Consider the following 56,568-nt stretch of genomic DNA (forward strand, 5'->3'; position numbering starts at 1 on the left):
AGGGTGGATGGGACAGTCACCCGGCGAGGCTACGGACATCGGCGGCCGTCGTGCTGGCCCGAGTGATCAAGAACGCGGGACGGGCGGGCGGTCCCAGCCGGCCGGCACCGCCGTCGGAACCGGCCAGGCGGGGTCGGGGCGGAAATCGGTCCAGGTGCCGTCGAAAGGGAAGTCACCCGCCTCGATCTGCTTGATCACCCGGCGGCCCTCGGCGCGGACCGCGGCCTCGTCGCGTACCCAGTAGTGCTCCGGGAGGGCGAGGCGCTCGGTGAACTCGTCCTCGTCCTTCCACTCCCAGCTGCGGTCGCGGTGGACCACGATGTCGAGGTCCTGGTCGATCACGTCGACCCCGGCCACGTGGCCGTCGTCCCAGCGCAGGGCCCGCTCCTCGAGGTTGACGTACCAGTTGGTGAAGCGGCCCCGGTCGTCGCGGAAGAACCAGACCGAGTGGTCGGCGTCCGGCGGGATGAACTTGAGCAGGCCGGGCCCCTGCCAGGTGCCCGGCACCACCCGATAGCTCAGCGTCACCCACTCGGTGAACGGCATGTCGCGGATGCCGCGCCCGTCGGTGGCCTCCTCGACGAGCACGGCGGAGCCGCGGGCCAGCCAGAGCAGGAGCCCGCGCTCGTCGTCCGAGATCACCCGGCACGGGCGTACGGACGCCAGACGCGGGCCGTCGATGTTGCGGTACAGGACCTGACGGCCCGGAGCGAACATCAGTACGCGCGCGCCAGGATCGCCATGACGTCCGGCTCGTCGTCGGACTCGGGGACGCCGCCGTCCGCCGAGAGCAGGCAGCGGACGGTGACCGCCTTGCCGTTGGCTTCGGCCTCGCCCTCGGCGCCGACCGCCGACCACGGGACCCGCGCCCAGCCGGTCTGCGCCGCCTCGATCGCGTCGCCCAGGGTCTTCACGTCGACCGTGCGCTCTTCGCGCAGTGCCAGCGCGCTGTCGTGGAGCCGCTGCTGGTCCTCCTCGAGCGCGCGGCTGACGAGGCTGACGACCGACGCGAGCGCGACCGGGGTCTTCGTGCCGTCGATGCGCCGGGCCACCACCGCGTTGCCGGCCGCCAGGTCGCGGGGGCCGACCTCGATCCGGATCGGGATGCCCTGCAGCTCGGCGTCGACCGCCCGGCGCCCGAACGGTACGTCGGCACGGTCGTCGAGCTTCACCCGTACCCCCGCGGCCTTGAGCTCGTCACGGAGCTTGACCGCCGCCTCGGTGACGCCCTCACCGGCCTTGACCACCATGATCTGGGCCTGGATCGGGGCGAGCAGCGGCGGCAGCCGCAGGCCGTTGTCGTCGCCGTGCACCATGATCAGGCCGCCGATCATGCGGGTGGTGCTGCCCCACGACGTCGTCCACGCGTGCTCGACGCTGCCGGCCTGCGACGTGTACGTGATGTCGAACGCCTTGGCGAAGTTCTGGCCGAGCTCGTGCGACGTGCCCATCTGCAGCGCCTTGCCGTCGCCCATCATGGCCTCGAGGGTCATGGTGTTGGTCGCGCCGGCGAAGCGCTCGCCCTTGGTCTTGCGGCCGGGGACGACCGGGATGGCCAGCAGGTTGACCATGAAGTCCTCGTAGACCGAGTGCAGGATCCGGCGCGCGTAGTCGCGGGCGTCGGCCTCGGTGGCGTGCGCGGTGTGGCCCTCCTGCCAGAGGAACTCGGTGGTCCGCAGGAACGTGCGCGGCCGCAGCTCCCAACGCACCACGTTGGCCCACTGGTTGAGCAGCAGCGGCAGGTCGCGGTACGAGTCGATCCACTTCGCCATGAACTCGCCGAAGATCGTCTCGCTGGTCGGCCGGACCACGATCGGCTCGGACAGCTCCTTGCCGCCGGCGTGCGTGACGACGGCCAGCTCCGGCGAGAAGCCCTCCACGTGCTGCGCCTCGCGGCTCAGGTAGCTCTCGGGGATGAAGAGCGGGAAGTACGCGTTCTGCGCCTCCGCCTCCTTGATCCGAGCGTCCATCTCGGCCTGCATGCGCTCCCAGATCGCGTACGCCGCCGGCCGGATCACCATCGTCCCGCGCACCGGGCCGTTGTCGGCCATCTGGGCCTTGGCGATGAGGTCCTGGTACCAGCGGGGGAAGTCCTCCGCACGGGGAGTGAGCACGCGAGCCATGAGGCAGCATCCTAGCCGCGTCCGCCGCCGGGGCGTTCAGCGCACCACGCGGCCCTTGAGGATGATCCGGCCGGGCGCCCGGACCACGCGCAGGTCCGCCCGCGGGTCCTCCGGGTAGACGACCAGGTCGGCCAGGCCGCCCTCGACGAGGCCGGGGAAACCGAGCCATTCCCGGGCTCGCCACGACGCCGCGGCGAGGACCTCCGCCGCCGGGATGCCGGCCTCGTGCAGGAGCAGCATCTCCTCGGCGGCGAGGCCGTGCCGGATGCTGCCCCCGGCGTCCGTGCCGACGTAGACGGGAACTCCGGCCTCGTGGGCGGCGACGACCACTGCGGGGAAGCGGTCGCGCAGGGAGAGCATGTGGTCGGCGTACCCGGGGAACTTGGGCCTGGCCTGATCGGCGATGCCGCCGAAGGTCTGGATGTTGATCATCGTGGGCACCAGGGCGGTCCCCCGGCGGGCCATCTCGTCGATCAGGTCGAGGGACAGGCCGGTGCCGTGCTCGACGGAGTCGACGCCGGCCCGCACCATCTGCGCCACCGCCTCCTCGGAGAAGGTGTGCACCGCGGCCCGGGCCCCGGCGGCGTGCGCGGCCTCCACCGCGGCCGCCATGGTGGCGGGATCCCAGGAGGGTGCCAGGTCGCCGACGGACCGGTCGATCCAGTCCCCCACGAGCTTGACCCAGCCGGTGCCGGCCTTGGCCTGGGCGGTGACGGTCTCCACCACGTCCGGGGCCTCCACCTCGACGCCGATGTCCCGCAGGTAGCGGCGGACCGGCGCGACGTGCCGGCCGGCCCGGACCAGGCGGGGGATCTCCGGCTCGTCGTCCAGCTCCGGATACGGGTACGGCGAACCGGCGTCGCGCAGCGCGAGCACACCGGCGTCGCGGTCACGGAAGGCCAGGTCACGCGCCTCGTCGAGGCTTTCGATCGGCTTGGCGCCCGTCCTGATGCCCAGGTGGCAGTGGGCGTCGACCAGGCCGGGCACGATCCAGCCGGAATCGCTGACCGTCTCGGCGTCCCGGACCGGCTCGAAGGTCACCCGGTCCCCGACCAGCCACAGGTCCCGGACCTCACCGTCCGGCAGCAGCGTCCCGCGCACATGCAACGTCATGACTGAAGTCGTACCTGATCGCCGTGAACCCGCGCCGCCCCACCCCCGTTGCAAGGCCGACGACAGGAGCAGACATGCCAGGAAATCCGTTCGCCGACTTCTTCGGCTACACCAGATCCGACGGCACCCGCGTCGCCCGCTCCCGGCTGGACGACACCGTGGCCCTGGGCAGCGTCGCCGCGTCGGCCGGCAGCTTCGTGGCCGACGGCCTCAAGAACCCGGACGCCAAGAGCGCGGCCTCGTGGGGGCAGGCCCTCGCCGGCCTGTACGAGCTCTCCGCCACCGCCTACCGCGGGTATGCGGGCCTCGAGAACCTCCGCGAGCACACGATCAACAACCTGGCCAAGGCGGTGACCGCCTCCGCGGGCGTGGTCAAGGCGGTCACCGACCGCTACACGGACGCCGAGAAGGAGGCGAACCCGCGCATCAAGCTGGCCGAGAGCATCGCGAACTACGCGGCGGCCGTGGGTGTGGTCATCGACCTGGCGTCCCGGGTCAACACCCAGCGCCAGGAGAAGCGCCGGGAGCAGGCGGAGTCGACCGTGGCGTCCCTGCGCCCGGCAGCGGACGCAGCCGCGGAGGAAGGGCGCCGGATGTCACCGGTGAACGGAGCGGCCTCCGCAGCCGCCCTGGCGCAGGGCAATCAGCCCCCGGCCGCCGACACCACGGCGATACCGCTGCACCAGCGGCGAAGCACCGCACCCGCCCGGACGACGACCCCCGCCCGCTGAGCCGTCAGCGCTTGTCGTCGTCGCGCTTGGGGTTGGACAGCTTGTTGAAGTCCAGCTTCGGCAGCTTGAATCCCGGCGGCAGGCCCTGGCCACCGGCGAGCGCGTCCGGGTCCATGCCCGGCGGCAGCTGGGGCATGCCACCCGGGAAGCCGGCGGGCATGCCTCCGCCCACCCGGGGCCGGTTGCCGCCCTTGGTGCCCTTGCGCTTGTTCTTCGGGCTCTTCGTCGCCTTGCGCCGGCCGGCGCCGGGCAGGCCCATCATGCCGCCCATCTGCTTCATCATCTTCTGCGCGTCGGCGAAGCGGTTGAGCAGCTGGTTGACGTCCATGACGGTCACGCCGGAGCCGTTGGCGATGCGGGCGCGGCGGGACCCGTTGATGATCTTCGGGTTGGTGCGCTCGGCCGGGGTCATCGAGCGGATGATCGCTGTCACCCGGTCGAAGTGGCTGTCGTCGAGCTCGGCCAGCTGGTCCTTCATCTGGCCCATGCCCGGCATCATGCCGAGGATGTTGGCGATCGGGCCCATCCGGCGCACCGCGATGAGCTGGTCGAGGAAGTCCTCCAGGGTGAACTGCTCGCCGCCGAGCAGCTTGGAGGTCATCTTCTCCTTCTGCTCCTCGTCGAAGGCCTGCTCGGCCTGCTCGATGAGGGTCAGCACGTCGCCCATGCCGAGGATGCGGCTGGCCATCCGGTCGGGGTGGAAGACGTCGAAGTCCTCGAGCTTCTCGCCCGTGGACGCGAAGAGGATCGGCTCGCCGGTGACGTGGCGGACGGAGAGGGCGGCACCGCCGCGGGCGTCACCGTCGAGCTTCGACAGCACCACGCCCGTGATGCCGACGCCGTCGCGGAAGGCCTCGGCGGTGGTGACCGCGTCCTGACCCACCATGGCGTCGATGACGAAGATGACCTCGTCCGGGTCGACCGCGTCGCGGATGTCGCGCGCCTGCTGCATCATCTCGGCGTCGATGCCGAGGCGGCCGGCGGTGTCGACGATCACGATGTCCTTGGCCGTACGCCGGGCGTGCTCGATCGAGTCCTTGGCGACCTGCACCGGGTTGCCCACCCCGTTGCCGGGCTCGGGGGCGTAGACGTCGACGCCGGCCCGGCCCGCGAGCACCTGGAGCTGGTTGACCGCGTTGGGGCGCTGGAGGTCGCAGGCGACCAGCAGGGGCTGGTGGCCCTGGCCCTTGAGCCAGCGCGACAGCTTGCCGGCCAGGGTGGTCTTGCCGGAGCCCTGGAGGCCGGCCAGCATGATCACGGTCGGTGGCTGCTTGGCGAACTGCAGCCGCCGCCCTTCGCCGCCGAGGACGTTGATGAGCTCCTCGTGGACGATCTTGATGATCTGCTGGGCCGGGTTGAGCGCCTGCGACACCTCGGCGCCACGGGCGCGTTCCTTGAGGCTGGCGATGAACGCCTTGACCACCGGCAGCGCGACGTCCGCCTCCAGCAGCGCGAGGCGGATCTCCCGCGCGGTGGCGTCGATGTCGGCGTCGGTGAGCCGGCCCTTGCCCCGGAGCTTGGTGAAGATCCCGGAGAGGCGGTCGCTCAAGGTGTCAAACACGGCACAACTTCCCGTTGGTCAGTAGGGAGGAGATGACCGCAAGCCTAGCCGCCCGCCGGAACCCTCACCGGTTGCGCATCCGGTACGTCTTCGCCGCCGCCTCGATCCGCCGCTGGGTACGGGTGCCGGGCGCCAGCCCTTTCTTCGCCTTGCCGTACAGGTAGACGCCGCCGCCCACCACGATCGCGCCGACGATCAGGTACGCCAGCGCGCCGACGAGCACGTGCAGCAGCGAGACGGCGATCCACCCCACCACGATCACGCCGGCGATCATCGCCACCAGATATGCCACAGCCTTGCCCATGTCGTCCTCCTCGGAGAGCCCGTTGTCCACCATGCGCCCGCCGCGCAACTAGGCACATCAGGGCGCACCCGTAGGGGTGGGTCGCGCCCGTTCCCCCGCGCCACGCCGGTAAATCGCGTATACCGCAGATATCAGGCGTAACGCCCATAGCTCTGATGTCCGTAAAGGCCACATCGACCGCAACCATCCGGCACATCCCGCCGTTGAGGCACAGGAACCGGGCGGCTGACATCGGCCCGAACGACATCCGGCGGAAGGACGAGCTCGTGCCCCTACGGCGGATCCTGCGACTGGCGCCCTGGGAAGTCCGGTCGCGCGTCCTCAAGACCGTCCAGCGCCGGGTGCTGCCGAGGGTGGCCGAACAGCAGCGGCTCGGCGTCGCCCGGCGTCTCGTGTCCCTCGCCCCGCCGCCGCGGCTGCCCCTCATGCGCGGCGCCGCGGACGCGCCGACCCTGCGGGTCCGCACCTCCCGGGGCTGGGTCACGGCCCGCAAGGATCCGGCGGCCAGCCCCGCTGACGTACGCCGGCAGAACCTCGACCGGGTCGTCGCCGCGCTGGACGAGGCGGGCGTCGAGTGGTTCCGGATCCCCACCAAGGCGCTGCGCACGACGGCGGTGGCCGTACGCGACACCGACCGCCCCGCCGTGGTGCGCCTCCTCGAGGACCTCACCGCCGACGGGCTGCTCGACGTCGTGAAGCCCCGGCAGGCGAAGCGCCGGTGCCACGCCGAGATCCTGAAGGCGTCCTGGCCGGTCACCGACCCGCGCGGCAGCCTGCTGCTCGGCCCGGAGCTGGGCTGCGAGATCGAGTTCTGGACCGAGCGGGACGGCGTGCTGGCCGGTCCCCGCGGGAACCCCATCGCCGACGTGATCCCGCTGGACGAGCCGGTGGTGACCGCGCCCGAGCCGGCGTTCGGCCCGTTCAGCTCCCCCGGCGACCGAACCGCGTACCGGACCCGGGAGATCTTCACCCTGCCCAGCCCGGACCGGATCAGCTTCCCGATCGACGTGGTCTACACGTGGGTCGACGGCGGCGACCCGCAGTGGCAGGCGCGCAAGGCCGCCGCGCTGGCCCAGAACGAGTGGCTGGGCGACGCCAGCCGGCTCGCCACCAACAACTCCCGCTACGCCTCCCGGGACGAGCTGCGCTTCTCGCTGCGCGCCCTGCACTGCTTCGCGCCCTGGGTGAACCACATCTACCTGGTGACCGACGACCAGGTGCCGGAGTGGCTGGACACTTCCCACCCGGGCATCACCGTGGTCAGCCACCGGGAGATCTTCGGCGACACCGGCACCCTGCCCACGTTCAACTCCCAGGCCATCGAGTCGCGGCTGCACCGCATCCCCGGCCTCAGCGAGCACTTCCTCTACCTCAACGACGACGTGTTCCTGGGCCGCCCGGTCTCGCCGGACCTGTTCTTCACCCCCGGCGGACTGACCCGCTTCTTCCCGTCGAGCGCCCAGGTGGACTCCGCGCCGCGGCGCCCCGACGACCCACCGGCGGACTCGGCGGGCAAGAACAACCGGGAGCTCATCCGGACCGCGTTCGGCCGGGTGCTGACCCGCAAGATGATGCACACCCCGCACCCGTCGCGGCGCAGCGTCATCGCCGAGATCGAGCAGCGCTTCGCCGAACACGTCGAGGCCACGGCGTCGCACCAGTTCCGGCACCCGGACGACGTCTCGCTGCTGTCGTCGCTGCAGCAGTACTACGCCTACCTGACTGGGCGCGCCGCGCCGGGAACCATCGCGTACGCGTACGCGGACCTGGCCAATCCCACCTCGCCGCTGAAGCTCGCCGGGCTGCTGCGGCACCGCAACCTCGACGCGTTCTGCCTCAACGACACCGACTCGGACGACGCCGTGGCCGCGGAGCAGGCGGCGCTGCTCGAGGAGTTCCTGCCGGCGTACCTGCCGTTCGTGTCGCCGTACGAGCTGACCGGTCCGCGTCCCGCACCCGCCGTCGTGACCCAGGTGGACCGCGGACCGGCCCTGGCACCCGGCAAGACGCCGGAGGTCGCCGTGCCGGCGCAGCCGGCGAAGAACGGCGGGCCGGCCGCCACCAATTCGCCCGTCGCCTGACGGGTCCCCGCAAAGGAGATCTCTCTCGTGAGCTTCGACGTCGTCATCCTCGGCCTCGGGTACGTGGGGCTGCCCCTCGCCCAGCAGGCCATCCGGGCCGGCATGTCCGTGCTCGGCTTCGACGTCAACGCGGCGGTGGTCGACGCGCTCGGCGCGGGCCGCTCGCACGTCGACGACCTGTCCGACGCCGACGTGGCCGAGATGCTCGCCGGCGGATTCCGTACCACCGCGGACGAGACGCGGATCGCCGAGGCGGACACCGCGGTGATCTGCGTGCCGACGCCGCTGTCCGAGGGCGACGGTCCGGACCTGCGCGCGGTCGTCGGCGCGACCGAGGCGGTCGGCCGCAACCTTCGGCCCGGCATGCTGGTCGTCCTCGAGTCGACCACCTACCCGGGTACGACCGACGACGTCGTACGCCCGCTGCTGGAGAAGCTGTCCGGGCTGACCGCCGGCATCGACTTCCACGTCGCCTTCTCGCCCGAGCGCATCGACCCGGGCAACGAGCGGTTCGGCCCGCACAACACCCCGAAGGTCGTCGGCGGCTACACCCCCGGCTGCACCGACCGAGTCGCGGCCTTCTACGGGCGGTTCATCGAGACCGTCGTGCCCACCCGCGGCACCCGGGAGGCGGAGACCGCGAAGCTGCTGGAGAACACGTACCGGCACGTCAACATCGCGCTGGTCAACGAGATGGCCCGGTTCTGCCACGAGCTCGACATCGACCTCTGGGACGTCATCCACGCCGCGTCCACCAAGCCGTTCGGGTTCCAGGCCTTCTACCCGGGTCCCGGCGTCGGTGGTCACTGCATCCCGATCGATCCGAACTACCTGAGCCACAACGTCCGCAGCAAGCTCGGCTACCCGTTCCGCTTCGTCGAGCTCGCCCAGGAGATCAACGCGACGATGCCGGCGTACGTGGCCCGCCGCGCGCAGAACCTGCTCAACGCCGACGGCGTGGCGGTGCACGGCGCGAAGATCCTGCTGCTCGGCGTGACGTACAAGCCGAACATCGCCGACCAGCGCGAGTCGCCGGCCACGCCACTGGCCCGCCACCTCACGTCGCTGGGCGCGGTGCTCACGTTCCACGACCCGTACGTCACCGAGTGGAGCGTGCCGCGCACCGACGACCTCGAGGGTGCCGCCGCAGCCGCCGACCTCGTCATCCTGGTGCAGCACCACCGCGAGTACGACGCGGACCACCTCGCGGGCATCGCGAAGCGCTTCTTCGACACCCGGGGCGTCACCACCAGCCGGGAGGCGCACCGGCTGTGACCGAGATGAGCATCGCGCCCGTCGCGCCCTCGCCCCGGCAGACACCGCGGTCCGCCGGACCGGCAGCGGACGCCTCGCCCGCTACGGCCGCCGGCCCGCCCCGGCACCGCCGCGACATCGAAGGGCTGCGCGCGGTCGCGGTGCTCCTCGTCGTCGCGTACCACTGTGGCCTGCCCGTCGTCACCGGCGGCTACGTCGGGGTGGACGTCTTCTTCGTCATCTCCGGCTTCCTGATCACCGGCCTGCTGCTGCGTGAGGCGCGCAGCAGTGGCACGTTGTCGATCCCGCGCTTCTACGCGCGGCGGGCGCTGCGGCTGCTGCCGGCGTCGGCCCTCGTGGTGGTGGCCACGGTGGCCGGTGCCGCGCTGTGGTTGCCGCCGCTGCGGCTCAGCGGCATCCTGTCCGACGCGCTGCACACCTCGATCTACGCGATGAACTACCGCCTCGCGGCGATCGGCACGGATTACCTGCAGGCCGACGCGGAACCGTCGCCGCTGCAGCACTTCTGGTCGCTGGCCGTCGAGGAGCAGTTCTACCTCGTGTGGCCGCTGCTCATCATCGTGTTCGCCCGCCGGCGGGGGCTGGGTGCGGCGCTGTCCGCGCTGACCGCGGGCTCCCTCGCGCTGGCGTTGTGGCAGACGCGGGAGAACGCGGGATGGGCGTACTTCGGCGCGCACACCCGGGCCTGGGAGCTCGGCGTCGGCGCGCTGCTCGCCCTCACCGCGCTGAAGCTGCCGCGCTGGTGCGTCGGGGCCGGTCTCGTCGCCGTGGCCGCGTCGGCCGTGGTGTTCACCCCCGACACCCCGTTCCCCGGGTACGCCGCCCTGCTCCCCGTCCTGGGCACCGCCGCCGTCATCGCCGGTGGAACAGGGCGCCCGGCGGGATTCCTCGGTCTGCCCGTCATGCAGGCCGTGGGGCGGCTGTCGTACTCGTGGTACCTGTGGCACTGGCCGGCACTGCTGCTGGCGCCGTACGCGATCGGCCGGCCCCTCGCCGCCTGGGAGAACGTCCTCGTCGCGCTCGGCGCCCTGGTCCTGGCCGCGCTGACGTACGCACTCGTCGAGAATCCGGTACGCCACCTGCGCGCCCTGCGGGACCGCCCGTGGCGCGGCATCGGCGTGGGCGTCGCGATCTCCGTGCTCGCCGCCGGCCTGTGCACCGTCATCACCTCGGCCGCCACGCACTTCAGCGGGACGACCACGTACCGCGCCGCCGTCCTGGACCCGGCGACGTTCGATCCCAAGAACCTCAGCGAGCAGATCGCCGCCAGCGTCGACGCGCCCGCCGTACCGGTGAACCTCACGCCGAAGCTGACGAAGGCGAGCAAGGACAAGCCCCGCTACTACAGCGAGGGCTGCAACGGCGCCTTCGACGATCCCGAGGTCAAGAAGCCGTGCGCGTACGGCGACCTGTCCTCCGACACCACGGTGGTGCTCTTCGGCGACTCCCACGCCGGCCACTGGTTCCCGGCGCTGGAGGCAGCAGCCCTGCGGCGGCACTGGAAAGTGGTCGCCGTCACGAAGAGCGCGTGCACCGCGGCGGACGGCATGATCTTCCTGCCGCAGCTCAAGCGCGAGTTCACCGAGTGCGTCCAGTGGCGCCGCGACGCCATCCGGTACGTCCGCTCGCTGCACCCGGCGAAGGTCGTGGTGGCCTCGACGTACCCGAGCAACGAGCTGCTCGGCGTGACCGGCTCGCAGGACGACGCCTGGGTCGCCGCCTGGAAGCGGTCGGTCCGCGCGCTGTCCGCGCCCGGCACCGAGGTGTACTTCATCAGCGACACCCCGTGGATGACCGGCGACACCCCCGACTGCCTGTCGGCGCACATGGACGAGCCGTCGACGTGCGGGCGCAGCCGGGAGAGCGCGCTGGCGCAGCCCGAGCGGCGCAAGCTCGTGACCGCGGCGGCACGCGCGGCCGGCGCCACCATCATCGACCCGGTGCCGTGGTTCTGCACCGCGACGACCTGCCCGGCGATCGTCGGCGACATCCTGGTCTACCGCGACCAGCACCACATCACCACCGCGTACAGCCGGCTGCTGGCGCCTCAGTTCGGGGCGGCCCTGGCGGCTCCCTGACGCTCAGCACCACCCTCGAGAGGGCCCGGCGGAGTCTCCGCCGGGCCTTCTTGCACCCGTACGGCAACCGGCCGCCGACCGCTGCCGCAACCACCGGACGGCAGGCACCCGGGCGGCAACTCAGCACTCACGGCAAGGCACCTGAAGAGGCATCAGCGACCGCAGCGCGACGTCCGAAGGGAATGGCGTACCTGCGAACAAGCGCCGGTGCGGAGTTCTCCGAAAGGTTGTCCCGTGCAGAAGACCCTGGTCCGTCGCCTCGCCACCCTCGCGCTGATCCCCGCCGCCGCTCTGATCGGCCTGGTCACCCTGGCCGCTCCGGCCGAGGCCGCCGTCGTCTCGACGAGCACGCTGCAGACGCAGGTCGTGGCACTGTCCAACCAGGCGCGCGTCCGGGCCGGCTGCAAGGCGCTGCCGGTCAACGCGGACCTGCTCTGGGCCGCCCGCGGGCACAGCAAGTACATGGCCACCACGGGGGTGTTCAGCCACACGGGCGCCCGCAACTCGACCTTCATCACGCGGGCCCGCGCCGCCGGCTACACCGCCGCGCGCAGCGAGAACATCGCGTGGGGCTACCGCACCGCCCGCGAGGTCGTCAACGGCTGGCTGGCGTCGCCGGGTCACCGCGCCAACCTGCTCGACTGCGGCGCCAAGACGTTCGCCGTCGGCGTCGTCTACTCCGCCAACGGCACCCCGTACTACACGCAGGACTTCGGCTCCCGCTGACCCGTCCAACCACCCCGCCGGCGCCCACAAGCGGACTGAAGGCAGCTTTTCCCTCCCCCGAAGACCGGCCGGCATGCCCCCGCATGCCGGCCGGTCGACTTTTATGCGGGTACGGAGGCAGGAGCGCCGCTGCGCGAGTACGACAGCACCGCGTGCCGCCCCAGCAGCTGAGGCTCGGCGGTGAGCCCGGTGACGTTCTCCACCCAGCGCCGCACGGCGTCCTGCTCGTCGGGGCGGTTGACGTCGTCGAGCACCACGGTCGCGACGGCCGCAAGGCGGCTCTCGAGCGCGTGCATGGCCGGGAACCGCGCATCCGGCCCGGTCGACGCGGGCGGGCCGTCGATCAGGAGCAGGTCGATGTCGCGGACGTCGGCGAGCTTCTCCACGTCGTACCAGGGATAGGTCTTGCCGTCGACGGCCAGTTCGGTCAGCGGCGCGGTCCGCACCTCGGCCACCGCTGACAGCCCGTGCGCGTCCAGCATGTCCCGCGTCTTGCCGGCGTAGTCCGCGTCGTGGTCGAGCGAGATCAGCCGGCCGCCGGTCTTCTCCAGCGCGTACGCGAGCCACACCGTCGACGTGCCGCTGCCCAGCTCCACCACCAGCTGCGGCCGGCGCAGCCGGACGATGTGCAGCAGTTCCAGCAGGTCCGTGGGGTTCAGCGCGAAGTCGCCGGACGACGGCATCGGCGCCCGCGGCGTGAACTCGGCGAACAGCTGGAACATCGCCTCGATCTCCCGGCTCTGCGCGCGCAGCAGCAGATCGTTGCCGTGCCCGTTCTGCCGCAGGCCGCGGGTGATCGTACGGGTCAGCTCCTGGTGCCGGTCGCCGGCGGTGACCCGCTCCTTCTCGACCGTCGCGACCACCCGGCGCTGCATCTGCTCGACGACGACGCGCAGGTCGCGGTGGGCGGCCTGGTTCGCGCGGTGCAGGCCACCCATCCAGCGCGACAGGTGCAGGATGCCGAGCAGCACGCCGAGCAGCAGCACCGCGACCAGGGAGGTGGCGAGGCCCTGGCGCCCCGTCGCGGCCGCCGTCCAGATGCCGGCGACGACCGCCAGCACCGCGATGAGGACGATGACCTGCGGACGGGTCAGGCTCTGCAGCCGTACCGCCAGCCGGCCGCCGATCCGGGTCAGGCTGCTCATAGTCGTGGAATCCTCCGATGTCATGCCAGCGAGAATTCTGGTGTCCGCTGGGCAGGGGTGTTGTGCGGGGCGTGGACCAGGCTTGCGACGCGGTCGACGTACCCCTGGGGGTCGTGGGCCTTCGCCACGACGGCCCGGGCGCGCCGGCTCTGCTCGGCGAAGAGCACCCGGTCCGCGGTGTAGCGCTTGATGAGCCCGCCGACCTCGGCCGGCGTGCAGTAGACGGCGGCGTCGCCGAAGACCGCGGCGTGCCGCTCGGGCGTCACCACCACGCAGCCCTGCGCGGCCGCCTCCAGCGCCGGGCGGGAGTAGGTCTCCACCGCCTCCGGGTGCGGGAAGTGCAGGTAGAAGTCGAGCTGGTGCAGGAAGGTCCGCAGGTCCACGTCGCTCGCCTCGTAGACCAGGTGCGAGCGCGGCCCGCCGAGCGCGACGTCGGTACGCGGCCAGTCCGGCAGCCGCAGCCTGACGTCCACCTTGCGCAGGTCGTCGTAGACGAACAGCGACTCTCGGGCGTCGCGCGGCCACACCCCCTGGTCGCACAGGTCCGTGCCCACGACCGGCAAGTCCCGGCTCGCGCCGTCGCGCACCGGCGTCCATCTGCCGGTGCCGACGACGGTCGGCAGGTCGTACGCCGTCAGCTCGATCGACGGGTACGGCCGCAGCGCGCCCCGCACCTCGGGATCCTGCGGGCACCACACCGCCTCCGCCGCGAACAGCCGCGCCGCCGTACGCGTGCACGCCTCGGGGTCGTAGCGGTGATCGAGCCCGTCACGGCGTACCGGTGCCTGGTCGGCGACGATCAGCACCCGGCGCGGCCGCAGCAGGCACTCGTCGTCCGGCGCGAACTGCAGCGCGGCCGCCTGGCGCACGATGACCAGCGCCGCCTCATTGACGTCGCCGGGCAGCACCTGGGCGATCCGGCCGGCGTTGACGAGCCGCTGGATCGGGGCGGCCAGCGGGTAACGGCGCCGGGCCATCGGGCGCAGCGACTCCAGATGCAGCACGGCCACGCGCAGCCCGCGGTCGGTCAGGGCCTGGATCTCCTCCACCGCGGACAGCTGCGGGCCCTGCAGGAACCGCCAGTCGCCGGCCATCACCACGTCGTACTCGGGGCGGGGCGGCGCCTCGCCGCGGGCGTACCGGAGGTGGTCGGGAGCCGCGAAGGGCCGCTCACCACCCTCGCGCGGCAGGTACGGCTTCGCGGCCCGCGCCGCGATCCGCCCGTGCCACAGCTGGTACGCCGACGAGTACGCGACCCGAGCCGGGTGCATCCAGTACGCCCGGATCTCCGAGCGCGACAACGACCCCTGGGACAGCCGGATGAGCGCGAGCGGCGCCGACTCGACGTGGCGTACCGCCCGGTCGCCGTAGACGGCCCGCATCCGTCCGATGTACTCGGAGTCGGCCGCCTTGCGGACCCGGTCGAAGTAGCCGATCCGGTCCACCACCATCTGGCGGCGGAACATCAGCGACGACGGGTTGAACCGGCCACGCCGCACCGCCGGGCGGGTGAGCGCAAGGTGTTCCGTGACCGCCAGGCCGTCCGTGGTGGTGGCGACGACGCGCGCGTTCTCCAGCATCGGCCGTACCTGAATCTCCAGCCGCCGCGGGTGGGACCAGTCGTCGGAGTCCTGGAACGCGACGAACTCGCCCTCCGCCGCGTCCAGGCCGGCGTTGCGCCCGGCGTACGTGCCCTGGTTGTACGGCTGCTTGACCAGCCGGACCCGCGGACCCAGCGCGAGCGCGCGCTGCAGCATCTCGTCGTACTCCGGCGGCGAGGCGTCGTCGACGATGATCACCTCGACGTTGCGCCAGGACTGGGCGAGGATCGAGCGCACCGCGGTGATCAGGCCCTCGTCCGGGTGGAACGCGGTCACGATGACCGAGATCCGCTGCGGCTCGTCGACCGGTGCCGGCTCGGCGGTGACGGTGAGCCGGTCGAACGGCGGAAGACCGTTGGCCGGCTCGATCGCCGGATACGGCTTCGGCATCAGCCGCTGGAAAGCGGCCAGCCAGGGCGCCACCGGCAGCTCGCCGTCGCCGGCGAACGGATTCGCCACGTCGATCTCCAGGTCGCAGCGCACGGCCTCGCTGATTCCCGGGTACGCCCGCAGCAGCGCCCGCGTCGCCTCGGCGCCGCGCCACGTGTACGTGAGCTGCGCATGCAGTCCCTGATGCGCGCCGGGCAACGCGGGTGCGCCCAGCGCTGCCCGCACGAGCTCGTAGAGGGCCAGCGCGTCGTTGCGGTCCTCCGGGAGCATGTCCTGCAGCGCCAGCGTCTGCGCCAGCCCGGCCAGCACCGAGGGCCGGACGTCCTTGCGGATCCGGCGCAGCCACGCCACGTCACCCGTGCGCGCCGCGGCCAGCAGCTCCCCGTACGTCGTCCCGGTGTCGCGCAGCGCGATGTAAGCCAGCAGCCGCCGCATCTCCAGCGAGCGGAGCCGGATCGCGGTGGGCGGCACGGCCCGTTGCACGTGGTACCGGGCGATCCTCAGGTAGTCGTCGAGCAGACCGGCTGGTTCCCCCATGCGGCAACAGACCTCTTCATCAAGCCCCGGATGTCACTACAGGCAACGTCGCCGCCGCCGGGAGGTGACGGGCTCAGACCACCGCCAGGACCGCCGCTCCCACGCGTTCCCGTTCGCCGGCGTCCGACCAGGGGCCGACGAGGTAGAAGGCGTCGACCACGTCGCCGCCCAGCGTCGAGATACGCGCCGCCCGCACCTCGGCACCCGCCTCGTCCAGCGCCGTGGCCACCCGGTAGAGCAGGCCCGCCGAGTCGGCCGCTCGCAGCTCGAGCACGACCGCGTCCGTGGCCGCCGCCCGCAGCCACACCACGCGCGGTGCCGCGCCACTGCGCGTGGACATCGCCCGTGCCCGAACCCGCTGGGTTACCGACACGTCCCCGGCGGCCACCCGGCGCAGGTCCGCGGCGAGGGCGAGCGGATCGGCCGGGGAGCCGTACCGGGGCTGGGTGCGGAACTCGACGATGGCCCTGCCGTCCACCGTGCACGCGTCGGCGGAGATGACGTCGAGGCGGTGCATCGCCAGGCAGGCCGCCACCGAGCCGAGCAGGCCCCGGCGGTCGGCCGCCGCCACCGCCACCCGGTCCCCGTCGAGATGGACCGCCGGTAGGTCACCGTCGAGCAGCTCCGGGTCGGGAGCGGGCGGTTCGGGCAGCGCGCCGGTGTCCAGCGCCGTACGCACCCGCCGGACCAGCTCGGCGATCAGCCGCTCCTTCCAGTCCGACCACGCCGCCGGGCCGGTGGCGTGCGAGTCGGCGCGGGCCAGGGCGTGCAGGAGGTCGAGGGTCGTCGCGTCGCCCACCGCCTCGGCGACCGACGAGATGGTCACCGGGTCGCTGAGGTCGCGCCGGGTCGCCACGTCGGGCAGCAGCAGGTGCAGGCGTACCAGCTTCTCGACCGTCGCCACGTCCCCGGGCGGCAGGCCGATGCGGGTCGCGATCTCGGCGGCGATGGGAGCGCCGACGGTGCTGTGGTCGCCGGGCAGGCCCTTGCCGACGTCGTGCAGGAACGCGCCGAGCAGCAGCAGGTCGGGGCGGGTCACCTCGCGGGCGTACGCGGTGGCCTCGTAGGCCGCCTGCACGAGGTGGCGGTCCAGGGTGTAGCGGTGCACCGGATGGTGCTGCGGCAGGCTGCGCATCCGGGCCCACTCCGGCAGCCAGGCGTCGATCAGCCCGTACCGGTCGCAGGCCTCCCAGGTGGGCAGCAGGCCCGGTCCGGAGCCGAGCAGCGAGACCAGCGCGGCCCGCGCGGCGGGCGGCCACGGGGTCGGCAGCGGCGGGCAGAAGGCGGCCAGCCACTCGCAGGTAGCGCGCGCGATGGGCAGGCGCACGGTCGCGGCCGCGGCGGCCACCCGCAGCGAGAGCGTCGGATCGGCCACGGGCCCGATCGCGGTCCGCGCGAGCACCAGCTCACCGTCCTGCTCGACGACGTCGCGGGCCACCGGGCGCCGGGTGGGCGGACCCGGCACCAAGCCGCGCCGGCGTCCGCTGCGCAGCCGGTCGGTGGCACGCCAGGCGTCGTCGAGGGCGTGGGCGACGGTACGGGCATCCCCGGCCACCCGGCGCAGCAGCGCGTCGCCGTCCTCCAGATCGAGCAGTTCCGCGACGGCCGCGCGCTCCTGGGCGACCAGCCGGTCCACGCGGCGGCCGACGGCCACGTGCAGGGCGTCGCGGGTGTCGAGCAGCCGGAGATCGGCGGCGCGGACCGCCGGCCGCATGGTGTCGGCGACGCCCGCCCGGCCGATCCCGCGCAGGATCGTCACGTCGCGCAGCCCGCCGCCGGCCTCCTTGAGGTCTCCCTCGAGCAGGAACGCGAGCTCGCCGTGGGTGCTCCAGCGGGCGGTGGTGAGCTCCTTGAGCTGCGGGAGCAGGCGTACGGCCGTGCGCCGCCACTGGTCACCGGCGGCCGCGATCAGCTCGGCGGAGAGCGCGGCGTCCCCGGCGATGTGCCGGGCGTCGAGCAGCCCGAGCGACACCTTCACGTCGTCATGGGCGACGGACAGGGCCTCGGGCAGCGTCCGTACGGAATGGTCGAGGCCGAGCCGCGCGTCCCAGATCGGGTACCACAGCGCGGAGGCGATCCGGTCGATGCCGGCCGTGCCGTTGTGCAGCAGCACGAGGTCCAGGTCGCTGTACGGCGCGACCTCCCGCCGGCCGAGCCCGCCCACCGCCACGAGGCTGACCCCGGGCAGGTGGCTCGGGAACATCCCGGCCAGCCAGGCGTCGAGCGCCGCCGCCCGCTCGGTGCGGGCGGCGGCGCCGATGTCCTGCCGGTTCAGGGCGATCAGAGCGCGTCGAGCCCGCGCTCGCCGGTGCGGACCCGGACCACGTCGTCGACCGACGTGACCCAGACCTTCCCGTCGCCGATCTTCCCGGTCCGCGCGGAGGTGACCACCGCGTCCACGACCTTGTCCACGTCGATCTCGTCGGTGACGACCTCGACCTTGATCTTCGGCAGGAACTCCACCGTGTACTCGGCACCCCGGTACACCTCGGTGTGGCCCTTCTGCCGCCCGTAGCCCTGTACCTCGCTCACGGTGAGCCCGGCGACGCCCAGGGCGTGCAGAGCCTCCTTCACCGCGTCGAGCTGGTACGGCTTGATGACCGCGGTCACCAGCTTCATGCTCAGTCCCTCCATGTCTTCAGAACTTATCCGGCGACCTTCTGGCTGACGTCCGCCTTGCCGTCCGCGTCGATCTGCGCGGACTTGGTGAGGCCCGCCATCGCGAAGGCGCCGCCGGAGCCCGCGCCGCCGCTCGGGGTGAGGTCGTAGCCCGTCTCACCGTGGTCCGCGATGTCGATGCCGGAGATCTCGGCCTCCTCGCTGACGCGCAGGCCCTTGGCGGCCTTGATGACCAGGGCGATGGCGGCCGCGATGGCGAACGAGTAGAGCGTGACGATGAGGCTGCCGGCCGCCTGGCGGCCGAGCTGGGTCAGGCCGCCGCCGTAGAACAGGCCCTCGCTCGCGTTGAGGATCTTGCTGTCGGTGATGCCGGCGTTGACCTGCGCGGTGGCGAAGAAGCCGATCGACAGCGAGCCGATCCAGCCGCCGACGAAGTGGACGCCGACCACGTCGAGCGAGTCGTCGTAGCCGAAGCGGTACTTCAGGCCGACCGCCAGGGCGCAGACCGCGCCGGCGACGAGGCCGATGAGCACGGCCGGGAGCGGGGCGACGAAGCCGCACGCCGGGGTGATCGCGACCAGGCCGGCAACCGCGCCGGAGGAGGCGCCGACGAGGGTGGGCTTGCCGTCGCGCAGCCACTCCACGACGACCCAGCCGAGCAGGGCCGCCGCCGTGGCGACCTGGGTGTTGATGAAGGCGAACACGGTGGTGCCGTCGACGGTGAGCTCGGAGCCGGCGTTGAAGCCGAACCAGCCGAACCACAGCAGGCCGGCGCCGAGGGCGACGAACGGCACGTTGTGCGGCCGCATGTTCTCCCGCGGCCAGCCGATGCGCTTGCCGAGGATCAGGCAGAGCGCGAGCCCGGCGGCACCGGCGTTGATGTGGACCGCCGTACCACCGGCGAAGTCCAGGGCCCGGATCTTGGCGCCGATGAAGCCGCCACCCCAGACCCAGTGCGCGACGGGGACGTAGACCAGCGTGAACCAGGCGAGCGCGAAGAGCACCCAGCCGCCGAACTTCATGCGGTCCGAGACGGCACCGCTGATCAGCGCGACGGTGATCACGGCGAACATCATCTGGAAGACCATGAACGCGTACGTCGGGATGCCGGTGCTGGCCCCGAAGAACAGCCACTCCTCGCTGATCGCGCTGGTGCCCGTACCGAAGTACTGCGAGAAGTTACCGATGACGTTGTTCAGGCCGCCGTTGTTGTTGACGCCGAACGCCAGCGTGAAGCCGTACAGAACCCACAGGACGGAGACGAGCCCGATGCACGAGAAGCTCATCATCATCATGTTCAGTACGCCCTTGGACCGGTTCAGGCCACCGTAGAACAGCGCCAGACCCGGAGTCATGAGCAAAACGAGCGCAGACGACAGGAGCAACCAGGCGGTGTTGCCGGTGTTGATCTCCACGCTGCCTCCTCTCGGATAGGTGGTCCTTCAGCGCTTGCCCACGCGGCTAGCCGTCGGGCAATGCGGGGTCGGTCCCCCAGGGCAGCGTCGCGCCAGTTGACCGGTGTGAGGCGGAAGCCTTCCGGTCAGCTGTTTCGCGCACGGTGTGCGCGCGATTTCCAACACGTCACCGGTTGTTTCGTACGTGTGAAGAAACTCGCACAACGGCGCGAGCCGGTGTCGGTTTTGCCCTTTTCCGTCAGCGGAGAGCGTATTCCAAGGTGTGGCGCTCGTAGTCGAGGAGCCGCAGGTCGCGCATCGGGCGCCGCAGGTGACCCTTGTGCACGATGCGGACGAAGGCCGGATCGCCGGCGGCGGCCATCCGGCGGATGCCCTCGACGTGGTCCACGATCCGCTTGCGGATGGTCCGGACCAGCCGGTGCCGGTCGCGCGGGATCAGACCGTACGCGTCCGCGAACAGCCGCAGCCGCCGCGGCCGGTTGGGCCGCTTCCAGCCCAGCGTGTACGAGTCGCGGTCGCTGAACAGCGGCACCCAGGTCCAGGCCGCGTACGCCACGTCGTAGATCCGGGCGCCCGGCGAGGCCAGGTCGAAGTCGATGAGCGCCAGGGTGCCGTCGGGCCGCCACACCACGTTGTGCGGGGCGGCGTCGTGGTGACAGATCACCTCGGTGTCCGGCGGCGGCGGGCCGAAGCTGCGCCACACCGCGCCCGGCGGGGGCTGGAAGCCGTACTGCGCGTCGTGGAACATGCGCAGCATCGTCGCGACCGTGACCAGCGCCTCCTCGGTCGTCCAGTGCGGAGCCAGCGGATACTCGCCGCACTCACCGTCGAGGTACGACAGGACCTCGCGGCCCTTCTCGTCCATGCCGAGGGCGTGCGGCGACCCGGTGAACCCCACCCGCTGCAGATGGTTGAGCAGCGAGTGCACGGCCGGGGTCCACGGTCCGGCATTGCGGCGGACCGTGTCACCGACCCGGGAGACCGTGCTGACGTTCCCGCCGTGCAATGGGATCTCGCGGACGGGCTCTTGCGTCACCCACGACCTCCCCTGGATGTCCCCCGCTTGACGGGCTTACCGCCCCTGAGCCTACGCGTCGGTGCCAAGCAGGGCCTCGACGAAGGCGGCGGGCTCGAACGGGGCGAGATCGTCGGGGCCCTCGCCCAGGCCGACCAGCTTGACCGGAATACCGAGCTTGCGTTGCACGGCGATGACGATGCCGCCCTTGGCGGTGCCGTCGAGCTTGGTGAGCACCACTCCGGTCACGTCCACCACCTCCGTGAAGACCCGGGCCTGCTCCAGCCCGTTCTGGCCGGTGGTGGCGTCCAGGATGAGCAGGGTCTCGTCGACCGGGCCATGCTTCTCGACCACCCGCTTGACCTTGCCGAGCTCGTCCATCAGCCCGACCTTGTTCTGCAGCCGGCCGGCGGTGTCGATCAGCACGGTGTCCACGCCCACGTCGATACCCCGCTTGACCGCGTCGAACGCGACGCTGGCCGGGTCACCGCCCTCGGGACCCCGCACGGTCTCCGCCCCGACCCGCTCACCCCAGGTGGCGAGCTGCTCGGCGGCGGCGGCCCGGAACGTGTCGGCCGCACCGAAGAGAACGGTACGCCCGTCCGCGACGAGCACCCGGCCGATCTTGCCGCAGGTGGTGGTCTTGCCCGCGCCGTTGACGCCGACCACCAGCACGACGGCGGGCCGGCCCTCGTGCGGGGCGGTGTTCAGGCTGCGGTCCAGCTCCGGCTCCAGCGCGGCGGTGAGCTCCTCGGCGAGCTGCTCGCGCACCTCGGCGACCGTACGCGTGCCCAGGACCCGTACCCGCTCGCGCAGCCGCTCGACGAGGACCTGGGTGGCCTCGACGCCGACGTCCGCGGTGATCAGGCTGTCCTCGATCTCCTCCCAGGCGTCCTCGTCGAGGTGGTCGCGGGACAGCACGCTGAGCAGCCCCCGGCCGAAGGCGTTCTGCGACCGGCTGAGCCGGGCCCGCAGCCGCACCAGCCGGCCGGCCGTGGGCTCGGGCTTCTCGATGACCGGAGCCTCGGGAGCCGCGGGCTCGGCCGGGCGCTCGATCAGCGGCGGGAGCGCCTCGGTCTCGGGCACCACCGGGGGACGCTCGAGCGTGGTCGTGCCCGCCCGGGTCTCTCCCGGCGGCGGGAGTTCGCGCCGGCGCAGGCGCGGCACGACGAGGCCGACGGCCCCGACGATCAGCACCGCCAGCAGGATCAGAGAGGCGACCACGTATTCCATGCCAGAAATCCTGACAGATGTGCCCGGGGAGCGTGGCGCCACCCGTCGGTGTCGCCGGACACGTCGGGTGACCCGGTGGTGGCCGAAAGCGTGGTGGCGCAAACCCGGCGCGCTGGGGAGGATGGAATCATGGCTCTCCCCCCGGTCGTCCTTTGACTGCGCACCTGCTCATCGGGCCGGTGCTGCGGCGGGTCGTGGGCGACAAGGCGACGATCTGGGTGGAGACCACCGAGCCGGCCCAGGTGCGGGTCGAGGCCACCGGCGGCGGCGCCGGGTCCGCGCAGACCTTCTGCGCGTACGGGCACCACTACGCGATCGTGATCGTCGAGGGGCTCCCGCGCGGCGCGGCCACGGAATACGAGATGTGGCTCGACGACCGGAAGGTGTGGCCGCAGCCCGACTCGCCGTACCCGCCGAGCGTGATCGCGACCCGTCCCGCCGACGACGCCGGCCACCCGGTCAGCATGATCTTCGGCTCCTGCCGCGAGGCCACCCCGCACGCCACCGGGCGCAAGCTGCCACCGGACGCGCTGGACGCGTACGCCCGGCGGATGATGGCCGACCCGCAGGACCCGGACCTGCGCCCGGACCTGATCGTGCTGCTCGGCGACCAGGTCTACGCGGACAAGACCTCGACGAAGGTACGCCGCTTCCTGCGCCGCCGCCGCGCCGCCGGCCACCACGGCCCGAAGGATCAGGTCGTCACGTTCGACGAGTACACGAAGCTCTACCTCGAGTCGTGGCGCGACCCCGAGGTCCGCTGGCTGCTCGCCACGGTGCCGAGCGTGATGATCTTCGACGACCACGAGATCATCGACGACTGGAACACCTCGGCACCCTGGCGCGCCGACATGTCGGCCCAGGCCTGGTGGGCCGACCGCATCGCCGGCGGCCTGGCGTCGTACTGGGTCTACCAGCACCTGGGCAACCTCAGCCCGGACGAACTCGCCGCCGACCCGCTGCTGGCGAAGATCACTTCGGTCCCCGACGCGACGGACCTGCTGCACGACTTCGGCCTGTCCGTCGACTCACCCATGTCGGCCGAGAACACGGACCGGCCGTACCAGTGGAGCTTCGCCCTCGACATCGGCCGCACCCGTCTGGTGATGCTCGACAACCGCTGCAACCGAGTCCTGATCCCGGGCGCCCGCGAGATGCTTCCGGCAGCCGAGTGGCGATGGTTCGTCGACCAGGCCCACGGGGACTACGACCACCTGGTGGTCGGCTCCTCCCTGCCGTGGCTGATGCCCCCGGCGATCCACCACGTCGAGGCCTGGAACGAGAAGGCCGCGGACGCCTCCGCGACCGGCCTGGCGGAGAAGATCCGCCGAGCCTTCGACCTCGAACACTGGGCAGCGTTCCGGCGCTCGTTCGACGCCCTGACGGAACTGTTCCGCCGCATCGGCGAGGGCGGCGAGGGAGCGCCCCGCCACCGGGTCGGAGCGGGCGGCGCCTACGCGGCCCCGGCCACGATCAGCGTGCTCTCCGGGGACGTGCACCACTCGTACGTGGCCCGCGCCGACCTGGGACCGGCCGTACGCACCCCGGTGCACCAGCTGACCTGCTCCCCCATCCACAACCAGGTCCCGGCGCCGCTGAAGCCCCTGATGAGGCTGAGCTGGTCCCGCGCGGGAGCCAGGACGATGCGCGCCCTGGCCCGATCGGCGGGCGTGGCGCGGCCGCCACTGACGTGGAAGCGGCTGGCCGGGCCGTACTTCGGGAACGCGGTGAGCACCCTGCGCCACTCGGCGGGACACGCGGAGGTGCTGGTGGAAGGCACCACCAAGGACGGCAACCTGTTCCCGGTGGCCAAGGTCCCCCTGACCGACTGACCCAAGATCGATCGGTGCTGATCATTCGAGCCATAGTATTGTCTCTACAGTCCTACCAATGGCCGCCAGAGTATGATGCGAGTATGACAAGGCGGATCACCGTGAGTCTCCCCGACGATGTAGCGCAATACCTCGACAAACATCCCAACAGCTCGGCGATCGTGACCGAGGCGGTGCGCTCCCACATGCAACGCGGCGCCACCACCAGGGCCATGCTCGAAGCCGCCGGCTTCGCCATCACGGACGAGGGTGCGGCCCGCTGGCGCGACAAACTGCGGCCTCCCACCGAGACGCAGAAGGCCGAGAGCCGCCGCCGGCTCGAAGCCATGAAAGGCGGCCGTTGGCCCGACACGGAGGAGCCGGCATGACGGACGCCCCGGAGATCCGCGCCGTGCTCGACTGCTCGGCGGTCCAGTCCTACGCCCACGGCCTCGTGCACGTCGGTGAGGTGATCACCGAGGTCGGCGACGAGCGGGCGTTCGTCGGCATCCCGGCAACGGCCCTGCTCGAAGCTCACGGCCGGTGCCTGGACGACAAGGTCGCGAGGGCCCGCCTGGACGTGCTGGTCCACCTCCCCGCCACCCAGGTGCTCGACCTCACCGCCGAGTCGACCGGCTCGATCGCGGAAACGCTCCCGCTCACCGACGGTGACCTCGCCCGATCCCACGCGGTGTGGGCCTCCCTCACCCACTCGGCCGCTTACCTCACGGCCGAGCCGCGGGAGTCCGCCCGCCTCATCCCGGAAGATCGACTCATCGTCGTCCCGAACGAGGACGCGTAGCGAGGCGGAAAATGTCGTAGGGGCGGTCCAGGATGTGATCGTGACTTCCTGGATCGCGCCTGCGGCGCAACGAGTGAGCGAACCGCGTACCGGTGATGAGCGGGCCATGCTGCAGGGCTGGCTCGAATGGCACCGGCAGACCCTGCTGACGAAATGCGCCGGCCTCACCGCGGAACAGCTGAAGAAGGCAGCCGTCGAGCCGTCCAACCTGACCCTGCTCGGCCTCGTCCGCCACATGTCCGAGGTCGAGCGCGGCTGGTTCCGCATACACGCGGCCGGCCAGCAACTGCCCGACATCTACTGCGACGAGCACAACCGTGACGGCGACTTCGACGATGTGGCCGAAGCCGACGCGGAGAGCGACTACGCCACCTACCTGGCCGAGATCGAGGCGGCTCGTGCGGCGGTGGCGGATCTCCCGCTCGAGCACGAGTTCTCCCAAGGCGACCGGCCGCCGACCAGCCTCCGCTGGGTCTACCTGCACATGATCGAGGAGTACGCCCGTCACAACGGCCACGCCGACCTGCTGCGCGAACGCATCGACGGCCAGACGGGCGACTGACGGACGCCCCACGGCAACGTGACAGGCCGGGGCGGGACGCGGCCCTCGGGCTCAGGACGGGAGGGCGAGCGCCTTACGGAGGTAGGGCAGGTCCTGGGTGCCGGTCCAGCGGAAGCCGAGGAGCTTCGCCGCCCGGGCGCCGCGGATCACCCGGTCGTCGTCGTCCACGAAGAGCACCCACGGCGCCTCGGTGTCGAGGGCTCGGCAGGCCTGGGCGAAGAAGTCGGGCGCCGGCTTGTGAATCTTCAGCTCGCTGGAATTGATCACCGCGTCGAACTCGCCGGTGAGGCCGAGCGCTTCGAGGTCGCCGCGGAGGCGGTCCGTGGCGTTCGTCGCCAGTCCTACCCGGCGGCCGGCGGCGCGGGCCTCCCGGACGAAGGCGAGCGCCTCGGGGTCGACGGTGCCGCGGTGGTGCTGCCACTCGGCCACCGCCGCGGCGGCCTCGTCGTACGGGAGGGGAAGGCGGGTCGCGACGAGGTGCATCCATTCCGCGTCGGTGATCTCGCCGGCGATGGCCGGGCGGAGGAGGTCCCACGCGAAGGCGGTCTGCATCAGGATCCCGGCCGGGAGGTTGTGGGCCGCCTCCGCCGCTGCCGGCACCGCGGGGTCCCAGCGGCGGACGACGCCGTCCAGGTCGATCAACATGGCCTGGGCGGGTTGGCGCTGCATGCGAGTGACGTTCCTTCCTCGGCGACACTCGAGCGACGAGAGCTCGAACAGCAAGCCTACGGAGGGCCGCCCGCAAGGTAGGCGGCACCCTGACGAGAGCGCCCGCAACGCCCCCGAGCAGAGCGGCGGCTCAGTCCTCGGGCTCCCGGTTGAGCCGCTGGCTGATCACCTGCGTCACGCCGGAGCGCATCGTCACGCCGTACAGGGCGTCGGCGACCTCCATCGTGCGCTTCTGGTGGGTGATGATCAGAAGCTGGCTCTTCTCCCGCAGCTGCTGGAAGAGCGTGATCAGCCGGCCGAGGTTGACGTCGTCGAGGGCTGCCTCGACCTCGTCCATGATGTAGAAGGGGCTGGGGCGGGCCCGGAAGATCGCACAGAGCATGGCGACCGCCGTCAGGGAGCGCTCGCCGCCCGAGAGCAGCGACAGGCGCTTGATCTTCTTGCCCGGCGGGCGGGCCTCGACCTCGACGCCCGTGGTGAGCATGTCCTCCGGGTCGGTCAGGACGAGCCGGCCCTCGCCGCCCGGGAAGAGGACCTGGAAGACGGTCTGGAACTCGCGGGCGGTGTCCTCGAACGCCGACGTGAACACCTCGAGGATGCGGTCGTCGACGTCCTTGACCACCGTGAGCAGGTCCTTGCGGGTCGCCTTGAGGTCCTCGAGCTGGTCGGACAGGAACTTGAAGCGTTCCTCCAGCGCCGCGAACTCTTCCAGGGCCAGCGGGTTGACCTTGCCGAGCAGGGCCAGGTCGCGCTCGGCCTTGTTCGCCCGCTTCTCCTGGGTGGGGCGGTGGAACGGGACCGGGTCGGGGATCGGCTTGTCGTCCTTCTCGGCCTGCGCGACCTCGGCCTGCGTCGGGGGTACGAGCTGGTCCGGCCCGTACTCGGCGACGAGGGTGTCGACGTCGAGGGAGAAGTCCTCGGCAGCCTTGGCCTCGAGCTGTTCGATGCGCAAACGCTGTTCCGCGCGGGCCACCTCGTCGCGGTGGACCTCGTTGGTGAGGCGTTCCAGTTCGGCGACGAGGCGCTTGGCGGTGGCGCGTACCTCCGAGAGCTCGGCCTCCCGGGCCGTACGCGCACGGGCGAGTTCGTCGCGGACCTCGACCGCGGTGGCCAGGGAGACGGCCACCCGGGCCATGGCGGAGGCCGCACCCAGCGCGACCGCCTTGGCGATCTCGGCACCGCGGGCGCGGGCCGCCCGGCGGGCCGCCGCCCGTTCGCGGGCCTGGCGTTCGGCGTTGGCCTGGCGCAGCAGCGAGTCGGCGCGGCCGGCGATGGAGGAGACGCGCTCCTCCGCCGTACGCACCGCGAGCCGCACCTCCATCTCGTTCTGCCGGGCCTGCGGCACGAGGGCGGCGAGCCGGTCGCGTTCCTCGGTGGACGGTTCCTCGTCGATCGGGGTGGACTCGGCGAGGCGCAGCCGCTCCTCGAGCTCGGCGAGGCCGGCGAGGTCGCGGTCGCGGTTGCCCTCCGCCTTCTGCCGGGAGGCGCCGAGCCGCTCGGACTCGGCCTTGGCGGAACGCGCGGCGGCGCCCAGCTCGGCGAGGCGGCGGGCGGCGGCGTTGCGTTCGCCCTCGGCGGCGCGCTTGGCGGCGGCCGCGACGTTGACCGCTTCCTTGTGCTCCGCGACCTCGGCGCGGGCCTCGGCGAGGCGTTCCTTGAGCTCGACGATGGACTGCTCGGCGGTCTCGCGGTTGGCGCGGGCCTCGTCGACGGCGGCCTGCACCTCGATGTAGCTGGTGGCCTTGCCCGAGCCGCCGGCCGCGGCGTGGGCGCCGAGGACGTCACCGTCCGGGGTGACCGCGCGAAGTTCGGCGTTCTGGGCGACGAGGCGGGTCGCCGCGGCGAGATCGGGCACGAGGACGACGTCGCGCAGGGCGCGGTTGAGCGCCGGGCGGATCGTCTCCGGGCATTCGATGACGTCGGGCGCCCAGGTCGCGTCCGACGGGAGGGCGGGCCGCAGGGAGTCCAGCGAGCCCTGCATGCCCGGCGCGGCGGGGCTCGCGACCACCAGCGCGGCGCGGCCGGCGTCGGCGATCTTGAGCGTACGCATGGCCTCGACGGCCTCGTCGATCCCGGTGAGGGCGACCGCGTCGGCGAGCGCGCCCAGCGCGGCGGCCAGGGCGGCCTCGTGTCCGGGCCGGACGGTGAGCATCGAGGCGAGGCTGCCGAGCAGGCCGGGGACCTGGTCGGCCTTGCCGAGCAGCGCGCCCGCGCCGTCCTTGCGCTTGAGGCCGAGGGCCAGCGCCTCCTCGCGGGCCTTCCAGCTCGCGGCGTCCTTCTCGGCGGCGCGCTCGGCGTCGGAGAGCTCCTTGACGACGGCGGCCGCGCGGTCGTGCGCGGCGACCGCCTCGGCGTGCCGGGCGTCCAGTTCGGCGTTGTCGCGGTCCGCCTCGGTCGACTCCGCGGAGACCGCGTCGACCTCGGCCTGCGCGGCCTCGGCGCGCATGAGGGCGTCGGTGTGCGCGGCGGCGAGGCGCTCGATCTCCTCGGCGGCGCTTCCGGTACGGGCCCGGGCCGCGTTCACCTGCCCGGTCAGCTTGGCGAGGCCCTCTCGCCGGTCGGCGATCGCCTTCGCCGCGGTACGCAGCGCGCCCTCGGCCGCAGCCAGCTGGCGTTCCAGCTCCTGGCGGTGCTCGACCGCCTCGGCCAGGCGCATCTGGTCCTCGGTCAGCGCCTCGCGCAGCTCCTCCTCCTGCTCGCGGACCCGTTCGGCCTCGGCGACGAGCTGGTCGGGGTCGCGACCGGTGCGTTCCTCGTCGGGGGTGGCGGCGAGGTGGCGCAGCCGCTCGGAGGCGAGCTGTTCGGTGGAGCGGAAGCGTTCCTGCAGGGTGGAGAGCTTGTACCAGGTGTCCTGAGCGGCCTGGAGCAGCGGCGCGTCCTCGGCGTGCTGGGACTCGAGGTCGGCCAGCCAGCGCTGGACCTCGCGGTTCTCGTCCTCGACCTGCTGGCGTCGCTCGCGCATCGCCGACTCGTCGGCGATCTCCTTGTCCAGGGTTGTCCGCAGCGTGTGCAGGTCGTCGGCGAGCAGGCGGAGCCGGGCGTCGCGCAGGTCGGCCTGGATGCCGGCGGCGCGGCGGGCGACCTCGGCCTGCTTGCCGAGCGGCTTGAGCTGGCGGCGCAGCTCGGCGGTGAGGTCGTTGAGCCGGTTGAGGTTGGTCTGCATCGCGTCGAGCTTGCGGATGGCCTTCTCTTTGCGCTTGCGATGCTTGAGGACGCCGGCGGCCTCCTCGATGAAGGCCCGGCGGTCCTCCGGCTTGGCGTGCAGCATGGCGTCGAGCCGGCCCTGGCCGACGATGATGTGCATCTCGCGGCCGATGCCGGAGTCGCTGAGCAGCTCCTGAATGTCGAGCAGGCGGCAGGAGCTGCCGTTGATCTCGTACTCGCTCTCGCCGGAGCGGAACATCCGGCGCGTGATCGAGACCTCGGTGTAGTCGATCGGGAGAGCCCCGTCGCCGTTGTCGATCGTGAGGGTCACCTCGGCGCGGCCCAGCGGGGCCCGGCCGGCGGTGCCGGCGAAGATGACGTCCTCCATCTTGCCGCCGCGCAGCGCCTTGGCGCCCTGCTCACCGAGGACCCAGGCGATGGCGTCGACGACGTTGGACTTGCCGGAGCCGTTGGGGCCCACCACGCAGGTGATGCCCGGCTCCAGCCGCAGCGTCGTAGCGGAGGCGAAGGACTTGAAGCCCTTGACCGTCAGGCTCTTGAGGTGCACGGATCTCCGGGGGTCGCGGTTGGCTCTCCGGCAGCAGGTTACCCGCAGGTGCGGGCTGTGTCCGCGCACGCCGCGCGTCCCGTCCGTACCTGTATAGAACCGTTAAGGCTTGTTTATCCCATTCGGTGTGCGCGCAGCGCTACAGCGGTGCCGACGGACAGCGACGTACGCAGGGCAAAGGTCTCGGGAAACGCAAAAAAATGCGCGCCGCCACGTCGGTGGAGGCGCGCTTTTCTGGGTGCGTCCGAAGATGCCGAAGGGGGATGTGAGCGCCCGGTCTCGGCGCCCAGGGGAGCTCAGGTCAGCGCCGGCTCGGTCAGCCGCATCAGATCGTCCGCCTCCGCTGCAGCGGCCGCGAGCCGATCGTTCTCCGCCCGCAGGCGGGTGACCTCGAACTCCAGAGCCTGCACCCTGGAACGCAGTCGGGTGACCTCGTCGAGCAGGCGCCGGTCGGGCGCCGCACCTACGTGGCCGTAGAGGGCCTTCGCCATGACTTCTCCTTGTGAGACACCGCGTCTCTTTGTAAGCGCTGCCGGAAAGGCCGGCCAAACGCGCGCCCAGTGGTACCGCACACCTGCACCCACGGGCACGCGTGGGCACAGAGACCTGCACCCTGGACGTACACGAGATGCAGATTTTCCGCGCTCAGACTCTTCCGAACTTCAGAGTCTTCCGAACTTCACGTGTTCCGAACTTCGAATCTCTTCAGACCTTCAGATCTGAGCGCAGATGGGCGCGACTGGCGACTCTTCTATGGTGCGCCCCTGACCAGGCTCAGTCAAGCCGTGGACAGTGCGCCGACCCCCGTCTACCAGTGAATCACGCCACCTTGGCACGCGCTCCGGCCTTTGATCAAGAGATTTTCGGCAGAAGCCTCCATGAAGGGCGTCTTATCTCTTCCTTAGCTGGTTTGCCGCGTATCCGGACGGCTGCTTACCGTCACCCGGGTCGAAACCTCTCGATCCCTGAGGACCGCGGAGGCAGGACGTGCACGGGCAAGTCGAGCAGACCGATCGGGACCAGCGGGCGGACACCACCGGGCGGCACCGCGGGCGGCGGTCGATGCCGCCGCCGGCCCTCCTGGCCCTGCCGGTCGCCGGCCTCCTCGCCGTCTTCGGCGCGGGCGCCGCCCTGCTGCCGTCGAGCCTCACCGGCCCGGGCATCGCCGCCGAGCGACCCGAGGCCGCCGTCGCCGCCCTGGCGCCGGGTGCCGGTGGCGGGGCACCCGGCGCCGGGACGGGCACCGCCACCACACCGGCGGCGCCGTCCGCACCGGCGAAGCCCGCCCCCAAGAAGTCCACCAAGAAGCCGGCCGCCAAGAAGCCCACCAAGGCGCCGACGAAGGCCCCGAAGCGGACGCCGCAGACGAAGAGCGCGCCGAGGGTGCCGGCCGGGCTGGCGGGCCAGGAGACCGAGGTCATCCGCCTGGTCAACGTCGAGCGCGACAAGGCCGGCTGCGGCTCGGTGAGCCTGAACACCAAGCTGCGTACGGCGATCCGGCTGCACGTCCAGGAGCTGGGTACGCACGGCAACCTCTACATCAGCCACGTCAGCGACGACGGCCGGGACTTCGTCCAGCGCGCCAAGGAGCAGGGCTACAACGACCCGGGCGGCGAGAACGTGGCCCGGGGCCAGCGGGACGCGGCCGACGTCATGAATTCGTGGATGCACAGCGAGGGCCACCGCGCCAACATCCTCAACTGTGACTTCAAGGCGATCGGCGTCGGCGCGGTGAAGGGCGTCGACGGGACGATCGTGTGGGGACAGCTTTTCGGGCGATCGTGAGCAAAATGCCCGGTAAATCAGACAAATAGTGCGAACATCTGTCGCCTAGGCGACACGCTCCCGTTACTTTTCGCCGCTGTGTCGTTGCAGCCTTCGTGATATCGCCCCCGACGTGCCCGCGGTGCTGACCGCATGCGCATCTGTCTGCTCACCGGGGGCGGCTATCCGTTCCGCCGGGACGCGCTCGGCGGCTGGTGCCGGACGCTCGTCGACGGCCTCGCCCGCTTCCGCTTCGACCTCGTCACCGTCTCGGACCGCGAGCCGCCGGGCGGGCCGGCGTACCCGCTGCCCGGGCACGTCAGGTCCGCGCGTACGGTCGCGCTGCCGCGGGAGACGCCGCGGCGGGAGGGGCGGGACGAGCACGCCACCGCCGCGGCCGCGCTGCTGTGCCGGGGGCTGGTCACCGAACACGACGAGGTGTTCGCGCGCGGGCTTGCCGGGCTCGCGGCCCTGGCCGACGGGGGAACCGCGGCGGCCGGGGCGCCCCTGAACGCCGTACCGCTGGCCGATGTGCTGCTGGAGGCCTGGCGGGCCGGGCGGACGTCGGGCGCCGGCGACCGGTTGCCGCGGCTGAGCCTGCGGGATGCGCGGACGGCTGCGACCCTGCTGCGGCACGCGGCCCGGGCTCTGGCCGTACCGTTGCCTGAAGTTGACCTTGTGCATTGCGTGGGTGGCACGACGCCGTTGCTGGCGGCGCTGGCCGGTCGGTGGCGCACGGGCACCGCGCTGCTGCTGACCGAGGCGCGGGCACCCGTCGCCAAGTTCCGGGCCCACGAGGAACGCCTGTCGCCCGCCGTGCAGGCCGTCCTCCGCCGGTTCCGCCGGGCCGTCGCGCGCACCGGGTACGCCGAGGCCGGCCTGATCGCCCCGCTGAGCGAGTACCACCACTCCTGGGCGCTGCGGCACGGGGCCGAACCGCGGCGGCTGGTGCCGGTGCCCGCCGGCGTCGACCCGCTCGACTTCCCGTGCGCGCCCGAGGCCCGGAATCCGCCCGCGATCGTCTGGGCCGGCAACGGAGGTCCGGAAAGCGGCCTCGGCCCCCTGCTGGACGCCTTCGCGCGGGTGGCCGCGGCCGTGCCGGGGACCGTGCTGCACCTGGTCGGCGTGACCCCCGCCCACGAGGACCACTGCGCCGAGCAGATCGAGCGGACCGGGCTGGGCCGGGCGATCCGGCTGCACCCGCTGCCCGCCGACCCCAGCGACCGGTACGCCGCCGGCCACGTCGTCGTGCACGTGCCCGGGCCGTCCGATACGCCGTACCGGTTGATCGAGGCCATGATGTCGGGCCGCGCGGTCGTCGGGGCCGACGTCGGGCCGGTCGCCGAGACGCTCGGTGACGCCGGCGTGGTCGTGCCCGACCGGGACCCGGCCGCGCTCGCCGCCGCGTGCATCAGCCTGCTCACCGCACCGGCCCGCCGCCGCGCTCTCGGCGACGCCGCCCGCCGCCGCGCCCTCGCGTGCTTCACCGCCGACCGCGTCGTCCGCGTCTACGGCGCGCTCTACACCGATCTGGCCGGGCCGCCCCCGGCCCCCGCCTACGAACTGACCTTGGCCGTTCCCGCCCCGCGCGACGCGCGACCGGCCACGCTGAGATGGCTCGCCGGAGCCGGGGAGGACCGATGACCGCCGATCTCGCCCTGCGGGGCGGAACACTGCGCGCGCCCGCGCTGGGTGCCACGCTGCTGCGCTGTGCCCTCTATCTCGGACCCCTGAGCGTCGCGGTCGCGGCGGCCGAACCGCTGGGCCAGGTCGCCTGGCCGGTACCCGTCGGCGCGCTCGTGCTCGGCTGGAGCGTCGCGCACGCCCTCGCCGGCGTCGGCGCCCTGGTCGCCCGCCGCTGCGGGCGGGGCCCGGCGGCCAAGCTGGTCGCGGCGGGCTTCACCGTGGCGGCGGCGCTCTGGGCGGCGGCGGCCGGCCTGGCGCCCGCCCGCCTGGTCGGCCCCGACCGGCTGCTGGCGGTCGCGATCGGCGTCTGCGGCCTGATCTGTCTGGGTACGGTCACCGCCGCGCTGGTCACCCGTACCGAGGCGGCCGTGGTCCGGTGGAGCCTGCCCTGCTGGCTGCTGGCCGCGGTGAGCATCGCGGGGACCGTCGGCGACACGCTGGCGCAGCGGGTACCCGTGACCGCGCTGCTGCCCGTCTCGATCGCGCTGGCCGCGGCCCGCGCGTTCCGGCCCGTCCTCGGTGCCTCGCCGATAGGCCGGTTGCGCGGTTCGGATCTGCGGCACGGCGGCATGCGGTTGCTGCTCGGCGCTGCCCAGGCCGCCTGCGTGGCGCTGCTGTGGCAGGCCGGGCCGCCGACCGCCACGTCCCCCGCGGTCCTGCCGCTGCTCGCCGCCGGGCCGGTGCTCGAGGCGCTGATCGGCTGGCACCGCCGGCAGGTTCAGGCCGGGCTCGACGCGGCCGAGAGCGACGAGGAGTTCCGGGCGCACCTCGGCGGCGTGACCGTCGTTACCGTCGCCGCTCTGGTGCCTCCGCTCGCCGCCGGGACCGCGCTGGCGGTGGCCGCGTACCAGGTGCCCGCCGGGACGGCCGCGGTGCTCGTGTTCGCCGGCGGACTCCTGCTCAGCGGGGTGCTGGCGATCACGCTGCTGCTCGGCTGGCGCGGGCGTACCGGGATCGCCACCCTGCTCGCCGTCGCGCCGCCGGTCACGGCGTTCGCGGCCCCGCTCGTACCGGCCCTGCCGCAAGACCCCCTGCCCATCGTCGTCGGCATCCTGGCGGCGACCCACCTCGCCGGCCTGCTCGTCGTCGCCCGCACCGCCGCAGACCCCCGGAGGATGCCGTGAGAACCCTGTTCCCCCCGTACGCGCAACCGTCGCCCGAACTCCCCGTGGACGCCGACACCTGGGTCGTGCAGGAACGACCGGGCTCCCGCCGCTCGGCGCACCAGCGGCTCGGCCGCATCGACCTGGACTGGGGCGGGCGCTCCCTCGCCGACGTGCTGGCCGACGTGGACGCGTGGCGCGAGGACGGCGTCGAAGGGCTCTTCCTGGACCGGGCGCCGGCCGGCTCGGGCGGGGTCGGGCCGGTGGCGCTGACCGTACGGCTGGCCGCCCGCCGCGGGCTGCACCGGGTGGTGCTCAACCCGGGCGTGCCCACCCACCCGCTCTACCGCGACCTGGGCGTGAAGATCTGCACCTTCGACGGGCCGTGGTCGGCGTACCAGGGCTGGGACGGCGACGGGGTACGCCCCGGCGACGGCCACCTCGTCCACGGCGTGCCGACGACGCTGCTCACGGCCGCCCGGCGGCTGATGGGCCGGCGCGGCGCGGGCTTCGGGCTGGCCACCGACGCCGGCCCGTACGTCAGCGCAGCGGCTTCCGGGGGCGCGGCTGGCAGCGGGGACAGCTGAACGACGACCGGTTCATGAACTGCTCGCGGCGGATGGCCGTGCCGCACCGGTGGCACGGCTGTCCCTCCCGCCCGTACGCGTTCAGCGACCGGTCGAAGTACCCGCTCTGCCCGTTGACGTTGACGTAGAGCGCGTCGAAGCTGGTGCCTCCGGCCACGATCGCCTCGCCGAGCACGTCCCGTACGTGTGCCAGCAGGCGGCGTACCACCGGGCGGGTCAGCGCGTCGGTCGGGCGTACGCCGTGCAGCTGCGCCCGCCACAGCGCCTCGTCGGCGTAGATGTTGCCGACCCCCGAGATGAGCGTCTGGTCGAGCAGGGCCCGCTTGATCTCCGTGTGCTTGCGCCGCAGTGCCGCCACGAACGCCTCGTCGTCGAAGAGCGGGTCCATCGGGTCGCGGGCGATGTGCGCGATCTCGGCCGGCAGCTCGGCGCCGCCCTCGGAGACCGACAGGCCGCCGAACGTCCGCTGGTCGACGAAGCGCAGCTCGGGGCCGTCGTCGGCGAACGAGAAGCGGACCCGCAGGTGCACCTCGTCCGGCGCCTCGGCGGGCTGCATGAGCAGCTGACCGCTCATACCCAGGTGGGCGATGATCGCGTCGCCGGAGTCCAGCGGCAGCCACAGGTACTTGCCGCGGCGCGAGACGTCCTCGATGGTCCGTCCGGCGAGGACGGCGGCGAAGTGCGCGTCGCCGGGCAGGTGCCGGCGGATCGCGCGGGGGTGGCGCACCTCGACCGCCTCGATGCGGCGACCGGCCACCCACTTGGCCAGGCCCTGCCGGACGGTCTCGACCTCGGGAAGCTCAGGCATCCTTCTCCCTCGGGGGGCTTCTGTCTCAGATCGTGTACGGCCAGACGGCCACCATGTAAGCGCCGTACCAGAGGCCGAACGCGGCCCACGCGCCGATCGCCAGGATCGCGACGCGGGGGCGGGCCCGGGCGGCGGCGACAACCCCCGGCAACAGCGTCAACAGTACGGGCAGCAGCAGCCGAGGCTTGGAGTGGTAGTAGCCGGCCTGGCCGTACACGAGCACCATCGCGACGAGCCCGTAGACGGTCAGCGGCACCCACGGCCGGCCGGCCAGCGCGACGCCCGCGGCGGCCGCGGCGGCGAGCAGGATCAGCGCCACGCTCATCGGCACCCAGCCGTCACCGGTGGTCAGCGTGTCGCCCAGGAACGTCAGCGTGCTGGTGCCGAAGTCGAATGCGGTGCCCCACTCGGCCGCCTGGATCTTGAACCAGGCGTCCGGCTCGCCGACCCGCCAGCCCACCCAGCCGAGAAAGGCCGGGACGCCGGCCAGCGCCACGGCCGCGGCGGCCAGCGGCTGCCACTTCTTCGCCGGGTTCTCGCGGGCGGCCAGCACCGCGGCGACCGCGAGGGCGATGGCGGCCGCGGCGCCGGTCGGCCTGGTCAGGCCGCAGCCGAGGCCCAGCAGGCCCGCCGCCCACCACACCCTGCGGTGCGCGGCCACGAGCATCCCGGCGACGAGGGCGAGGAAGAGGCTCTCCGAGTACGCCATGGACAGGACCACGGACATCGGGGCGGTGCAGCAGATCGCGACCAGGGCCCAGCCGGCGCGGCGGCCGTACAGGGTCGTGCCGAGCAGGTGCAGCGCCACGGCCGCACCGACGGAGGCCAGCCAGCTCACCGTGAGCGCGGCGGTGCCCGGATCCAGGCCGAGGTGGGACAGGCCCCGGATGAGCAGGGGATAGACCGGGAAAAAGGCCAGCTCGTTGCCTTTGAGCGCGCCGTCCGCCCCGTACGTGTAGCCGTGCGGATAGCCGGCGGCGGCCCGCATGAACCAGCCGCCGTCCCAGACCAGCAGGTTGGCGCGGAGGCCGGCCGGTTCCTCGGTGGCCCGGTCCAGGCCGACGAGCAGGATGATCTGGACGATGCGGGACAGCGCCAGGATGCCGACCGCCACGCCCGCGCCGTGCCAGCGCCCGGCCCGGTCCCAGAGGCCTCCGGGCGGGGCGTCGGCGGCCTCGACGGCGCTGTCCGCGTCCTGAGCCGTCACGCTCACCGGCCGGCGGCGCTTCTGTCGTCGGCCGGGGGCATCTCGGCGTGCTCGCCACCCGCCGGCATGTCGGCGTGCCCGCCACCGGCGACGGCCGGCGGCGGCGTCTCCGCCTCGGCCCGCTCGGTGAGGGTGCGCCAGGCGGCCGCGGCGGCGCGCTGCTCGGCCTGCTTCTTGCTGCGCCCGTCCGAGCCGCCGTAGCGCTCGCCGGCCACGACGACCCAGGCGGTGAAGGTCTTGGCGTGGTCCGGCCCGGCGTCGTCGATCACGTAGTCCGGTACGCCCAGGCCGAGCGCCGCGGTCAGCTCCTGGAGGCTGGTCTTCCAGTCCAGCGCCGCGCCCCGGCCGGCCGACTCGGCCATCAGCGGGTCGAACAGCCGGTGCACGACCTCGCTGGCGGTGTCCAGCCCGTGCTCGAGGTAGATCGCCCCGAGCAGCGCCTCCAGGGTGTCGGCCAGGATGCTCGCCTTGTCGCGGCCGCCGGTCGTCTCCTCGCCCTTGCCGAGCAGCAGGTGCGGGCCGAGGCCCTCGGGTCCGAGCGTACGGGCGACGTCGGCGAGCGCGTGCATGTTGACCACGCTGGCGCGCAGCTTCGCGAGCTGGCCCTCCGGCAGGTCGGGGTGGTTGTGGAACAGCGCCGAGGTGATCACCACGCCGAGGACCGAGTCGCCCAGGAACTCCAGGCGCTCGTTGGTCGGCAGGCCGCCGTTCTCGTACGCGTACGACCGGTGGGTGAGGGCCCGCTCGAGCAGCTCGGGCTCGATGGGAACGCCGAAGGCCTCCTCGAGCGGGGCGGTGGAGGGCCGGAACCGCCGCTTGTCGTTACTGCTCATGAACCACCTCTGGGGCTGTGCGGATCGGATCCCGTGATGAAGTCGGCTATGGCCGGGACGGCGGCCCGGCGGTGCAGGGTGGCGGCGAGGCCGATGCCCGCGGCGATGTCCGCCCCGGACGCGGCACCGTGGCAGACGACGACCGTGCCGCCGACGCCGAGCAGGACGGCCGCCCGCGGCGGTGCGTCGTCCGGCTTCGGGGGGCCGAGCAGCGCGTACGCGGTCTCGAGGCCCTTGAGCAGCACGTTGCCGGTGAAGCCGTCGGTCACCACGACGTCGGCGGCACCGCCGGTCACCACGTCGTTGCCCTCGATCAACCCCGCGTAGCGGCCACCCCCCGGCAGCTCGAGACCGGCGAGGTGGGCGGGGGCGGCACGGCGGAGGCGGTCGCCCTTGCCGCGTTCGGTGCCGATGGTGAGCAGGCCCACGCGCGGGGCGGCGACGCCGTGCACCACCGAGGCGTACGCGGCTCCGAGGCGGGCGTGCATGGCGAGGGTGGTCTCGTCGGGGTCGACGGAGGAACCCACGTCGAGCAGGACGAGCCGGCCGGCGGCGCTGGGCAGGACGGCGGCGAGCGGGGGGCGGCGTACCCCGGGCCAGCGGCCGAGGCCGAGCGCGGCGGAGGTCACGGTGGCGCCGGTGTTGCCGGCGGAGAGCACGGCGTCGGCGCGGCCCTGGGCCACGGCCAGCACCGCCGTGCGGACGCCCGACTCGACGCTGCTGACCTCGCGGTCGCGGGTGTGCAGGCCGGTGGGGGCGGCTACGGCGTAAACCCGGTCCCGGTCTTCCGGACCCAGGGCGCCGAGGATCGCGTCGGCCGCTTCCACCGGGCCGACGAGTAAGAGCTGAAGGGCCGGATCGGCCTGGCAGGCGCGCAGAGCGCCGTCAACCACGACGGCGGGAGCTTGGTCCCCGCCGAGGAGGTCGACGGCGATCCGCGCGGTGCCCGGTTCCCTCGCAGTGTCGGCCTCACGGCCGGACTGAGTGGGTACCGGGGCACCGGACGTACGCCGCTGCTCAGGCTCGACCCGCCCGATGATCGGGCGCGTCACTCCGCGAGGCTCAGACCTCGAGGACCTGGCGGCCGTTGTAGGTGCCGCAGACCGAGCAGGCGGTGTGCGGCAGCTTCGGCGACTTGCACTGGGGGCACGCCACGGTCGAGACCGCGGTCGCCTTCCAGTTCGCCCGGCGGGACCGGGTGTTGCTGCGCGACATCTTGCGCTTCGGGACGGCCACGGTACCTACTCCTCGTTGTTTGACAGGTTGCGCAAAGCGGCCCAGCGGGGGTCGACGTCCTCGTGGCTGTGATCAGCCGGTAGGTCGTCGTAGTGCACCCCGCACTCGGGGCACAACCCTGGGCAGTCCGGCCGGCAGACCGGGTTGGTCGGCAGCGTGAGCACGACCGCGTCACGGACCGCCGGTTCCAGGTCGATCAGGTCGCCCTGCATCCGGCCCACCTCGTCCTCGTCCGTCGTCTCCTCCGTGGTGCTGTCCGCGTAGGCGTACAGCTCCGCGATGGGAACGTCGAACTGCTCCGAGATCTCGTTGAGGCAGCGCCCGCACTCGCCCGAGAGCGAACCGCGCACGTTGCCGCTGACGTACACACCTTCGGAGACCGACGTCAGGCTCAGATCGAGTTCGACGTCGGAGCCCTCGGGCACCGAGATCAGCTCAAGACCGAGGTCCGCCGGCGCCGGTACGACCCGCTTCAGGGCACGCGTCGCCCCGGGCTGGCGCGGGAGTTTCGTCGTGTCGACGACCAGCGGCTGCCTGGGATCGAGGTGATTCTGCGGAGACTTGGGCATCGTGAATCCTCAGCCTTGGGTAGGCCGACAGGAAAGGTTACCTGAGCAGGGTCGGTAGCGTCGAATCGCCCCCTGGCCCTAGAAGGGCAGCGGACGCTCGCTGTCCTCGCCCTGGAAGGTGCCGATTTCGCGCAGCGCGTGCATCTTGTCGCGGCCACGCTCTATCGACGCCAGGGCCCGGGTGAGGAACTGCTCGAAGTTGGCCAGGGCGGTGTCGACGTAGTCGTCGACCTCCTCGCGCAGGCGCTGGGCCTCCGCGCGGGCCTCGGCGATGATCCGGGCGCCCTCGTGCTCCGCCGAGACCGTGATCTCGTTCACGGAGACGAGGCGGGCGTGTTCCGTCTCACCCTCGCTGATGATCCGGTCGGCCTCGCGCTTACCGGCATCGATGATCTTGTCGCGCTCCTCCAGAAGGGCGACGGCCCGGCGCAGGTCGCCCGGCAGCTCGGAGCGCAGCTCGTCGAGGAGCGCCACCATCTCGGCCCGGTCGAACATGAAGTTGGTCCGGGACATGGGGACCGAGCGTGCCTGTTCCACCATGGAGATGATCTCGTCGATGCGGTCGAGCGGATCCACCGGCGCCTCACTCCTGTCAGCTCGCACTCACGCTGAGTGGTGCGATCACGTTACTGCCGAACCCGTCAGTTTTGCCGCAGCCGCGTCACGAGTCGCTCGCCGACGAAGTCCGGCACGTACGACGACGCGTCCCCGCCCCACTTGACCACGTCCTTGACGAGACTGGAAGACAGGAAGGAGTACAGCGGATTCGTCGGCATGAACAGCGTCTCCACGCCGGAGAGCCCGATGTTCATCTGCGCCATCTGCAATTCGTAGTCGAAGTCGCTGACCGCACGCAGGCCCTTGATCACGACCGCCGCGCTCTGCGCCCGGCAGAAGTCCACCAGCAGGCCGTGGAACGACTCGACGCGGACATTGCCGTACGCGGCCGTCGCCTGGCGCAGCATGTCGATGCGCTCCTCGACGGTGAACAGGCCGGTCTTCGAGTTGTTGATCAGTACGCCGACGATCACCTCGTCGAAGAGCCGGCTCGCCCGCCCGACGATGTCGAGGTGGCCGTTGGTGACCGGATCGAAGGAGCCGGGACAGACCGCACGTCTCATGATCGGCGACCGTACCAAAGGGTGGTCTCGCCGTAGCGCCGACTGCGGTCGGACGTGATGCCTTCCACCCAGCTCAACGGCTCACCGCGCACCGCCGTACGCGAGGAACGCTCGAACGTCACCACCGCGTCCTCGGCGAGCCACCCGTTGTCCACCAGCGCCTGCTGGACCTCGGTGATCTCGTCGTCGGTCACCGCGTACGGCGGATCGGCGAAGACGACGTCGTAGGGGCCACCCTCGGGCGGGGCGGCCAGCAGCTGGGCGACCTTGCCGGTGACCAGCCGCGCCGCGGCGCCGACCCTGAGCGTGACGATGTTGTCGCGGATCGCCCGGGCGGCCTTGGCGTCGGCCTCCACCAGCAGCGCGAAAGCCGCGCCGCGCGACAGGGCTTCGAGGCCGATGGCGCCGGAGCCGGCGTACAGGTCGGCGAAGCGGGCGCCCTCGAGGTCGATCATCGTGCCGAGGGCGCTGAAGTACGCCTCACGCACCCGATCCGAGGTGGGCCTGGTCAGCGCGCCGGGCGGGGCGGCCAGCCGGCGACCGCCGTGGGCGCCGGCGATGATCCTGGTCATACGGCCTCTCGCGAGTCATCGGGTAGCACGCTGTGACGCTACGCCACCACTATGCACCGGCCACTGCGGAGTGAACTTTTCCCTTCGCTGGGAGCGCTTTTCGACACGCAGCGCATTGACGTCCATGCGTTCCGTACAGCGAAGATCTCGAATGGATATCATCCGGCTTAGCGCCGCCTGGGAGGTTTTTCAGATTCGTCCGAGTCGCTATGGTCGGTCGGCCGCCGACGAAACGCTGTCGGCTCGACGACGCGGGGAGGCGTCGTCGCGGGCCCTCGCGGAAGCATCTGCGCGCGACGGGCCGCCGTCCGCCTTCCTGTGCCGTGCCCCCGACCCCTTCACAGGAGTAGGCGTGAACCTGCTTAAGTCCCCGCTGCGCCGCACGTCGGCCATCGCCGCCGGCGCGCTCATCGGCCTGGCCGGAGTCGCGGCGTTCGCCGCGCCCGCCAGCGCCCACCACCCGGTCGTCGACGGCGTCTCCTCCTGCGTCAACGACGACGGCACCTGGCAGGTGACCTGGGAGGTCGCCAACAGCGAGTACGACCTGATCGGCAAGGTCACCGACGTCGTGCTGACGCCGACGGACAGCACCATCACCGGCATCGTCGCCGAGGCGTCCCTGCCGGTCGCCGGCCACGGCACCCTCGAGGGCGTCCAGACGCTGCCCGCGTCGGCCGAGTCGGCCTCCATCACGGTGACCGCCGAGTGGCAGCGCGAGCAGCTGATCACCTCGACCCGCGGCGCCGAGCACCCGGTCCCGAAGCCGACGGAGAAGTGCCACCCGACGCCCAACCCGTCGAACTCGAAGCCCGCTCCTCAGCCCAGCACGCCGAGCGACGAGCCCAGCACCCCCAGCGACGAGCCGAGCACCCCGAGCGAGGAGCCGAGCCACCCGAGTCCGTCGGGCAGCGCGAGCAAGCCGCCGGCCCCCACGAAGGAGCCGGAGTTCGTCTACGACCAGGACTGCGACACGCTGACCGTGGGCATCACCGTCCCGGCCGACTGGTCCAAGGACATCGAGGTCACCTTCACGCCGAGCACCGGCGAGGCGAAGACCGTCCTGGGCAAGCGCGGGGAGACCACCAGCGTCGAGTTCCCGGCTTCCAAGGGCCTGAAGGTCAAGGCGACCCCGAAGGGCTACGAGGACGAGGCCGCGACGGTCACGTACAAGCAGCCGGCCAACTGTGACTCCTCCGGTGGCGGCGCCGGCGACGAGCCGTCACTGCCGCTGACCGGTGCCGCCGCGGGCAGCATCGCCGCCGGTGCGGGCGTCCTGCTCGCCGCGGGCGTGGCGCTGTTCTACGTGGCCCGCCGCCGCAAGGTCAAGTTCACCGCCTGACCTGGGCATCCGCGCTGAACGCGAAGGGCGCGCCGACCGTGACGGTCGGCGCGCCCTTCGTTCGTCTGCGTCATCGTCCACCCGGGACGCCGACACCCAGCGCATCGACGGGGAAGCGTTCGGTACAGCGATGGTCTCGGATCCGCAACAAGCTCCTTAACCGATCCTGAGCCTCTTCCCAGATTCCCCGCAATCGCTAAGGTCAGGCGCGCCGACGAAACGCTATCGGCTCGACGACGTTGGGGAGGCGTCGTTGCGGACCCGCCGTCCCCCTGGCGGGTGCCGCCGCCTTCCCTGGGTCGTGCCCTCTGTATTCCATCGCCCCCAGGAGTACGCGTGAAGTTGAACTCCCCGCTCCGCCGCGCCGCGACCGTCCTCGCCGGCGCCCTCATCGGCCTGGGCGGAGCCGCGGTCGTCACCGCGCCCGCCAGCGCCCACGCCTCGTCCGTCGACGGCAAGGCGATCTGCGACACCGCGACCGGCACACGGATCGTGACGTGGACGCTCACCAACGACTACCCGGCGGACGCCACCGTGGCGGACCTCAAGACGTCCCCCACCGAGGTCGAGAAGCCGGCCGAGGGCAACTTCGTCATCCCCAAGTCGGAGTACGGACGCAACGGCGAGCTCACGCTCACGCAGAAGGTGACCGGCGACGACACCGAGGCCACCATCTCCTTCAAGTCCATCTGGTCGGTCGACGGCTACGTGGACCAGGACAACACGGCCCGGGTCGACCTCAGCGAGCCGTGCGCCCCGGCCGAGACGCCGTGTGTCGAGGCGGGCGATGCGGCCTTCCACCACACGTTCGGCGTCACCGGTAACGGCGCCACCGCCACGGTGACCCTCAACGACAACATCAAGCTGTGCGAGGGCGAGCCGGTCACGCTCGTCTCGTACTTCGCGCCGAAGCCGCAGTTCTCGGTGCCGCAGTACGAGTTCGACCACGACACCGACACGATCACCAACGAGCAGCGGTCGGTGACGCTGGAAGTGCGCGTGCCGGACTGCAACACCCAGGTCGACCTATTCTTCGGCGGCGAGGACGACATCATCTCGGAGATCACCGAGGGCGGCCCTCGTTACGGCGACAAGAAGCTCGGCAGCCACAGCGGGCTCGGCGGCCGCTCGGAGGGCCCGCAGGGTTGGTTCAACGGCGGCGAGAAGGGCTGCCAGACCCCGGCCGTCAAGCCGCTGTCGCAGTGTGACGGCACGGTTGCGCTGAACCTCAGCAACAACGGCGAGATCAGCCGCTACGCCGTCGACTTCACCGTCAAGGCGGGCGACTTCACCAAGACCGTCACGGTCGCGGCGGGCAAGGGCGAGACGGTCACCATCCCGGCCGGCGCCGGCACCATCACGGTCAGCGCCGAGGGCATGGACGACGTCACGTACGACTGGGCCGCGCCCGCGGACTGTGAGCTGCCCACCGTCATCGTCGAGAACGACTGCGACACCGTGACGATCACCGTCCAGAACCCGGAGGGCGTCACCCCGGCGACCGCGAAGGTCTCGTACGGCGACAAGACCGAGACGGTGACCGTAGCGGCCGGCAAGTCCGAGAAGGTCAGCTTCAAGGCGGGCAAGGCGACGTACGCGACGGTCGAGTTCCCCGGCCTGAACGTCGAGCCGATCAAGGCCACGCTCGAGAAGCTCCACTGCGACAACGGCGGTGGCGGGGGCGGCGACACGCCCAGCCTGCCCGTCACCGGCCCGGTGGCCGGCGGCATCGCGGGCGGCGCGCTCCTGCTGCTGATCGCCGGTGGCGTGCTCTTCTTCACGGCCCGACGTCGCAAGATCACCTTCACCGCGTAGTAGTTGCGCCGGAGGGCGCGCCGATCTCCCGGTCGGCGCGCCCTTTTCCACCCTCCTGCGAAGGCGGCTCCCGTTGAGACCCCTGCTCCACCGCATCGCCGCGGTCGCGGCAATGGCCCTGATCGGACTGAATCTCGCGGCACCCGCGAGAGCCGCCGGACCGGAGACCACGGTCACGGGTTCGGCCACCTGCAACCCCGACAAGGGCGAGTGGCTGGTCTCCTGGACGCTCACCAACAGCGGTGACTCGTTCGCCCGGGTGGACAAGCTGAAGACCGAGCCGGCGCCCGTACCGGAGCTGACCGACGGCTACCTCATCCCCCGGCGCTCCCCCAGCGGCACCATCGGCAGGGTGGTCCTCCACCAGACCCTTCCCGGCGGTACGCCCTCGGCCACGGTGTCGTTCGTCGGCATCTGGGACGCGACGAAGGACACCGACAACACCGCCACGGTCTCCCTCGGCGAGTGCAAGCCCACCGAGACGCCCTGCGTCGAACCGGCCGAGGCCACGTTCCACCACGAGTTCGCGGTCGCCGACGGCCGTGCAACGGCGACCGTGACGGTCGACGACGGCGTGAAGCTCTGCAAGGACGAGCCGGTCACGCTGGTCTCCTACTTCGCGCCGAAGCCGCAGTTCTCGGTGCCGCAGTACGAGTTCGACCACCAGAGCGCCACGATCACCAACGACAGCCGCTCGGTGGCGCTCACTACGGCGCTGCCCGCGTGCAACGCCCAGGTCGACCTCTTCTTCGGCGGCGAGGACGACATCATCGGTGAGATCACCGAGGGCGGCCCCCGCTACGGCGACAAGAAGCTCGGCAGCCACAGCGGCTCCGGTGGCCGTTCGAAGGGCCCGCAGGGCTGGTACAACGGCGGCAGCAGGGGCTGCCAGGCGCCGGCCGTGGAGCCGCTGTCGCAGTGCGACGGCACGGTGGCGCTGAACCTCAGCAACAACGGCAAGATCAGCCGCTACGCGGTCGACTTCAGCGTCGAGGCCGGCGACTTCACCAAGACGGTCACCGTGGCGCCCGGCAAGGGCGAGACGGTCGTGGTGCCGGCCGGCGCCGGCTCGATCACGGTCACCGCGGACGGCATGGACGACGTCACGTACGAGTGGCAGCGGCCGGACGACTGTCCCGCACCGACCGTCGCGGTCGAGAACGACTGCCGCACGGTCGCCGTGACCGTCACCAACCCGGAGGGCGTCACCCCGGCACGGGCCACCGTGAAGTACGGCGACGACACCAAGGACCTCACCGTCGCGCCGGGCACCTCGGAGAAGGCGACCTTCCCGGCGCGGGACGTCACCGAGGCCATCGTCACCATCGACCACCTCGAACCAATCACCGTCGGCATCGAGAAGGCCGACTGCAACGGCGGCGGCTCGGGCCACGGCAACGGCGGTTCTGCGGGTGGCGGCGACGAGGCGGGCGGCGGCGAGGGCGGGCTACCCGTCACCGGCGCGGCGGCCGCGACCGTTGCGGGCGGCGCGGTGCTGCTGCTCGTGGTCGGCGGCCTGCTCTTCTTCCTGGCCCGGCGGCGCCGGGTGACGTTCACTCCATAAGGAACGTCGGCGGCCGGAAACTCCCATCGGTTTCCGGCCGCCACTCGTGGACGGCCGACACCGCGTCGACGGGGATCGGGGCGTAGAGGTGCGGGAACTGCATCCCGCCCGGATCCGGCGGGTCACCGTCCTCCCACACCACGGGTACGGGCAGCAGCGCCTCGTCGAGCACCAGCAGCACGAGATCCGTACGCCCCCGGGCGAGCAGGGTCGCCGGAATGTGCACCTGCTCCGGCGTGGAGCAGTGGATGTAGCCCTGGGTCTCCAGGGACTCCGCGCGATAGGTGCCCGCCGCCCGGGCCGCCTCCCACTCGGCGCGGGGACAGAAATGCAGGATCATCCCTTCTCCAGATACTCGGCTCGTTCCTCGTCCACCAGGGCGGCGACCGAGGCCGCGAGCGCCGGGTGCCGGGACAGGGTGGGGTCGTCGCCGACCAGCTCGGCCGCCTCGGCCCGCGCGTCGGTGATCAGCTTGCTGTCCCGCAGCAACGAGAGCAGCCGCAGGTGGCTGTGCCGGCCGGACTGCGAGGCGCCCAGCACGTCACCCTCGCGGCGCTGCTCCAGGTCGAGCTCGGCGAGCTTGAAACCGTCCGTGGTGGACGCCACCGCGTCGAGGCGCTCACGGGCCGGCGTGCCTTCCATCGCCTCCGTGACGAGCAGGCAGATGCCCGGGGCGGACCCCCGGCCCACCCGGCCGCGAAGCTGGTGCAGCTGGGAGACGCCGAACCGGTCGGCATCCATGATGATCATGACCGTGGAGTTGGGCACGTCCACGCCCACCTCGATCACCGTGGTCGCCACCAGCACATCGAGCTCGGCGGCGGCGAACCGGCGCATCACGGCGTCCTTCTCCTCGGCCGGCAGCCGCCCGTGCAGCACCCCGATCCGCAGCCCGTGCAGCGGGCCTTCCTCGAGAATCGGCGCCACTTCCGTGACCGCCAGCGGCGGTCGGCGGGCCGGTTCGTTGTCGCCGGGCGGCTCGCCGTCGTCCTCCGCGCCCGCCGCGTCCCCGATCCGCGGGCACACCACGTATGCCTGATGCCCGGCCTTGACCTCCTCCCGGACCCGCTGCCAGGCCCGCTCCAGGAAGGCCGGTCGCTCCGGCGGCACGACGTGCGACGCGATCGGCGACCGGCCGCGCGGCAGCTGGGAGAGCGTCGACGTCTCCAGGTCGCCGTACACGGTCATCGCGACCGTCCGCGGGATCGGCGTGGCCGTCATGACCAGCACGTGCGGCGGCTGGGCCGCCTTGGCCCGCAACGCGTCCCGCTGCTCCACGCCGAACCGGTGCTGCTCGTCCACCACCACCAGACCCAGGTCGTGGAAGTCGACCCCCTCGTACAGCAGGGCGTGCGTGCCCACGACGATGCCGGCGCTGCCGTCCGCCACCTTCGCGAGGGCCGCGCGCCGGGCGGCCGCACCCAGCGACCCGGTGACGAGGGTCAGCTGGGTGCCGGCCGGATCCCCGTCCAGCTCCCCGGCCCGGCCCAGCGCGCCGAGCTGAGCACTGATGCTGCGATGGTGCTGCGTGGCGAGGACCTCGGTGGGGGCGAGCAGCGCCGCCTGCCCGCCGGCGTCGACGACCTGGAGCATGGCCCGTACCGCGACCAAGGTCTTGCCGGAACCGACCTCGCCCTGCAGCAACCGATGCATGGGGTGAGCCCGCGCCAGATCGGCGGAGATCTCCTCACCGACCCGGGCCTGACCCTCGGTGAGCTCGTAGGGCAGTGCCGCGTCGAACGCGGCCAGGATCCCGTCGTCGCGTCGGGGCCGGGACCGTCCGGGAGCGGCGGCCGAGCGGGCCTTACGCTGCACGAGCGTCAGCTGTACGGCGAAAGCCTCGTCCCACTTCAACCTGTACTTGGCCTTGAACAGCTCCTCCTTGGAGCTGGGCCGATGGATCTCGCGCAGGGCCGTGCCGATGCCGACCAGGTTGCGGTTCGCCCGCACCGACCCGGGCAGCGGATCCTCGGGAGGTTCGAAGGTGTCGAGGACGGTCCGCACGCACTTGGCGATCGTCCACGTCGGCACGGCGGCCGCGGCCGGATAGACCGGGATGAGCGCGCCGGCGAACTCCTCGATCTCCTCGGCCGCCTCGTCCTGCGTCGCGTCGGCCCGCAGCAGCTGGTAGGCGGGCCCGTTCAGCTGCCGTTTGCCCCGGAAATCGGTGACCTTGCCGGCGAACAGCCCCCACCGTCCGGTACGCAGCTCCCGCTCCCGCCACGCCTGGTTGAAGAAGGTGCACGTCAGGCTCGCCCCGGACCCGTCCCCGATGGTGATCTCCAACATGCTGCCGCGACGCTGGCGCATCGGGCGTACCGTCGCGCTCTTCACCTGGGCGAGCAGGGTGACCTGCTCGCCGACCTGGAGCTGCCGCAGGTCGGTGTGTTCGCCGCGCTCGTCGTAGCGCCGGGGGAAGTGGTAGATCAGATCGCCGGCGGTATGCAGGTCGAGATGGGTGGCCAGCGCCTTGGCGGTTCGCTCCCCGAGCACCTTGCGCAGCGGGGTGGTGGTCGTCGTCGCGGTGGTCGTGTCGCTCATTCCACTCCAACCAGGAGGTGGTAGCGGGGCTGGCCGCCCGCATAGCACTGCACCTCGACGAAAGGCCACGCCTGGGCGAGGTGCCCCCGGAGCACCTCCTCGAGGACGGCCGGCGCGTCGGCGCCGAGCACGAGACTGACGAGCTCGCCACCGCCGCCGAGCATCCGGTCGAGCAGGCGGCGACACACCTCGGTCAACGCCGCCTCCGGGCCGTCGGCGGTGGCCGGGACGATCACGTGGACCTCGCCGTCGACCAGGCCGAGCAGGTCACCCGGGTGGCAGCGGCCCGCGACGGTCAGCGCCTCCCGGGCCGCCGTGGTGACCTCGCCGTAGCGACAGGCGCCGGCGGCCTCCGCCATCGCGATCACGTCGTCGTCGAACCGGCGCTGCGAATCCCGCACGGCCAGCGCGGCGAGGGCCTGCACCGGCGAGCGGGTGGGCACCACGCTGACCCGTACGCCCATCGCGACCGCCTCCCGTGCCGCCGAGACCGCGACGGCGTGGGTGTTGGCATCGTTCGGCAGCAGCACGACGCGGCCCGCACCCGTCTGGCCGATGGCCGCCAGCATCTCGGCGATGGACGGGTTGCGGCCCACCACGACCGCGCCCTCGTCGGCGAACAGCGAGGTCAGCCCGTCCCCGGCGGCCACGACCACCGCACCCCGGTCGGCGGCTTCGCGGCCCGCCGCAGCGCCCTCCGGAGGGCTCGCGGTGCGGTCGGCATGGGCATGGGCATGGGCCGCATGATCATGGACGCGCTCCTCGAGCCGGCTCACCGAGATCCGGTACGGCCGCCCGGCGACGACCCCGGCCTCGACGGCGGCCCCGATGTGGTGGACGCCGACATGGACGTGCACGTTCCAGGTCTGCCGCCGCCCCTCCCCCGTCCCCACGACGACGAGGGAATCACCCAGCCCGTCGAGGGTGCCCCGCAGGACGTCCACGGCATCCACCTCGGCGTCGAGCAGGTATTGCACCTCGTAGCCGAAGTCGCCCGCCGGGCTGATGTCCGTTTCCGGTGCGGGCCCCGCGTCCGCCTCCGGCGTGGTCGTGCTCAGTGCCTCGACCAGGGCGTCGAGCAGCACGACCAGACCCCGGCCACCCGCGTCCACCACGCCGGCCCGAGCCAGGACCGGCAGCTGCTGCGGGGTACGGGCCAGCGCCTCCGCCGCCGAGCGGGCCGCCTCCCGGGCGACCGCCACCAGATCGTCGGACCTGAGCCTGCCGGCGCCCTCGGCCGCGGCCGCCGCCACGGACAGCACGGTGCCCTCGACCGGCCGGGCCACCGCGGAATACGCGGCCTCGCTCGCCCTGCGCAGCGCCTTGGCGAGCTCGACGCCGCGCACGGAGACCGTGGTGGCGAACGCGTCCGCCATGCCGCGCAGGATCTGGGAGACGATCACTCCGGAGTTGCCCCGGGCGCCGAGCAACGCCCCGCGAGCCATCCGCCGCATCACCTGTCCCAGAGGTGTCGGCGCCGCCTCGCCATCGGATCCGGCGCCCTCCTCCTGCAGCGCCTCGTGGGCCGACGTCAGTGTGAGGACCAGGTTGGTGCCGGTGTCCCCGTCGGGCACCGGGTAGACGTTCAGCTCGTCGATCTCGTGCTGGTGCGCCCGCAGCGCGGCAAGCCCGGCGCCGCACCATCGGCGTACCGCGGCCGCGTCCAGGGTCTCCAGCACGCGAAAAGCGTACTAACCACCACCGACAATCGGCGCAGCACATGGGGGCGATTGGCTGTCCGGGGCGGCCATCGGGTAACCTGGCCAGGTTGCCCGGGCGCAGTCTGTTCGGGGCACCCTCAGTTCGCAGCCGGGCTTCGGTCAGTCCCGTCCGGCGTATCAATCCCAGGAGTACCCCGTGGCTAGCGTGTGCGACGTCTGTGGCAAGGGACCGGGCTTCGGCCACAACGTGTCCCACTCGCACCGGCGGACCAACCGCCGCTGGAATCCGAACATCCAGTCGGTGCGCACTCCGGCCGGTGGCGGCAACACCAAGAAGCTCAAGGTCTGCACCTCGTGCATCAAGGCCGGCAAGGTCGTCCGCGCCTGATACCGGTGCGCCGGGCCCGCGGGTCCGGCCGACCGCAGCACTTCCCGTAGCCGCCGGGTCCCCGTGACCCGGCGGCTACGCGTGTACCCACGTTCCGAGCAGCGCCCGGGCGGGTCCGGTCCCAGCCCGGGTGCCTTCGCGCACAGCCCGGGCGACTTCCCTCAGAGCACGCGTGCGTAGGACAGCACCCCGGGCTGGCCCTTGTAGTAGCCGAAGTCCTCGATCCGCTCGTACCCGCACTTCTCGTAGAGCGCGATCGCCTCGGGCTGCTTGTCGCCCGTCTCCAGGATCACCCTCTTGCATCCGCGCTCACGCGCCGAGTTCTCGATGGCGGCCAGCACGCGGCGGGCCACGCCCCTGCCCCGCGCCGCCTCGATCGTGAACATGCGCTTGAGCTCGGCGTCGTCGCCGTGCGCCCGCCAGCCCGCGCAGCCGACGAGCCGGCCGGTCGGGTCCTCCGCCACGAAGAACGCGCCCTTCGGCGGGGCGAAGTCCGACGCGGCCACCGGGGTGTCGTCGCCGGAGCCGCCGTACCTGCTGCTCAGCTCGGCCATGGCGAGACCGATGAGCCGCCGCACGGCGGGGTCGTCGAACGGGGTCTCACGGATGATGATCTGCTCCACGGGGCAACGCTAACCCGCGCCGCCGGCACGGGCGCATCAGCGGAAGTGGTCCCAGCCCGTCCCGCCCTGCCACGGCTTGCGGTCGACCGTCACGCCCGTACCCTCGTGCACGCTGCCGATGACCCGCCATTCCGGCGGCAGCGTCACCCCCGGCGGGAAGGTCGCCGCGAGGGCGTGATCGTCCCCACCGGCCAGGAGCCAGATGTACGGGTCCACGCCCAGCGCCGAAGCCGCGTCGCGCATCTGGTCCGGCACCTCGAACGCCTCGCGGCGGATGTCGATGCCGACCACGCTGGCCGTCGCCACGTGACCCAGGTCCTGCAGCAGCCCGTCCGACACGTCGATCATCGACGTCGCACCGAGCTCGGCCGCGGACACGCCCTGCGCGTACGGCACCGACGGCCGCCGGTACGCCTCGACGAGCACCTTCGGCGTCCGGAAGCCCCGCGACAGCACCGTGTATCCCGCCGCGGCGTAGCCCGTACGGCCGGCCAGCGCGACGATGTCGCCCGGCTGAGCCCCGCTTCGCAGCACCGGATCCCGGCCGCCGAGATCACCCAGCGCCGTCACCGCGATGGTCAGCGTCGGGCTCGACGACATGTCCCCGCCTACGACGCTCGCGCCGGTCAGGCCGGCTTCCGCGGAGAGTCCCCCGGCGAGCTCCTCGGCCCAGGACACATCCAGATCGATGGGTACGCACAGAGCCACCAGAAGTGCCGTCGGCGTGGCGCCCATGGCCGCGATGTCGGCCAGGTTCGCGGCGGCCGCGCGGTGGCCCACATCGGCCGCGCTCGACCAGTCCCGCCGGAAGTGCCGGCCCTCGACCAGGACGTCCGTCGACGCCACCGTCCGGCCGTCCGGCGCGGCCACCAGCGCGGCGTCGTCGCCCGGCCCGAGCAGGCTCGCCGGGCCGTCGCCGAGCCGCGCGACGATCCGGGCGATCAGCCCGAACTCCCCCGTCTCCGCGATGCTCACGTCCACCGTTCCCTCGATTTCCCCGTCGCGGTGCGCCCGCCCTGGCCACACCGTTATGTTGAAGCCCGCCGGGCAGGAGCCAGCGATGCGTGCCGCGAGGACCGCGCTCCGTACTGTAGTTTCACGTTCGGGTCGCCGGCGGCGGCGGATAGGAGTCGGATCGTGGTCCAGGCATACATCCTCATCCAGACGGAGGTCGGAAAGGCCCGTGACGTGGCCGCCGCAATCGACAAAATTCAGGGAGTCGTACGCGTCGACGCGGTCACCGGCCCCTACGACGTGGTGGTGCTCGCCGAGGGCCACAGCGTCGATGAACTCGGTCGGATGATTGTGAGCAGAATCCAGTACGTCCCGGGCATCACGCGTACCGTGACCTGCTCCGTGGTAAATCTCTGACATGGTGGACGTGGAGACCCGGACCGAACAGCAGCCCCCCGCGAAGGACCCCGCCGTCCGCAGTGCCGCCCTCTGGGCGACCGTCGTGGCGGTGCCGGTGGCCCTCCTCGTCGGACTGATGATCTTCTTCCAGGTGCTCCCCGGAGGCGAGGCGAAACCCGCCGCGTCGGCCACGGCCACCCAGCCCGCGGCGGTGCCGGCAACCCCGGTGCAGATGGCCGCGCCGAAGCTCGCCGCGGGGCCGGCCCAGGTATGCCTCGCGGTGACGTCGCAGCTGCCGGTCAAGGTGCGCGACCTGCCGGCGCGGAAGGTCAGCGCGGGGCCGGAGCAGAACGCCGCGTACGGCGAGCCGCCCATCACGGTGGCCTGCGGCGTGACCCAGCCGCAGACCTGCAAGTCCCTCGGCGAGACCGGCTCGGGCTGCGTACCGATGGATTCCGAGCTGCTGAACATGAACCGGGTCTGCTGGTACGCCGATCAGCAGCCGGCCGCCACGGTATTCACCACGATGGACCGCGAGGTTCCGGTGCGGGTGACGGTGCCGAAGCAGTACGAGCAGTCGGCACAGTGGGCGAACGAGTTCTCGGACGTGGTGGTCGAGACCGACAAGTCGATCAGCAAAGGCGTCCCCAGCGGCTGCGTCTGACGCCGCCCGGCCGGCTTCGTCCGGCCGGCTTCGTCCGGCTGGCGCCGCCCGGCTAGTGCAGGCCGGTGCCGCGGCGGAGTGCCGTGCGGATCAGGCGGTCGACGACCTTGGGGTAGTCCAGCCCGGTCGCGGCCCACATCTGCGGGAACATCGACGTCGGCGTGAACCCCGGCATCGTGTTGATCTCGTTGAGCAGCACCTCGTCGTCGGCCGTGACGAAGAAGTCGACGCGGGCGAGCCCGGCGCAGTCGAGCGCCGTGAACGTGCGGCACGCGTACTCCTGCACCTGGCGCGCGACGTCCGGCTTGAGGTCCGCGGGGATTTGGTACGGCGTGCCGTCCCCCAGGTACTTCGCGTCGAAGTCGTAGAACTCGTCGCCCGTCGTGCTGACCATGATCTCGGCGAGCAGGGAGGCCTCGGGCGCGCCGCCCGCCTCGCCCTCGAGCACCCCGCACTCGATCTCGCGCCCGACGATGGCCGCCTCGACCAGCACCTTCGGGTCGACCTGGCGGGCCTTGGCCACCGCCTCGTCGAGCCGGGACCAGTCGGTGACCTTGCTGATCCCGTACGAGGATCCGGCCCGCGAGGGCTTGACGAAGACCGGAAGCCCGAGCCGCTCCTTGTCGGCCTCGGACAGTGAGCAGCCGGCCCGCAGCACCGCGTACGGCCCGACGGGGATGCCCTCGGCGGCGGCGAGCTTCTTGGTGAACTCCTTGTCCATGCCGGCCGCCGAGGCGAAGACGTTCGCGCCCACGTACGGGATGCCGGCCATCTCGAGCATGCCCTGGATGGTGCCGTCCTCGCCGTACGCGCCGTGCAGCGCGGGGAATACGACGTCCACGCCGGACAGCACTCCGACCCCGTCGGCCGGGTCGACGACCATCAGCCCGGAGGACGTGGGGTCGGCGGGCAGCACGACGGCCCGGCCCGACTCGGCGGTGATCTCCGGCAGCCGGCTGCCCTCGATGGCGAGGTGCGCCGGGTCGTCGCCGGCGAGCACCCAGGCGCCTTCGCGGGTGATCCCGACGGGCACGACCTCGTACTCGTCGGGGTCGAGGGCGGCCAGGATGCTGCCCGCGCTCACGCACGAGATGGCGTGCTCGGTGCTCCGCCCACCGAACACGATCGCCACGCGGGTTTTGCGAGGGGTCGTCATGGAAAGGGCCTCTCGTTGCCGGACGTCGCTACGCTGCCTGCCGCGCGGGCTGCGGGCATGCCGGGGGTGACCCTACTCTGCGTAGACCACTTTCCGGATACGGCGGGCGCCGGGACGGCGGATGAGGACGCGGAGTCGATGAGACCGACACTGCACGTGATCGCCTGGCACGGTCCGGGACGTTTGGCAACCATGGGACACCCCCGCGGCGGCAACCTCCTGGCCGCCGAGATGGCCGGCCTGGCAACCGCCGGCGTGGACGTGATCGTCTCGGCCCTGATGCCCGGCGAGGAGCGACGCCTCGGCCTCACCGGCGCCGCCCGAGCAGCGGCCGCCGCGGGCATCCAGCACGTGGCCTGTCCGATCCCCGACCGCGGCGTGCCCGAAGACGTCGTGGCCCTGGGGGTACGCCTCGCCGCCCACGTCCGCGCAGGCCGCTTCGTGGTGGCGCAGTGCTTCGCGGGCATCGGCCGCTCGACCCTGCTCGCGGGCGTGACGTTGGTGATGCTGGGCGTCCGCCCGGAGCGAGCGCTGGGGATGGTGGAGGCGGCACGCGGCCTGCCGGTCCCGGGCAATGAGGCACAACGCCTGTGGCTCCACGACTTCGCCGCCGCACACGGTGGCTTCACCGGCGGAAATCCGGTGGGTCGTGGCATTTCCGCCCCTCCTCACCGCGCGCCCGGCTGCCTAGCGTTGCCCGCATGCACATACAGATCGTCCTCTTCGACGGCTTCGACCCCCTCGACGTGATCGCCCCGCTCGAGGTCCTGCGCGCCGCCGGCGCCTCGGTGGAACTGGTCTCCGCGGACGGCCCGCGCACCGCGCCCGCGGACGGCTCGTGGAGCGTGCCCAGTGGCATGGCGGGCGTGTCCCTGAGCGCCGTAGCACCCGTCGCGCCCACGGATTGGTTGCTCGTCCCCGGCGCCGCGGGCTCCTCGGAGGAGGAGATCACCGGCCGGCTGGCGGCGACCTTGCGGACTCCCCTGCCCGGGCTCGTCGCGGCGGCCCTGGCCGATCCCACGGTCAAGGTGGCCACGGTCTGCGGCGGCGCGCTGATCCTCGCGATGGCGGGCCTGATCACCGGCCGCGCCGCGGTGACCCATCACGACGGCATGCCCGCCCTGGCGGCGGCCGGGGTACGCGCGATCGACGCCCGCGTCGTCGACGACGGCGACCTCGTCACGGGCGGCGGGGTCACGTCCGGACTCGACGTCGGCCTGTACCTCGCGGAGCGCGAGATCGGCGCGCACGCCGCCCGGACCGTGGAACGACTCCTGGCGTACGAGCGCCGAGGCGTCGTTTGGCGCGACCCCGTGCCGGCATGACCTGCCGGCCCGCCGACCGACGCCAACCCCCGCATGCCGGCGGCAGGCTCGCAGGACGGCAAGCTCGGCTGCCCCCGTGGCAGCCGAGCCCCGTTGCCGTCGGGCTGCACCAGCCCGACGCCATCGCCCTCAGCGACTCACCGCCCGCCGGACAGCCACATCACGCATCTGCCGCTGATAGAGCAGCCCACCGAGCCCGGTCACGGCCAGCGAAACAACCACCGCCGCCGCATACGGCAGGTCACGGGTAAGCACCTCGCCGCTCCCCCCGAGCCCCAGCAACTCCTCCGAGACGATCCCCGGCAGCACAGCCGGAAGCACCACCAGCAACCCACCCCCGGCCCCGAACCGGTAGAACCCCGCCGCCGCGGCCGCTCCGGAGACGAAGAACGCCAGGCACGTCGGCACGAGATGGCCGAACTCGCTCAGGGCCACGGCCGGTGACCAGGCCGGATAGCCGGCGGACACCGCACCCACCGCCGCGTTCTCCAGCCCGTGGCCCAGCGGCACCAGCACTCCCACCCCGAGACACACCAGCACGCCGAAGACCGAGCCGCCGACGATCAGCGCACGGCGGGTGACACCGGCCGCCGCGAAGTGGCGCAAGTGGCTCACGACCAGCATCACGCCCAGCACGCCCAGCCAGTACTTGACCGCCGAGCCGGCCACGAACATCCACAGGCTGAAGGCCGGGTCCGCGACGGTGCCGAGCACGGCGTCGCCGATTCCCACGCCGACGAGCAATGTGGCGCTGGTCCACAGGAAGACCGGCCTGTATCTCCGCAGAAGGCTGCCGAGGACCGTACGGGTGTTCATCGGGCTGCCTCCGAGGTGAGGTGGACGAAGAGGTCCTGGATGCCGACCGGGGCGATGCTGAGGCCGGCCTGCTCGGCCCGCTTCTCCTCTTCGTCGCCCAGCCCTCCGTAGAGGGTCGCCTGGCGGACGCTGCCGAGGCTCTGGGTGCCGAGCACCGTACGCCCGGAGACGAACGTCTCCACCGCCTCGGCCGGACCGGTCACCGCGACGCCGCGGGACCGGAAGGTGTCGGTGTCCTCCTGGACCACCAGCCGCCCACGGTCGATGATGACCACCTCCTCGAAGAGGTCGGCGACCTCCTGGATGAGGTGGGTGGAGAGGACGATCGTGCGCG

At 72.2% G+C, this 56,568-nt stretch carries 53 protein-coding genes and 1 pseudogene (2 of these 54 only partly in view); 21 read left to right on the forward strand and 33 right to left on the reverse strand.

Going from position 1 to position 56,568, the window contains the following annotated elements; genetic code table 11:
* The 4 genes in view from ACIBO8_RS23190 to ACIBO8_RS23205 are tightly spaced (at most 46 nt apart) and all read right to left on the reverse strand, a layout consistent with a single transcriptional unit that may run on beyond the window.
* Positions 1–20, reverse strand: the beginning of a protein-coding gene (locus tag ACIBO8_RS23190) for a hypothetical protein (RefSeq protein WP_396117356.1). It extends 637 nt beyond the left edge of the window; 20 of the gene's 657 nt are visible here — the first part of the coding sequence; the start codon lies at positions 18–20; its stop codon lies off the left edge, out of view.
* Between the two features lie 46 nt (positions 21–66).
* A complete protein-coding gene (locus tag ACIBO8_RS23195; protein ID WP_396117740.1) occupies positions 67–720 on the reverse strand; it encodes a DUF402 domain-containing protein in 654 nt (217 codons plus the stop codon).
* Positions 717–2,123: a proline--tRNA ligase gene (gene proS / locus ACIBO8_RS23200; RefSeq protein WP_396117357.1), complete on the reverse strand. Its 1,407-nt coding sequence runs from the start codon at positions 2,121–2,123 to the stop codon at positions 717–719. Before proS ends, ACIBO8_RS23195 begins: the two co-directional genes overlap by 4 nt.
* Positions 2,124–2,159: 36 nt before the next feature.
* Entirely contained in the window at positions 2,160–3,236 is a 1,077-nt protein-coding gene (locus ACIBO8_RS23205) for an amidohydrolase family protein (RefSeq protein WP_396117358.1), read from the reverse strand.
* Between the two features lie 74 nt (positions 3,237–3,310).
* Here ACIBO8_RS23205 and ACIBO8_RS23210 point away from each other — a divergent pair, with 74 nt between their 5' ends.
* Positions 3,311–3,967 (forward strand): hypothetical protein, encoded by a 657-nt coding sequence (locus ACIBO8_RS23210; RefSeq protein WP_396117359.1) that lies wholly within the window; start codon positions 3,311–3,313, stop codon positions 3,965–3,967.
* Positions 3,968–3,971: 4 nt separating this feature from the next.
* Here the strand turns inward: ACIBO8_RS23210 and ffh are convergent, their stop codons facing one another.
* Positions 3,972–5,528, reverse strand: a complete 1,557-nt coding sequence (gene ffh, locus ACIBO8_RS23215; RefSeq protein WP_396117360.1) for a signal recognition particle protein — start codon at positions 5,526–5,528, stop codon at positions 3,972–3,974.
* A gap of 64 nt (positions 5,529–5,592) precedes the next feature.
* Positions 5,593–5,865: a hypothetical protein gene (locus ACIBO8_RS23220; protein ID WP_396117361.1), complete on the reverse strand. Its 273-nt coding sequence runs from the start codon at positions 5,863–5,865 to the stop codon at positions 5,593–5,595.
* Between the two features lie 233 nt (positions 5,866–6,098).
* On the opposite strand from ACIBO8_RS23220, the gene ACIBO8_RS23225 reads away from it, so the two are divergent.
* The 4 genes from ACIBO8_RS23225 to ACIBO8_RS23240 all read left to right on the forward strand — a co-directional run bounded on the left by ACIBO8_RS23225 (position 6,099) and on the right by ACIBO8_RS23240 (position 11,992).
* Complete coding sequence (locus tag ACIBO8_RS23225; RefSeq protein WP_396117362.1) at positions 6,099–7,913, forward strand: stealth family protein; 1,815 nt, start codon at positions 6,099–6,101, stop codon at positions 7,911–7,913.
* A 27-nt stretch (positions 7,914–7,940) separates the two neighbouring features.
* On the forward strand, positions 7,941–9,188 hold the full coding sequence (locus ACIBO8_RS23230; RefSeq protein ID WP_396117363.1) for a nucleotide sugar dehydrogenase: 1,248 nt from the start codon (positions 7,941–7,943) through the stop codon (positions 9,186–9,188).
* 5 nt (positions 9,189–9,193) lie between these two features.
* Entirely contained in the window at positions 9,194–11,266 is a 2,073-nt protein-coding gene (locus ACIBO8_RS23235; RefSeq protein ID WP_396117364.1) for an acyltransferase family protein, read from the forward strand.
* Between the two features lie 234 nt (positions 11,267–11,500).
* On the forward strand, positions 11,501–11,992 hold the full coding sequence (locus ACIBO8_RS23240) for a CAP domain-containing protein (protein WP_396117365.1): 492 nt from the start codon (positions 11,501–11,503) through the stop codon (positions 11,990–11,992).
* A gap of 101 nt (positions 11,993–12,093) precedes the next feature.
* Here the strand turns inward: ACIBO8_RS23240 and ACIBO8_RS23245 are convergent, their stop codons facing one another.
* From ACIBO8_RS23245 to ftsY, 7 genes and pseudogenes are all read right to left on the reverse strand, one after another.
* Entirely contained in the window at positions 12,094–13,137 is a 1,044-nt protein-coding gene (locus ACIBO8_RS23245) for an O-methyltransferase (protein ID WP_396117366.1), read from the reverse strand.
* Between the two features lie 20 nt (positions 13,138–13,157).
* Entirely contained in the window at positions 13,158–15,665 is a 2,508-nt protein-coding gene (locus ACIBO8_RS23250; protein WP_396117367.1) for a glycosyltransferase, read from the reverse strand.
* Positions 15,666–15,738: 73 nt separating this feature from the next.
* Positions 15,739–17,925 (reverse strand): annotated as a pseudogene (locus ACIBO8_RS23255) ([protein-PII] uridylyltransferase); the annotation flags it as partial.
* 20 nt (positions 17,926–17,945) lie between these two features.
* The gene (locus ACIBO8_RS23260) at positions 17,946–18,284 is read right to left on the reverse strand and encodes a P-II family nitrogen regulator (protein WP_366158843.1); all 339 of its coding nucleotides are present in this window, start codon (positions 18,282–18,284) and stop codon (positions 17,946–17,948) included.
* A gap of 26 nt (positions 18,285–18,310) precedes the next feature.
* Positions 18,311–19,699, reverse strand: coding sequence for an ammonium transporter (locus ACIBO8_RS23265; protein ID WP_396117368.1), 1,389 nt, complete (start codon positions 19,697–19,699; stop codon positions 18,311–18,313).
* A 238-nt stretch (positions 19,700–19,937) separates the two neighbouring features.
* Positions 19,938–20,735 carry an aminoglycoside phosphotransferase family protein gene (locus ACIBO8_RS23270; protein WP_364704725.1) on the reverse strand — a complete coding sequence of 266 codons (798 nt, stop codon included), beginning with the start codon at positions 20,733–20,735 and terminating at the stop codon, positions 19,938–19,940.
* 51 nt (positions 20,736–20,786) lie between these two features.
* Positions 20,787–21,947 (reverse strand): signal recognition particle-docking protein FtsY, encoded by a 1,161-nt coding sequence (gene ftsY / locus ACIBO8_RS23275; protein WP_396117369.1) that lies wholly within the window; start codon positions 21,945–21,947, stop codon positions 20,787–20,789.
* A 152-nt stretch (positions 21,948–22,099) separates the two neighbouring features.
* Between ftsY and ACIBO8_RS23280 the strand changes: the two genes are divergently transcribed.
* The 4 genes from ACIBO8_RS23280 (at position 22,100) to ACIBO8_RS23295 (ending at position 25,122) form a co-directional block, all read left to right on the forward strand.
* Complete coding sequence (locus tag ACIBO8_RS23280) at positions 22,100–23,779, forward strand: alkaline phosphatase D family protein (protein ID WP_396117370.1); 1,680 nt, start codon at positions 22,100–22,102, stop codon at positions 23,777–23,779.
* A gap of 83 nt (positions 23,780–23,862) precedes the next feature.
* The gene (locus ACIBO8_RS23285; protein WP_396117371.1) at positions 23,863–24,147 is read left to right on the forward strand and encodes a hypothetical protein; all 285 of its coding nucleotides are present in this window, start codon (positions 23,863–23,865) and stop codon (positions 24,145–24,147) included.
* Positions 24,144–24,560: a hypothetical protein gene (locus ACIBO8_RS23290; RefSeq protein ID WP_396117372.1), complete on the forward strand. Its 417-nt coding sequence runs from the start codon at positions 24,144–24,146 to the stop codon at positions 24,558–24,560. Before ACIBO8_RS23285 ends, ACIBO8_RS23290 begins: the two co-directional genes overlap by 4 nt.
* 106 nt (positions 24,561–24,666) lie before the next feature.
* A complete protein-coding gene (locus ACIBO8_RS23295) occupies positions 24,667–25,122 on the forward strand; it encodes a DinB family protein (protein WP_396117741.1) in 456 nt (151 codons plus the stop codon).
* A gap of 51 nt (positions 25,123–25,173) precedes the next feature.
* Here the strand turns inward: ACIBO8_RS23295 and ACIBO8_RS23300 are convergent, their stop codons facing one another.
* From ACIBO8_RS23300 to ACIBO8_RS23310, 3 genes are all read right to left on the reverse strand, one after another.
* Positions 25,174–25,791 carry an HAD family hydrolase gene (locus ACIBO8_RS23300; RefSeq protein WP_396117373.1) on the reverse strand — a complete coding sequence of 206 codons (618 nt, stop codon included), beginning with the start codon at positions 25,789–25,791 and terminating at the stop codon, positions 25,174–25,176.
* A 130-nt stretch (positions 25,792–25,921) separates the two neighbouring features.
* Positions 25,922–29,503, reverse strand: coding sequence for a chromosome segregation protein SMC (gene smc, locus ACIBO8_RS23305; protein WP_396117374.1), 3,582 nt, complete (start codon positions 29,501–29,503; stop codon positions 25,922–25,924).
* Between the two features lie 296 nt (positions 29,504–29,799).
* Positions 29,800–29,994 (reverse strand): hypothetical protein, encoded by a 195-nt coding sequence (locus ACIBO8_RS23310; RefSeq protein ID WP_106125704.1) that lies wholly within the window; start codon positions 29,992–29,994, stop codon positions 29,800–29,802.
* Positions 29,995–30,490: 496 nt separating this feature from the next.
* On the opposite strand from ACIBO8_RS23310, the gene ACIBO8_RS23315 reads away from it, so the two are divergent.
* The 4 genes from ACIBO8_RS23315 to ACIBO8_RS23330 all read left to right on the forward strand — a co-directional run bounded on the left by ACIBO8_RS23315 (position 30,491) and on the right by ACIBO8_RS23330 (position 34,643).
* Entirely contained in the window at positions 30,491–31,288 is a 798-nt protein-coding gene (locus ACIBO8_RS23315) for a CAP domain-containing protein (RefSeq protein WP_396117375.1), read from the forward strand.
* 132 nt (positions 31,289–31,420) lie between these two features.
* Complete coding sequence (locus ACIBO8_RS23320) at positions 31,421–32,911, forward strand: glycosyltransferase (RefSeq protein ID WP_396117376.1); 1,491 nt, start codon at positions 31,421–31,423, stop codon at positions 32,909–32,911.
* Positions 32,908–34,077: a hypothetical protein gene (locus tag ACIBO8_RS23325; RefSeq protein WP_396117377.1), complete on the forward strand. Its 1,170-nt coding sequence runs from the start codon at positions 32,908–32,910 to the stop codon at positions 34,075–34,077. Before ACIBO8_RS23320 ends, ACIBO8_RS23325 begins: the two co-directional genes overlap by 4 nt.
* A complete protein-coding gene (locus tag ACIBO8_RS23330) occupies positions 34,074–34,643 on the forward strand; it encodes a Spherulin-4 (RefSeq protein WP_396117378.1) in 570 nt (189 codons plus the stop codon). The genes ACIBO8_RS23325 and ACIBO8_RS23330 overlap by 4 nt, the downstream gene beginning before the upstream one ends.
* Here ACIBO8_RS23330 and mutM read toward each other — a convergent pair.
* From mutM to rsmD, 9 genes are all read right to left on the reverse strand, one after another.
* The gene (gene mutM / locus ACIBO8_RS23335) at positions 34,597–35,451 is read right to left on the reverse strand and encodes a bifunctional DNA-formamidopyrimidine glycosylase/DNA-(apurinic or apyrimidinic site) lyase (protein WP_396117379.1); all 855 of its coding nucleotides are present in this window, start codon (positions 35,449–35,451) and stop codon (positions 34,597–34,599) included. The two genes, ACIBO8_RS23330 and mutM, sit on opposite strands and share 47 nt — an antisense overlap.
* Before the next feature lie 25 nt (positions 35,452–35,476).
* A complete protein-coding gene (locus tag ACIBO8_RS23340) occupies positions 35,477–36,658 on the reverse strand; it encodes a hypothetical protein (RefSeq protein ID WP_396117380.1) in 1,182 nt (393 codons plus the stop codon).
* 2 nt (positions 36,659–36,660) lie between these two features.
* On the reverse strand, positions 36,661–37,491 hold the full coding sequence (rnc, locus tag ACIBO8_RS23345) for a ribonuclease III (RefSeq protein ID WP_396117381.1): 831 nt from the start codon (positions 37,489–37,491) through the stop codon (positions 36,661–36,663).
* On the reverse strand, positions 37,488–38,426 hold the full coding sequence (locus tag ACIBO8_RS23350) for a phosphate acyltransferase PlsX (protein WP_396117742.1): 939 nt from the start codon (positions 38,424–38,426) through the stop codon (positions 37,488–37,490). The genes rnc and ACIBO8_RS23350 overlap by 4 nt, the downstream gene beginning before the upstream one ends.
* A gap of 127 nt (positions 38,427–38,553) precedes the next feature.
* Positions 38,554–38,727 carry a 50S ribosomal protein L32 gene (gene rpmF / locus ACIBO8_RS23355; protein WP_014694262.1) on the reverse strand — a complete coding sequence of 58 codons (174 nt, stop codon included), beginning with the start codon at positions 38,725–38,727 and terminating at the stop codon, positions 38,554–38,556.
* Between the two features lie 5 nt (positions 38,728–38,732).
* Entirely contained in the window at positions 38,733–39,296 is a 564-nt protein-coding gene (locus ACIBO8_RS23360) for a YceD family protein (protein ID WP_396117382.1), read from the reverse strand.
* 78 nt (positions 39,297–39,374) lie between these two features.
* Positions 39,375–39,872: a hypothetical protein gene (locus ACIBO8_RS23365; protein WP_071805703.1), complete on the reverse strand. Its 498-nt coding sequence runs from the start codon at positions 39,870–39,872 to the stop codon at positions 39,375–39,377.
* A 65-nt stretch (positions 39,873–39,937) separates the two neighbouring features.
* Positions 39,938–40,417 carry a pantetheine-phosphate adenylyltransferase gene (gene coaD, locus ACIBO8_RS23370; protein WP_396117383.1) on the reverse strand — a complete coding sequence of 160 codons (480 nt, stop codon included), beginning with the start codon at positions 40,415–40,417 and terminating at the stop codon, positions 39,938–39,940.
* Positions 40,414–40,989 carry a 16S rRNA (guanine(966)-N(2))-methyltransferase RsmD gene (gene rsmD, locus ACIBO8_RS23375; protein ID WP_396117384.1) on the reverse strand — a complete coding sequence of 192 codons (576 nt, stop codon included), beginning with the start codon at positions 40,987–40,989 and terminating at the stop codon, positions 40,414–40,416. The genes coaD and rsmD overlap by 4 nt, the downstream gene beginning before the upstream one ends.
* A 352-nt stretch (positions 40,990–41,341) precedes the next feature.
* On the opposite strand from rsmD, the gene ACIBO8_RS23380 reads away from it, so the two are divergent.
* From ACIBO8_RS23380 to ACIBO8_RS23390, 3 genes are all read left to right on the forward strand, one after another.
* The gene (locus ACIBO8_RS23380) at positions 41,342–42,328 is read left to right on the forward strand and encodes an LPXTG cell wall anchor domain-containing protein (RefSeq protein WP_396117385.1); all 987 of its coding nucleotides are present in this window, start codon (positions 41,342–41,344) and stop codon (positions 42,326–42,328) included.
* A gap of 336 nt (positions 42,329–42,664) precedes the next feature.
* Positions 42,665–44,143 (forward strand): cell wall anchor protein, encoded by a 1,479-nt coding sequence (locus tag ACIBO8_RS23385; protein ID WP_396117386.1) that lies wholly within the window; start codon positions 42,665–42,667, stop codon positions 44,141–44,143.
* A gap of 73 nt (positions 44,144–44,216) precedes the next feature.
* Positions 44,217–45,707, forward strand: a complete 1,491-nt coding sequence (locus tag ACIBO8_RS23390) for a cell wall anchor protein (RefSeq protein ID WP_396117387.1) — start codon at positions 44,217–44,219, stop codon at positions 45,705–45,707.
* On the opposite strand, the gene ACIBO8_RS23395 is transcribed toward ACIBO8_RS23390, so the two are convergent.
* From ACIBO8_RS23395 to ACIBO8_RS23405, 3 genes are read right to left on the reverse strand one after another with little or no spacing between them, the layout of a single operon-like run.
* The gene (locus ACIBO8_RS23395) at positions 45,697–46,047 is read right to left on the reverse strand and encodes a DUF952 domain-containing protein (RefSeq protein ID WP_396117388.1); all 351 of its coding nucleotides are present in this window, start codon (positions 46,045–46,047) and stop codon (positions 45,697–45,699) included. The two genes, ACIBO8_RS23390 and ACIBO8_RS23395, sit on opposite strands and share 11 nt — an antisense overlap.
* A complete protein-coding gene (recG, locus tag ACIBO8_RS23400) occupies positions 46,044–48,248 on the reverse strand; it encodes an ATP-dependent DNA helicase RecG (RefSeq protein WP_396117389.1) in 2,205 nt (734 codons plus the stop codon). Before recG ends, ACIBO8_RS23395 begins: the two co-directional genes overlap by 4 nt.
* Positions 48,245–49,927 (reverse strand): DAK2 domain-containing protein, encoded by a 1,683-nt coding sequence (locus tag ACIBO8_RS23405; RefSeq protein WP_396117390.1) that lies wholly within the window; start codon positions 49,925–49,927, stop codon positions 48,245–48,247. Before ACIBO8_RS23405 ends, recG begins: the two co-directional genes overlap by 4 nt.
* 178 nt (positions 49,928–50,105) lie before the next feature.
* On the opposite strand from ACIBO8_RS23405, the gene rpmB reads away from it, so the two are divergent.
* Positions 50,106–50,297, forward strand: coding sequence for a 50S ribosomal protein L28 (rpmB, locus tag ACIBO8_RS23410; protein WP_023561910.1), 192 nt, complete (start codon positions 50,106–50,108; stop codon positions 50,295–50,297).
* A gap of 161 nt (positions 50,298–50,458) precedes the next feature.
* Here rpmB and ACIBO8_RS23415 read toward each other — a convergent pair whose 3' ends face one another.
* Together ACIBO8_RS23415 and ACIBO8_RS23420 are read right to left on the reverse strand one after the other, a co-directional pair.
* Positions 50,459–50,920 carry a GNAT family N-acetyltransferase gene (locus ACIBO8_RS23415; RefSeq protein WP_396117391.1) on the reverse strand — a complete coding sequence of 154 codons (462 nt, stop codon included), beginning with the start codon at positions 50,918–50,920 and terminating at the stop codon, positions 50,459–50,461.
* Positions 50,921–50,956: 36 nt separating this feature from the next.
* Entirely contained in the window at positions 50,957–51,895 is a 939-nt protein-coding gene (locus ACIBO8_RS23420) for a thiamine-phosphate kinase (RefSeq protein WP_396117392.1), read from the reverse strand.
* Positions 51,896–52,057: 162 nt separating this feature from the next.
* Here ACIBO8_RS23420 and ACIBO8_RS23425 point away from each other — a divergent pair, with 162 nt between their 5' ends.
* Together ACIBO8_RS23425 and ACIBO8_RS23430 are read left to right on the forward strand one after the other, a co-directional pair.
* Positions 52,058–52,291, forward strand: a complete 234-nt coding sequence (locus tag ACIBO8_RS23425; protein WP_366153814.1) for an Lrp/AsnC ligand binding domain-containing protein — start codon at positions 52,058–52,060, stop codon at positions 52,289–52,291.
* Between the two features lies 1 nt (position 52,292).
* Positions 52,293–52,937, forward strand: coding sequence for a DUF3515 family protein (locus ACIBO8_RS23430; RefSeq protein ID WP_396117393.1), 645 nt, complete (start codon positions 52,293–52,295; stop codon positions 52,935–52,937).
* A 52-nt stretch (positions 52,938–52,989) separates the two neighbouring features.
* Here the strand turns inward: ACIBO8_RS23430 and ACIBO8_RS23435 are convergent, their stop codons facing one another.
* Positions 52,990–54,093, reverse strand: a complete 1,104-nt coding sequence (locus ACIBO8_RS23435; protein ID WP_396117394.1) for a D-alanine--D-alanine ligase family protein — start codon at positions 54,091–54,093, stop codon at positions 52,990–52,992.
* A gap of 192 nt (positions 54,094–54,285) precedes the next feature.
* Here ACIBO8_RS23435 and ACIBO8_RS23440 point away from each other — a divergent pair, with 192 nt between their 5' ends.
* Both ACIBO8_RS23440 and ACIBO8_RS23445 read left to right on the forward strand, forming a co-directional pair.
* Positions 54,286–54,843 (forward strand): tyrosine protein phosphatase, encoded by a 558-nt coding sequence (locus ACIBO8_RS23440; protein WP_396117395.1) that lies wholly within the window; start codon positions 54,286–54,288, stop codon positions 54,841–54,843.
* Complete coding sequence (locus ACIBO8_RS23445) at positions 54,795–55,418, forward strand: DJ-1/PfpI family protein (RefSeq protein WP_396117396.1); 624 nt, start codon at positions 54,795–54,797, stop codon at positions 55,416–55,418. The genes ACIBO8_RS23440 and ACIBO8_RS23445 overlap by 49 nt, the downstream gene beginning before the upstream one ends.
* A gap of 129 nt (positions 55,419–55,547) precedes the next feature.
* Here ACIBO8_RS23445 and ACIBO8_RS23450 read toward each other — a convergent pair whose 3' ends face one another.
* Both ACIBO8_RS23450 and ACIBO8_RS23455 read right to left on the reverse strand, forming a co-directional pair.
* A complete protein-coding gene (locus tag ACIBO8_RS23450) occupies positions 55,548–56,234 on the reverse strand; it encodes a hypothetical protein (protein WP_396117397.1) in 687 nt (228 codons plus the stop codon).
* On the reverse strand, positions 56,231–56,568 hold the end of the coding sequence (locus ACIBO8_RS23455; protein WP_396117398.1) for an ABC transporter ATP-binding protein. The gene runs 538 nt beyond the window's last position; only the last 338 of its 876 coding nucleotides appear in the window; the start codon falls outside the window, past its right edge; the stop codon is at positions 56,231–56,233. The genes ACIBO8_RS23450 and ACIBO8_RS23455 overlap by 4 nt, the downstream gene beginning before the upstream one ends.

It is taken from the genome of Actinoplanes sp. NPDC049681 (assembly GCF_044465265.1).
In the GTDB taxonomy this organism is placed as follows: domain Bacteria; phylum Actinomycetota; class Actinomycetes; order Mycobacteriales; family Micromonosporaceae; genus Actinoplanes.

What these genes read in the sequence shown, in the direction of transcription:
- ACIBO8_RS23445 (WP_396117396.1), top strand. Translation starts at nt 54,795, where the DNA reads ATGCACATACAGATCGTCCTCTTCGACGGCTTCGACCCCCTCGACGTG.
- ACIBO8_RS23325 (WP_396117377.1), top strand. Translation starts at nt 32,908, where the DNA reads ATGACCGCCGATCTCGCCCTGCGGGGCGGAACACTGCGCGCGCCCGCG.
- ACIBO8_RS23260 (WP_366158843.1), bottom strand. Translation starts at nt 18,284, where the DNA reads ATGAAGCTGGTGACCGCGGTCATCAAGCCGTACCAGCTCGACGCGGTG.
- rsmD (WP_396117384.1), bottom strand. Translation starts at nt 40,989, where the DNA reads ATGACCAGGATCATCGCCGGCGCCCACGGCGGTCGCCGGCTGGCCGCC.
- ACIBO8_RS23205 (WP_396117358.1), bottom strand. Translation starts at nt 3,236, where the DNA reads ATGACGTTGCATGTGCGCGGGACGCTGCTGCCGGACGGTGAGGTCCGG.
- proS (WP_396117357.1), bottom strand. Translation starts at nt 2,123, where the DNA reads ATGGCTCGCGTGCTCACTCCCCGTGCGGAGGACTTCCCCCGCTGGTAC.
- ACIBO8_RS23440 (WP_396117395.1), top strand. Translation starts at nt 54,286, where the DNA reads ATGGGACACCCCCGCGGCGGCAACCTCCTGGCCGCCGAGATGGCCGGC.
- mutM (WP_396117379.1), bottom strand. Translation starts at nt 35,451, where the DNA reads ATGCCTGAGCTTCCCGAGGTCGAGACCGTCCGGCAGGGCCTGGCCAAG.
- rnc (WP_396117381.1), bottom strand. Translation starts at nt 37,491, where the DNA reads ATGAGCAGTAACGACAAGCGGCGGTTCCGGCCCTCCACCGCCCCGCTC.
- ACIBO8_RS23320 (WP_396117376.1), top strand. Translation starts at nt 31,421, where the DNA reads ATGCGCATCTGTCTGCTCACCGGGGGCGGCTATCCGTTCCGCCGGGAC.
- ACIBO8_RS23290 (WP_396117372.1), top strand. Translation starts at nt 24,144, where the DNA reads ATGACGGACGCCCCGGAGATCCGCGCCGTGCTCGACTGCTCGGCGGTC.
- ACIBO8_RS23210 (WP_396117359.1), top strand. Translation starts at nt 3,311, where the DNA reads ATGCCAGGAAATCCGTTCGCCGACTTCTTCGGCTACACCAGATCCGAC.
- ACIBO8_RS23295 (WP_396117741.1), top strand. Translation starts at nt 24,667, where the DNA reads ATGCTGCAGGGCTGGCTCGAATGGCACCGGCAGACCCTGCTGACGAAA.
- ACIBO8_RS23395 (WP_396117388.1), bottom strand. Translation starts at nt 46,047, where the DNA reads ATGATCCTGCATTTCTGTCCCCGCGCCGAGTGGGAGGCGGCCCGGGCG.
- ACIBO8_RS23450 (WP_396117397.1), bottom strand. Translation starts at nt 56,234, where the DNA reads ATGAACACCCGTACGGTCCTCGGCAGCCTTCTGCGGAGATACAGGCCG.
- ACIBO8_RS23300 (WP_396117373.1), bottom strand. Translation starts at nt 25,791, where the DNA reads ATGCAGCGCCAACCCGCCCAGGCCATGTTGATCGACCTGGACGGCGTC.
- ACIBO8_RS23250 (WP_396117367.1), bottom strand. Translation starts at nt 15,665, where the DNA reads ATGGGGGAACCAGCCGGTCTGCTCGACGACTACCTGAGGATCGCCCGG.
- ftsY (WP_396117369.1), bottom strand. Translation starts at nt 21,947, where the DNA reads ATGGAATACGTGGTCGCCTCTCTGATCCTGCTGGCGGTGCTGATCGTC.
- ACIBO8_RS23430 (WP_396117393.1), top strand. Translation starts at nt 52,293, where the DNA reads ATGGTGGACGTGGAGACCCGGACCGAACAGCAGCCCCCCGCGAAGGAC.
- ACIBO8_RS23360 (WP_396117382.1), bottom strand. Translation starts at nt 39,296, where the DNA reads ATGCCCAAGTCTCCGCAGAATCACCTCGATCCCAGGCAGCCGCTGGTC.
- ACIBO8_RS23235 (WP_396117364.1), top strand. Translation starts at nt 9,194, where the DNA reads ATGAGCATCGCGCCCGTCGCGCCCTCGCCCCGGCAGACACCGCGGTCC.
- ACIBO8_RS23310 (WP_106125704.1), bottom strand. Translation starts at nt 29,994, where the DNA reads ATGGCGAAGGCCCTCTACGGCCACGTAGGTGCGGCGCCCGACCGGCGC.
- ACIBO8_RS23285 (WP_396117371.1), top strand. Translation starts at nt 23,863, where the DNA reads ATGACAAGGCGGATCACCGTGAGTCTCCCCGACGATGTAGCGCAATAC.
- coaD (WP_396117383.1), bottom strand. Translation starts at nt 40,417, where the DNA reads ATGAGACGTGCGGTCTGTCCCGGCTCCTTCGATCCGGTCACCAACGGC.
- ACIBO8_RS23435 (WP_396117394.1), bottom strand. Translation starts at nt 54,093, where the DNA reads ATGACGACCCCTCGCAAAACCCGCGTGGCGATCGTGTTCGGTGGGCGG.
- ACIBO8_RS23220 (WP_396117361.1), bottom strand. Translation starts at nt 5,865, where the DNA reads ATGGTGGACAACGGGCTCTCCGAGGAGGACGACATGGGCAAGGCTGTG.
- recG (WP_396117389.1), bottom strand. Translation starts at nt 48,248, where the DNA reads ATGAGCGACACGACCACCGCGACGACGACCACCACCCCGCTGCGCAAG.
- ACIBO8_RS23245 (WP_396117366.1), bottom strand. Translation starts at nt 13,137, where the DNA reads ATGAGCAGCCTGACCCGGATCGGCGGCCGGCTGGCGGTACGGCTGCAG.